The organism is Ligilactobacillus salitolerans (assembly GCF_003864415.1).
Classification (GTDB): Bacteria; Bacillota; Bacilli; order Lactobacillales; family Lactobacillaceae; genus Ligilactobacillus; species Ligilactobacillus salitolerans.
Genome location: NZ_BFFP01000018.1, coordinates 1 through 45,218, shown reverse-complemented (window position 1 = coordinate 45,218; position 45,218 = coordinate 1). Strand labels below are relative to the sequence as shown.

The window sequence follows — 45,218 nt, the reverse complement described above, 5'->3', positions numbered from 1 at the left end:
TCATTTAGAGAAAAGTTTCCTGAGAGATAAGCTTCAACAGCTTTCTGTTTAGTTTCAATTGTGTATTTTTTCTGGCGTCTTGATTCTTCTAGTCCTTGAGGACCACCAGCCGCTTGATAAGCTCGCACCCAACCTTGCACACTGTTTTTTGAGATTCCCAATTTTTTACTAATTCGGTAAGGACTTTCATGATTCTTAATGACTGCTTCTGCCGCTCTAATTCTTACTTCAATTGGAATGTCTACCCGATAGTTTCGCATTGCTAACACCTTCCTAACGTTAAGATGTTTTCGTTTATTTTAACTGGAAATCCATGTTGGTAGCATACCAAAAGCAGCTCTTGGACCTAAGTATTAGAAAGTAAAGTCCAAGAAAGCAGCTTTTGGACCTAAGTTTTAGAAAGTAAAGTCCAAGAAAGCTTCCTGCCTAACTGGCTAATGCTTGAGTCATTTTTAAGGGTTAAAATCCAAAAATTTGAAAATAAGGGGCTCGATGGTTTAGTGTAGGCATAGTCAAAAGTTTACGAAAATGAGGAGGAGATCATGGATGAGTATTAAGAATAAAGTTGTTGTCATCACAGGTGCTTCAAGCGGGATCGGTAAAGCGACCGCCGAGGTTTTGGCCAAAGCAGGTGCTAAAGTCGTGATCGGTGCCAGACGAGCGGACCGGCTCAAAGAGATTGCGGCTGAATTTGAAAAAGGACAAGTTCTCTATCAGACAACTGATGTGACCGATCGCCAAAGTGTCAAAAACTTAGTTGATCTGGCTCAACAGCATTTTGGCCGCGTGGATGTTTTGTACAACAACGCCGGGCTGATGCCGATTTCTGAGCTGGCTGAGCTGAAAGTCGACGAGTGGGAGAAAATGATCGATGTCAATATCAAAGGCGTGCTCTACGGTATCGCGGCAGTCTTACCGCTGATGATTGCACAGCAAGGCGGGCAGATCATTACCACCGATTCAGTGGCCGGACATGTCGTTCATCCGGGGACAGCGGTTTATGCCGGGACGAAATACGCGATCCAGGCTATTATGGATGGTTTGCGGCAAGAACAAGTTGACAATCACGTCAAAACGACCATGATCTCGCCAGGTGTGGTCAATACTGAGCTTTACAGCACGATCAGCAATGAGAAAACGCGTGCTCAAATTGAGAAGAGTGAAAAAGAAGAGGGCATTTCGCCGGTCGATGTCGCTAATGCCGTGGCTTACGCGATCGACCAGCCGGACAATGTCGCAATCAACGAAGTCTTATTGCGGCCAAGCACGCAAAGAGTCTGAGAAGCAGCGGGCGGTTTCCTTGCGCCCCAGCCGCTAGTAGCTTATGATAAAAGCAAAATAAAAGTGGGGTGGGCATTGTGAAACGTAGTGTACAGAATCATTTAAATCAGGCGGCTTTTGTTGCTGGGGCGGCAGCTTCGGGCTTTGTAGCTTCAGGTCTCAGAGCGGCTGTTAAAACAAGAGAACGTGTTCTGGAACGTCCAGATAAGAAAAAAACTGTCGTGCTTGGTGAAACAAAGTATCGCCCGGCGGTGACGGATCCGACTGAGCTGTTGACGGGGATCAGATCTGACCTGGATGAGATCAAGGACGCGCTCGTTGATATTGCCAAGCAAAAGTAGGTATTTGTGAGAAAAAGGGGATTCGTTGAAAGATTTAGCAGGGCTATGCTAAAATAACAGCGACTAACAAATCATTGTTTGATGGGCAGGGCGGGTGACCGTCCTGCCTTTTTGTCAGCACGCAAAAAACACCATGCCGCCGTAAAGGAAGGCATGGTGTTTTCTAATAGTAAAAATTAGTCGATCTTCTTGAAGAGTGGTTGTGCTGATTTAGCATCCAACGGTAAGAAAGCATTGCCGATGACTCCTTCATCAAGCGTCAATTCGAAGTCTTCCTTCAAATCAGGAACAAGTGGAGAAAGATTATTCAACTGTTCTGATTCGAAGCGGTTGAAAGAAAAGTTACGGACATTCTTCATGTTATTTTCTAGATCCAGGGAAAAGATCACGCGCAAGAAGTGACCTGAATCGTTGGAAATAGTCCATTCTTTACTTTTTTGTTTCCGTGCTTCGGTTTTTTCTACAACAGTATTATTCATATTTAATTCCTCCAATGCAATTTCCTATCTCGTTTATGCTATATACCATAACCCAGTTTTGGATTAAAAGCAAGTTTTTTATTTCTTGAAATAGTTAAATAATCATTAATCCTTAAAATCGAACGTTGATTTCATGGGGATAGATTTGATTTAAGTATATTTCAGTGAATCAAAGTAAATAAAATGATTATTAATAAGAAACTATACCAATTTTTGACAATAAAATAAAACAATTTAGATTGATGTAACCGCTTTAAATCATGTCGGAATTGCGTTAAAATGAAGATGGTTTAGAGAAGATCATGAGACAGAAAGAAGAGGAAGTCTAATGGACATATTTCGCAGTGTTGTAGAAAATTACGAAGGACATGTTGTGACAAAAATCAATCTGGTCAATGATAATGGGGCGGAGATTTCCTGTTTGACGATGGGTGCTACTTGGAATGAGTTTTTGGTGCCAGGTGAAGACGGCAAGAAACATAATGTTTTGCTGAATTTTGATCAGCCGAGTGAATACTATGCAAATTCACTGTGCTGTTGTCAATCGATCGGTCGTGTTGCCGGCCGGATCAAAAACGGGCAGTTTACCTTGAACGGCAAGCAATACCAGCTGCCAACCAACGAAAACGGTAATACATTGCATGGCGGAGACGGCGGCTTCCGTTTCCTAAACTGGGGCTATACGACTTCGCGCACGGAAAACAGCGTCAGCGTGATCTTCCAGAAACATATTAAAGAGGAACGTGATGGTTTCCCAGGCAACTTTTTAGCCACGGTCATCTATACGCTCGACAATAAGAATCGGGTTACGATCTCTTACAGTGCTTTGAACGGAGAAGAAGAAACGCTCTTCAATCCAACCTGCCATGCTTACTTTAACTTGAGTGATCGCCACGATTTGACGACCCACTCGCTGCAGATCAACAGTCATGAGTATCTGCAGTTAGATGATGAATTGATCCCGACTGGCCGCGTGCTGCAAGTCGATGATACTCCGTATGATTTTCGCAAATTTAAGTCTTTACAGCAAGCAATCGATGAAAATCAAGGCTTTGATGATGCCTTTGTAGTCAACGGCCCTGGCATGGCGACCGAACCGATCGTCGTCTTGCGTGACAATGAAAGTGGACGGCAGATCACGATCAAGAGCGAAGGAACAGGTTTAGTAATGTATACAATGCCCGAGGTCGCTGATGGAGTTAAGTTCAGCCGTGATCACGGTGAAGACGCGATCCCTTGTGAAGGCGTCGCCTTGGAAGCACAACAGTTACCGGATGCCATCAATAATGAAAACTTCGGTGATATTGTGTTGAAGAAAAATGAGAAAAAGACTTACCACATTACCTATGAATTTACGCAAAAATAAAATATGTCCCCACAGCATCGCGTTTGGTTTCAAGCGCGGTGCTTTTTGCTGCAGCAACAAAAAATTCAAACCTTTTATAGTAGCTTTGATCTCATTAAAAATGAGCTAGGATGACCTTTAACGCGCGTCCCAGATTGTTTCTAAATGGCTCAAACTTTGATGGACATTAATCCAAACAGAGAGAGTCTGGATCAATGTCAGCCCGACTTTGAACCAAACAGAGAGAGTCTGGATCAATGTCAGCCCGACTTTGAACCAGACAGAGATAGTCTGGATTAATGTCAACCCGATTTTGAGCCAAACAGAGATAGTTTGGATCAATGCCATCCCGCTTTTAACCAGACTGCAGCAAACTGGCTCAATGTCTGCTTGACTTTGAGCCAGCTCTTCCAGCAACTAGATCATATTTTTCGTTTTGTCCAAGTCTTTGTTTTAGTTAGTCCAGTCAAAACGACAGCTCGTTTTAGGCAGGAAACAGCTGACGAGCAGGCAGGAGATTTTTTAAAAAGACTGCAAGCCAGAATTGATTTCAAATAAGCAAGGAATTCAGCAAGTAAAATGTTAGAATTGAATTATCTAAAATGAATGAAGGATGGAAATAACAATGGAAACTTTCTTGTTTGACTTTGATAATACTCTGGCTGATTCGGGCGAAACCTCGATCATGGCCGTGCAAAAAGTTTTTGCCGACGCGCATAAACCTGTTCCCAGCCGCGAGATGATCTTCTCTGATATGGGCTTGCCGATCGAGACTTCGTTTCCGGTCTGGGCCGGCCTTGATAGTCAGGATATTTTTCTGCAGCAGATGTACGCGGAGTTTCGCGCCTATTATTCAGAGATCGAAGGAGCCAATACCCGGCTGTTTCCAGGGATCCAGGCGGCTTTGGAGGGCTTGAAAAATAACGGGCACAAGCTCTATGTTGTTTCCAGCAAATCTTCCGGACCTTTGGCGCGCAACCTGGACAATCTGGGGATCGGCCAATATTTTACCGACCTGGTCGGCTCGGATCTGGTCGAGAACTTTAAACCGGCGCCCGATGGGATCTTACAGTTGGTTGAAAAATACCGGCTGAATAAGGAACAAGCAGTCATGGTCGGCGACGCGATTTTTGACTTGCAAATGGGGCACGCGGCCGGAGTCAAGACAGCCGGCGCGGGTTGGGGTGCTTTTGATTTGGAGGCCTTGAAAGCTCAAAAGCCGACCTATCTTTTGGATGAACCAGCCCAGCTGCTGGAGATCAAATAAAAACCTGCTGTTGTCATCATTCTGTACAGCAGACTAAGAATTAAGGTAAAATAACCAGTGTTTGAAGCACCACTGAGAGGAGAACATTGATGACACTTTGGGACAAATTTATAAATAACGTCCGTTTACGACGTTTTGTGGTTTTGGCAATTATAATTGGGGTTTTATTTGCCTTTCGCGGCTTAATGAACACGATCCTGCTGACCTTTATTTTTACTTTTATGGTCATGCGCCTGATCAATTTTATTCAGGATAAAATTAAGGTCCCCAGCAAACTGATCGTAATCGTAGTTTACGTCGTGATCTTGTTTTTGATCTATTTTGCCGTGACAAGTTACGCGCCCCGGATCTTTGCCCAGTTTGAAGAACTGGTCAAGTCGGTCGTTGCTTTTTACCAGCATCCCCCTAAAGGCACCAATGAGGTCGTTGAATATCTCAGCGGATTTTTCAGCAAATACGATATTACCCGCCAGATCAAGAGCGGGGCGACCCTGATCTTGCAGTCGCTGACGACGTTAGGTTCATTTGGAATCTCGTTTCTGATGGCCTTGCTGCTGAGCTTCTTTTTCTCCATTGAAAAGGACCGGATGCTCTCTTTTTCCAAAAATTTCCTCACCGGACCCTATGCGTGGTTCTTTCAAGACATCCGTTATTTTGCTAAAATTTTCGTGAATACATTTGGTGTAGTTTTGGAAGCGCAGTTTTTGATCGCGATCGTCAATACAGTCTTAACTTCGATCGGCTTGATGTTGATGAAACTGCCGCAGATCGACAGTCTGGTGGTCATGATCTTTATCTTAAGCATGATCCCCGTTGCCGGCGTGATCATTTCCGCGGTCCCGATGTCCTTGATCGCTTATACAGACGGGGGTTTAAAGGATGTGGCTTACATCCTGCTGATGCTGCTTTTGATCCACGCGCTTGAATCTTATGTTTTGAATCCCAAGTTCATGTCCAATAAGACGAATCTGCCGATTTTCTACACCTTTGTGGTCTTGTTTATGTCGGAGCATATCTTTGGAACTTGGGGCTTGATCGTTGGGATCCCGATCTTTATCTTTATGCTCGAAGTTTTAGGGGTCACATCTGTCTCAGAAAAGAAAACTAACAAAATTACCAAGAAAAAGGAGCGGCAAGCTAGTGAATAAAGATGAGTTTTTGGCAAAATACGCAGTTGATCGTAAGAATACTAATTCTGTTAAGTGGGATGGCATGGCTGGCGAATTTGGCAGCGCGGAACTCTTCCCGCTCTGGGTCGCCGACACGGAATTTAAATTACCTGAAGCGGCAATAGCTGCATTACAAAAGCGGATCGCCCACGGAGCTTTCGGCTATTCCCTGACACCCACGGCTTATTATGACGCATATTTTGCCTGGCAAAAGGAGCGTTACGGCATCGAGTTGCACCGTGAGTGGCTCCGGTTCGGGACCGGCGTCGTGCAGTCGCTGAGCACATTGCTGCAGTTTTTGACTCAGCCAGGCGACTCGGTCATGATCATGGAACCGGTCTATCACCCATTTCGACATGTGATCGAAAATAATGGGCGCCAGGTAGTCGTCAGTGAACTGGTCGAAGCAGACAATGGATACCAGATGGATCTGACCGACATTGCTGAAAAATTCAGTAATAAGGAAGTCAAAGTCTTGATGTTGTGCAACCCGCACAATCCGGTCGGCCGTGTCTGGTCCGAGCAGGAATTGACTGACTTACTGGAGCTTTGCCGGCAAGAACAGGTCATCGTGATCAGTGATGAGATCCACCATGACCTGCTGTTAGAGGGAGCGCACTTTACTTCAGCGTTATCGCTCAAAGACGGCTTGTACCGCGACAACATGGTCATGGTCGATTCGCCTTCCAAAACTTTCAATATGGCAGGCTTGCTGTTAAGCCATGTCGTGATCCCGAACCCGCAATTACGCGATCGCTATGACCAGCAGCAGGAAAAGTTAAGCGCGCCGGCTGGCAATATCCTAGGTTTCGTGGCGGGAGAAGCAGCTTATCGAACTGGTGCAGAGTGGCTGTCTGGGTTGTTAGCAGTGGTGGCGGATAACTACAAATATTTGCAAGAGCACTTGCAGGCAGCTTTTCCAGCAATTAAAGTCACGGAGCTGCAGGGAACGTACCTTGCTTGGGTTGATTTGTCAGCAGTCGTGCAAGAAAAAGATCTGAAACATCTCGTCCAAGACGAAGCTAAATTGGCGGTCGATTTCGGGTCAATGTTTGGCAAAAGCGGTGCTGGGCACCTCAGAGTCAACTTGGCCACGACACCTGAAAACCTGCAGGCGGCAGTTTCATCCTTAGTGAAAACACTCCAGGAAAATCAAGCTTAAGGTTTCACAAAACACTGTTATTTTTGCAGAATTCAGTGTAAAATGGAACTGTAAGATAAAAAAATAAAGAAAGAGGTCTGTACTAAATATGCCTAAATTAGTATTTATCCGTCACGGACAAAGTGAATGGAACTTAAAGAACCTTTTTACAGGTTGGGTTGACGTTAACCTGAGTGAACAAGGGGTAAAAGAAGCTACAGAAGCCGGTCGCAAGCTGAAAGAAGCTGGGATCGAATTCGACCAAGCTTATACTTCTGTTTTAACTCGTGCAATCAAGACCTTGCACATTGCCTTGGAAGAAAGCGGCCAATTATGGATCCCTGAAACCAAGACATGGCGTTTGAACGAACGTCATTACGGTGCATTGCAAGGCCAAAACAAACAAGAAGCTGCCGATAAGTTCGGTGCAGATCAAGTGCATACATGGCGTCGTTCATATGACGTATTGCCACCATTGTTGAAAGCCGACGACGAAGGTTCAGCTGCTAAAGAACGTCGTTACGCTAACTTGGATCCACACGTTGTTCCAGGCGGCGAAAACTTGAAAGTTACTTTGGAACGTGTAATGCCATTCTGGGAAGACCATATTGCTCCAGATCTGTTGGCAGGCAAGAACGTTATCATCGCAGCTCATGGTAACTCATTGCGCGCATTGACCAAGTACCTTGAAGGCATTTCTGACGAAGATATCGTTGGTTTGGAAATGGCTACAGGCCAACCAGTTGTTTACGACTTGGATGACAAGTTGAACGTGGTTAAGAAAGAAAAACTCTAAAAGTTTTATCCGGCACTCAGAAGACGAGTGCCAATATAGAAAGACCCGTGATGTGCTTATGCATCGCGGGTCTTTTTTTGATAGGGGTTGCTTTGCTTTGTGTTCGAGATGTGGATACAAGTCAGGCAGAGTAGTATCCAGGAAAGGAGGTCGTGGATACAAGTCAGGCAAAGTAGTATCCAGGAGAGGAAGTCGTGGATACAAGTTGGTCAAAGTAGTATCCAGGAAAGGAAGCCGTGGATACAAGTTAGGCGAAGTAGTATCCAGGAAAGGAAGTCGTGGATACAAGTCAGACGAAGTAGTATCCAGGAGAGGAAGTCGTGGATACAAGTCGGGCAAAGTAGTATCCAGGAAAGGAAGCCGTGGATACTAGTCGGACAGAGTGGTATCCAGAAGATGAACCGGATGTGGAGATACATCGGCAGAAGTAACCTCCAGATGAACTGGACATAGAAATAAATCAATCAAAGAAGTTTCCCAGCTAATTTTGGAATGAACTTTAAGAAAGCAGTTTAGAACTTGATCTCTGAAACATACTCCAGCTGGCGATGGTAGTCTAATTCAATAAAATCTGTCGGCTGAACCATGCCGGGCTGTTTTTCAAAATAGTTGGCCCCGGCAATCTGCAGCATCGAGTACACAAATTGCGAGCAAAACATAATGTTGCGCCGCAATGAATGCTTGGTCAGCAAGCCTAAAATATTATAGGCACTGCCGGTTTCATTGATCTCCCGGATCGTAGTGAGCATCTTTTCCTTTTGTTTTCTGGTTACAGCTAGCCGATAGATCAGCACAGAGGCATCAGCCTTTTTGTGAAAAGCCTCCAGCATTTCCTGGTTCAATCCCGGTGGATAAACGCGCTCGCCCCCGTTATAACTGACGATCGTTTTCAAATCCTGGTCAAAACTTAAAGAAGCGTGATTGAACTGTTTTTGGGTAAAGAGACTGATCAGTTCGCTGGCGGCACTGCCAGTATTTGAAATAATAATATAGATGTAAGGGTCGTCCAGCGATTCAGCCGCCGTGTGGAAATAGTCTTCTGCTAAACTGCCATCATTAATGTAGCGAAAGGAACTGTGCCGATTCAAGTCGCCAAAAATTTCCTGCATATTATTGGGTGAAAAGACGGTGCGGATCCGACTGAAGCTAGCCATGGAATGGCGTAGTCGCTCTTGGTTTTTCTGCAGCTCGGCAAATGTGAAGGTCGTGATGTCCTCCACTGAGGGCAGGTAGAATGAAGAGTTTTTGTTCTGGACTACGATTTGTTCCAGCAAAAAAGGCAAGGGCAAGAAAAGTGCCGCGATGATCCGCAAATACAGGTGGTCGGTGCCGTTGGCCGGGAAAACCGCCGTGGCGTAAAAGACGATCTGCACGATCATCGCGAATATGTATGCAACCACAAGTACTACTTTGAGACGTAAGTTATATTGGACCAAAACTGAAACCTTGACACTCAAAAACAGGGCAATAAAGACTGCCGTTAAAATGAACAATGGTAAGGTCCCGAAAAGGACAATAGCAATTAAGATCCCGCAGAGCACGATGTTGAGCAAATGCTGATAGTTCAGAATATTATTCATTGAAGTTAATTCACTCTTTCTTAAACTGTAAAAGTAATCGCTTTTTATCATAGCGTACTTTACCGCAAAAGAGTAGGGTAGGCTGGGCATTTCCAGTAAGATGTCTTTTACTTCTATTATATATTTAATCATATAAATATTAGCTCCGAATGTTTTTTTTGCACGCTTCGTCGGTAATTTTTTAGAGCTCCTTTCACGAATCTTCTGGAACTATAAAAAAAACTAACAGTTAAGTATAAGCACAAATCATCGGTAGAGATAAACAAACATAGTATTACGGGCTTTTGCAAAAATTTGATACTTTTTAGAAATATTTAAAATTTGTCGGCCAAATCAATTGATTTTGAAAAAAAACTAGCGGTAACCTATTTATATGAGTTTTAGATTTATATTTTAAATAACTAATTAATGGACGTACTTATATTAGGAGGAGAAGAAATATGGCAGGAGTAATTTCAGTTACACCAGAACAGCTCAAATCACAGGCTCAAGTTTACCAACAAGCAGCAGAACAGATCGAAGATGCGATCCGCAAGGTGAACTCGATGAACTCAGAAATTTCCACAGAATGGAAAGGTCAAGCTTTCAACGCTTACCTCGAACAGTACCAGCAATTATCTGGCAATGTTAAGCAAATGGAACAATTGCTGCAAAGTATTCACTCTCAGTTGAATAAGTACGCTGATACAGTTGCCCAAAGAGATCAGCAAGATGCCGGCTCTTTTGGCTTGAATTAATAATAGATATCATAATCGTCGGTGGAGTTAAACACACTGGCGATTTTTGTTTAATAGGCTTTTCAAATATCGGGCCTATTAAATTTACATAAATAATAAAGCTAATTAAATTGATGCTAATTTTCAATGTTTAATTTACGGCTGACTTTGCAACAGGCAAGACTTCATGGGGGAGGTGAGTGCAAATGATGACCGTACTTTCCATTTGGACCTTCTCTGTGAAAATCAGGGATGGTACTTAAGCTCATTTCGATGCTTCAAGTTTTAACTGGTGAACATAGGTAGAAGTGACAAGGGATGGGGAAATTGAAAAAATTAACAGGTAAACTACCGCTGATCTTGGCGGTTGCAGGAAGTATTGTTTTGGTCGCCTTTTTGGCTTTTTTTAGGTTTTAAAGATAACAATGTTGTACATACAACGAACACAGCTAAATCTCACAGCGACTATGTTTTAGTTAACGAAGACAACGGTGACGAATTTAATGGTAAGCGCTATCAGCTTGGCAATGACTTCGTGACCTTGATCAATCAGGATTCGAAAAATAACTGGGAAACGGCTTCGCGCAACGTCGCGAATGCCGGTGTTAAAAGTGGACAATATGACGCTGAGATCATTATCCCCCAGGATTTTTCCCAGCGTTTATTAGCCTTACAGAGTACAGCGCCTAAAAAGGCACTGGTTTCCTACCACGTGCGGGACAGCCAGAACGCGATCTCTAATGAGCAGGTCGAAAACAAGGTCAATGGGATCTTGAACGACTTCAACCACCGGATCGTGCAAATGTATTTTTCTAATATTGTCGGTAATTTGGCGGAAGCACAGCACAACGTCAACAACATGGTCGGGGCTGAAGAAACCCGCCAGACCAGCTTGACCAGTGCTTACACTCCTGCCAAAGAATTGACCGCTGATTTAAGCGGAGTGATGGAAGTTTCCAGTATCTTGGCTGAAAATAACCAGGACTTCAGCGCGGGCCAGAATGCTTTCGTTGATGAAATCAGCAGTATCTTAAAGAGCAGCCAGGAAGGCTTGAGCGATGGCGGAAAGTCTGCCGGGGATGCCCAGCAGCAAGTCAGCGACAATAACCAAGAAAATGACGCCAAGATCGACAAAGCCTTGGCTTTATTTGGCAAGCAATATGACAAACAAAAAGAGCAGCTCTTAGAACAAGCTGAAACTGATAACAGAGGCTACAAAGGACAATATGGCGACTTCTATAATGTTTCTCGCGTCCAGCTGTTCAAATTTTCCGACCCTAATAATGAAAATAGTGTGCTCGCTAATTACCTAGCCAGTTCAGCTCAGTTCCAGGAGACACAGAAGAAACGCACGGAACAAATTCAAGTAGAAATTAATCAATTGAGCGCGCAAAAAGATTCGATGCGGCAGTTAAGAAGTGAACTTTCGCGGCGCTTCTTCCCTGAAAACAATGAAGCTGGCAATTTTGATCCTGCCACAGCTAATGACGATCAAGTGCGGGAAGCTATTTATAATCAGCTGGTCGCTGATAATGGCGACAACCGTGTGAACAACCACTTGGACCAAGGCTATTTAAATTCGATCGCAAGCATCGGCTACCTCAACCAGGATGATTTTAATTCTCTGCTCGAGAAGCTGGAGGATAAAAAGCAGCTCAGCACCGATGAAGCTAACGATCTGCAGAATGCGTATACGGTCGTAGCCAAGGCCAACCCAGCCGGGGCCGGTAAGAATCACCTGAATTTAATTGATGATGTCAAGAAACTGGACAAAAAACCAACCAGTGTTCCAGTGACGATCCCATTGGACGTTGACAAATTGCTGGGCGCTGGTCAGACTTTGACCTTCCACGGCGACACGATCAATGTGGACCTGACTGGAGCTGCATCTGCGATCGAGGCTAAGTTAAATCGCAAATTAAACCAGTATAACGCCACAGCTAAAGCTTCGGTTTCTGGTAATGAGATCCAGATCAAAGTCGACCAGGCACCAGCAGAAGAGACTGACAAAAAAGAGAGTAGTACCGAAGCGAACAAGGATGCAGATAAGGATGCAGACAAAGAAGCCAAAGACAGCCAGCAAGATGAGGCTGCAGCTGAAAACAAGCTCCCGAGCGGACTTGAACTTAACGCCCAGGTCAATGTTTTGCTCACACTCAAAGACCCAGAAGCGGATAACAACTTGGAGACACAAGACTATTCGTGGACCATGGACGGCAGTGAGATCAACAAGGGCGGCTTGACGACTTATATTATCGATCAGGATGCACCTAATCAGAACTTACAGCAGCTCTTCCCAGAATTCGCTAACCTAAAGGCTAACGCGCAACAGGTCGTTGCCCTTTATGCAGATCCAAAAGACCAGAACTTGGCAGACTTTGCTGCCAAGATCAAGGATAATTCTGACCAAGACCTGACTGCACTGGCAAGCCAGGATTCCGTTTACTGGATGTACGGCAATACTAAACCAGCAGATGTTAAGGCAGATATCCCGCAAAAAGCACTCGATAATTATCGCAACAGTGCATCCAAGCTGTACCATGATGCCGATCGTCAGGCCAGTCGCTTAGAAACAACGATCGGGAACCCATCAGATCAGCCTTTAGGAACGGAAAACGGCCAGCAGCTGACACTTTATGGGACCATGAACCTGTTTACACTGCCTGAACAATATCAGGACCAATTCGAGCAACTCGCAGCCTGGTACAACGATGCCAACGATGCGATCTACAAGGCGGGCCACAAGTGGAAGCAAGTCGCTCAAGTTGCACCAGAAAGCATCTTAGAACAAGGGGAAGAATTTCCAGAGAAAACTGATCATAATGCGACTGCTGACCAAGTCGGCGACCTGGCACAGACAATGCAGGAATTGGCTGCTTCGACCCGGGAATCCGCTGATGCCACGGTCAAAGGCGCAGCTCAGGTCAAAGACGACCAGCCGCAGATCAAGGAATTGACCGCTGCGACTAATAAGGTGCAAAAGAAGGTCACGACTGTTACGACCACAATGGGCGACACGGTCGCTAAGTCGCAGAAGAATACGGCTGCCAACTCCGCTTACGCTAAGCGCTTCGGGCAAGTGATGGCTAATGCCAAAAACGGCGGGGCCGATAACCCAGTCGTCTTTGACTTCTTGGCTAATCCGATCAGTGCTAAAGGACAGTTAGGTGCCGTCAAGGCGATCTCCCTGGTTCCATATTACGCAACGCTGATCGCAGCTTTGCTGATCTTAGTCTTTGCCCTGTCAGTCCGCGAATTCATGCGCAAACGGCAGTTGACTGCTGAAGATAACTTGGTTGAACCGCACAGATGGTGGAGCAACGTGCCCAACGTGATCATGATCACGCTCTCGGCCGCCGTGGTTTCGCTGATCTTCGCTGGGGTCATCACGCATTTTGCTGCCGGGAACAAGGCCATGCTCTTTATCTATTCATTGCTGGTTGCCTTAGGCGGGACCTTGCTTATGACCGGCGTGATCCGCCAGTTCAAGAAGACGGCGCTGATCGTGTATGGCTCGATCTTGGGACTCTTCTTTATCCTGACCCCTCTACTGGGTGTCGTGACTAAACCAGGCAGCTTGGCTAATCTCTTGTACCGGTTCTCACCGTTCCAGAACATTCAAAACGGCTATACCGCTTTGATCGGCAACGGGACGCTCGGAGCGATCACCATGGCGATGCTGATCTTAGTTGTTGTCTTGGGAGTTGCTTTGAATTTCTTCGTCAAACCGGGCAAGGATGAGACACCGGTCACTGAAGACGATCCTTCCAAAGAATAGAGTGAGTTTATGCAAAAAAGGAAACTTTTTGGTCTTGTAGTGGGCTTAGCCGCCATGCTGGCAGCTGCTCCAGCGGTTTTTGCCGATAAAGGCGACCTTGAGATCAATGATGAAGTGATCTACCAGCAACGCGGTCAAGATCAGCATGGATCCCAGAGTTCTTTTGACATTGATGATTTGTTTTTACAGCCAAAGAACCAGCAGGAAAAAACCGCACAGAAAAAACAGGGCAGGCAAGTTAAAAAAGCCCAACATGATGTTTTTCTCAACCGTAAGAGCGGGCAAAAAGTTGAGGAAAAAGCAGCTGTCACCAAGCAGCTTTTTACCAGCAAGCGGCCTTTGCTGACTGACACTCAGACCAGCACCGTCGCCAGCAATGATTCCAGCAGGCAAGTAGTTTTCTGGAGCGGACTGGTGGTTGGGGCAGGTCTCTTGCTGGCAGCTGGGATCGTCTTAGGCCGGAAGTTTTCGACCTGGCGGAACCGGACCGAAAAACAGTCCCGCTGAGTTTGCCGCCATTTTAAAATGAGAGGAAGGCACATTTCATGGAACAAGAAACAGCGATCACAGTCGGACTCCATTTGGACGACCAGGTGCTCGACTTAAAATTGCCGACTAAAGTCAGCATTGCACGCCTTAAAGTTCTGTTGGCTGAATCTTTAGCGGTCATGCACCTCAGCTTGCCGGCAGAGTTTGAGCTGCAGGTGCTCAATAAGCCGCTTCGGCTCGTCGAGCATAAAAGGCTGGCGGATTACCCGCTAGCCGATGGCGACCAGCTGGCAGTGACGAGCACGCAAGAGATGAAGGAGCAGCAGATATGACGCAAGTGAAAGATATTTCTGAAAATTATGAGTTTGAAACCACCACTGAGGCTGTCACGGTCACGTTAAAGCCCAGTCAGTATGACTCGGCACGCACCGAGCAGTTTGACCTGTATCTGACTAAACGCCAGCACTTTTTGCCCGGCAAACTGCAGGAAGCTTCCGACCGGCAGCTGGTGGTTAGCTACAGTAAGGATGCTTTAACGACCAGTCTTGCCGACAATTCCTTCAAGAAGTTGGGGATCTACGAGCGGCTGGTCTTAGCGCAAAAAGCGGTCTTCTTGGAAGATTATCTCGGCAGTCCAGTGGCACCGCTGATCGCACCGGCCAATTTGTTCATCCAAGGCGACCAGCTATTGGCAGCCCACCGCGGTTTCATGGACGCGGTCTCGCCTTATTTAATGGATGAGGACCAATATTTCAAAGAATACCGCGGCTTGATCTTGTACATGATCAACCCGGATCTGCCTTATGAGCAACTGATCGAAGGGGCAGGGACATTAAAGACCCAGCTGTCCAAAAAAATTCAGGCGGCTGCTAGTTTTACTGAACTGGATAATATTTTGCATGAAGAAGTTGCGCGGCAGGAAAAACGGCGCCAAGAAAATAACCGCCTTGTCAGCAAGAAAAAGTATCTCTCCTTCAAATGGGGGACGATCGTACTCGCGCTGGTCACTTTGATCTTGGCAGTGACCGCCGGCTACTTAGGCTTCAATAAGGTCCCGGCCAACCAGCGGGTCATCACTGCTCAGACGCAGTATAACGCGAAAGATTACGATGGCGTGTTGGATACTTTGGACAAAGACAAGCCGGAAAACTTGCCCAAAGGAGCCCAGTATATCGCGGCTGCCAGCTCGATCCAGTTAGACTCCTTGTCGCACAAGCAGCAGCGGACTTTGATGAACAACGTTTCCCAGAAATCCAGCGAAAATACGCTGCTTTACTGGATCTACCTGGGGCGTGGCGATTTCAAGAAGAGCTTGAATATCGCGCAAAATATTGGGGATAACCAGTACATCTTACATGCTTACACGAAACTGTATGATTCAACCAAAAACGATAACCAGATGAACGGTGCTAAGAAGCAAAAACTCCTGCGCCAGTATAATAAAGCGATCAACAAATACCTCAAAACGTTAGGGGGCAAGAAAGATGGAACTCGTAAAGACAGCTAAGCCGCAAAATCAAGCGGGAAATAACAGTGCTGATCAGACACTCTACGATGTCTTTTATTCCGGCACGGCCTTTCTTGCCGAACAACTGAGTGCTGCCCAGGACAAATTGACCTTGGCTGGTCAGGAACTGGCGTACAGCGAGGATGGCATCACGCGCGATGGGGCACTCTATCACAATGAGGACCCTATGCTGCAGGTGACCAAACACGCGGACTTAAAGCGGGTCATGACCGGCAAGCCGCGCAAACCTTTTGAAATTTCCGCGGCTTCCGCTAGCGCGCTGCAGCTTGACACGAAGGCTTTTGTCACCGCCAGCCAGAGTTTAGACCGCAACGGCTACCAGCTGCAGATCTTCGCTAACGGCGCGCCGGTGTATTTCAACGGACAGCAGCTTGACCAGGCCAAAGTCGAGCTCAAAGTCGGCGATACTTTGGTGGTCGATGGAGTCATGCTGGAATTAAGGGCCAAACAACTGGCCATTACCAGCATCTACCGCGACTTTACCTTGGATCCCTGGCAGTTAGTGGCCGAAAAGGCGCAGGCCGAGTATCCCTTCGATTTTCCGAAGTTTCGGCGCAGCCCGCGGATCCGGCTCAAGCAGCCCAAAGATAAGGTCGAGATCAAGTCGCCCAAAGCCAAAGCAGCTTCGAGGCGCAATGACGTTTTGGCAATGATCGTTCCGCCGCTTGGGATGGTGATACTAAGCGTGCTAGCCAGCTTTATGAGCTCGGCCAACCCGGCTTGGATGCTGGCGATGGGCGGGGCGTCCGTCTTAACTGCCGGCTTTTCAGTCTCGAGTTATTTTGCCGACAAAAAAGAGATCAAGGCTAAAAACAAGCACCGCCAAGAATCCTACCGCAAATACTTAGTTAAAGAAAAAGCAAAATTAGCAAAACTCCAAGAACAGCAGCGCCGCGTGCTGGAATACATGGCACCGTCAGCCAAGGCGTTGACTAAACTCGTTGCCGGTTATGATTCGCGGATCTATGAGCGGATGATGCAAAACGAGGACTTTCTCCAGATCCGGCTGGGGCGCGGCGACATTGACACCAGTTTCGAAGTCCAGTACCGTCCGACCGATGAAGAAGATGAATTAAGCCGGCAAGCAAAGGAAACTCTGGTCAGGCCCTACCGCAAGTTAAAGGACGCGCCGATCGTTGTCTCCTTGACCGGGCAGACACTGGGACTAGCCGGCAGCTATGATGTTTTGCGCCAGGCGGTCCAATCGCTGCTCTGGCAGATCGCAGTTCTGCATTCCTACCGAGACGTCGAATTTATCACGCTGATCCCGGAAACGGACTACGAAAAGCACTGGCAGGACTGGCGCTGGCTGCCGCACATGAAGATCGAAAGCCTGAACCTGCGCGGCATGGTTCATAACGCGCAGACTAGGGACATGGTTTTAAATTCGTTTTACCAGATCCTCACGCAGCGCCGCCAAGAACAACGCGAGGCGGGCAATGAACAAGTGATTTTTGCCCCGCAGTATGTCTTCACTATTTTGGATGAGACCTGGCTGTCCGGTCACCAGCTAAACGAATTTTTAGCCGATGATTTAAGCGACCTCGGTGTGACTGTTATCTGGGGCAAGGATGCCTTAAACATGCTGCCGGAAACCGCCACGACGACCGTGGAATATTCCAGCTTGGAAAGCGGACGGCTCTTGAACCGCAACAACGTTTACGAAGACCAGCTCTTTTCACCCGATCATTTGCCAGACGAACCTCAGCTGGCTGCGGCGATTGAACAGCTGGATAACTTGGAGCACGTGGAGACAGAGAAGAACACGATCCCAGATTCGATCGACTTCTTGTCGATGTATGGGGTCAAGAAGACGAATGATTTAAATATTGGTGAGCGGTGGGCTAAGGCCGACACTTCCAAATCGTTGTCAGTGCCCCTCGGGGTGCGCGGCAAGAACGATTTGGTTTATCTGAACCTGCATGAACGCGCGCACGGTCCCCACGGTCTGATCGCCGGGACGACCGGTTCCGGGAAATCGGAAGTCATTCAAAGTTATATTTTGTCACTGGCAGTCAACTTTGCCCCCGAAGACGTCGGCTTTTTGCCGATCGACTTTAAGGGCGGCGGGATGGCGAATCTCTTTAAGGACTTGCCGCACATGTTAGGGTCGATCACGAACTTGGATGGCGCCGGTTCAGCCCGGGCGCTGGCCAGCATTCGCGCCGAACTCCAGAAACGGCAAAAACTGTTTCGACAATATGGTGTCAACCATATCAACGGCTACACCAAGCTCTATAAGCAGGGCAAGACGATCACGGATCCAAAAGAAAAGCAGCAGTACCCGGATAAGCCGCTGCCGCACCTTTTCTTGATCTCCGATGAATTTGCTGAATTAAAGGCCAACGAACCGGATTTCATGACTGAGCTGGTCTCGACTGCTCGGATCGGTCGTTCGCTTGGCGTCCACTTGATCTTGGCAACACAGAAACCAAGCGGGGTCGTGGATGACCAGATCTGGTCCAACTCCCACTTCAAGTTAGCCTTGAAGGTTTCAGATCCCAGCGACTCCAACGAGATCATTAAGACTCCGGATGCCGCCACGATCACCCAACCTGGCCGGGCCTACTTGCAGGTCGGCAATAACGAGATCTACGAGCTTTTCCAGAGTGCATGGAGCGGCGCGGATTACGTGCCCAACCGGACAAATGAAAACAAAATCGATGAGCGGATCTGGCTGATCAACGACTACGGCCAGGCAGAATTGCTGACGCCGGACCTGTCTTCAGCCGAGGACTACCAAGTCAAAGAAGAAACGACTGAAACACTGACACAATTGGAAGCAATCGTGGGACAAATTGCGCAGCACGCCAAAGACGTTCACGCTGCCTTGCCGGATAAGCCGTGGCTGCCGCCGTTAGCGAGTGAAATTACTTCTCCATTAACGGAAAAGCACTGGGGACAACACAGGCAGTTGGCTGTTCCATTTGGGTATATGGATCTGCCGTCTGAACAGAGCACAGAGAATTATAACTTCGATATTTCAGAAATGAAGCATACTGCGATTTATGGTTCGGCTGGTTTTGGTAAATCTACCGCCGTTCAGACTCTAGTTATGAACTTGGCACGGCAAAATACTCCAGACCAGGTTGAATTTAATCTCTTTGATTTTGGAACCAATGGTTTGTTGACTTTGAAAGATTTGCCGCATGTGGCTGATTTGGTTCGGATCGACCAAGAAGAAAAGCTGACTAAGTTCATGAAGCGGATCAAGAATGAAATTATGACGAGAAAAGATCTCTTCACTGATCTTGGCGTAGCTACTTTGGAACAATATGAAGAAAAGACTGGGAAACAGTTGCCAGTCAGCATTTCAGTGATTGACGGCTACGATACGATCAAAGATAATCCGCTGGAGGAACAGATCGTCGGGATGATCGATCAAATCTTGCGTGAAGGTGCTAGCATCGGCTTGTATGTCGTTATCACAGCTTTGCGGACTTCCAGCTTTAGGATGAGCATGGCTGCGAATATTCCTTCACATATTGGATTATACTTAGTGGAAGATGGTGCCATTCGTGAGATCATGGGGCATGACTCTTTGATCCAGCAAGAAATCGTGGGCCGAGCACAGATCAAGTACAAGGATAAGCCGCGGGAGCTGCAAATCTATTTGCCAACTAAAGGTGATAGCGATATTGAACGCCTAAATGCCTTGGACCGGGAAATCAAAGCCTTGGATCAGCAGTGGCAAGGCAAGCGTCCAGCACCGATCCCGATGTTGCCGCGAACGATCACGATGGACAGCTTCTATGCTGATCCTAAGGTTAGTCGAATGCTGGATAAGCTGCAGCTGCCGCTGGCTTTGGATAAGGAAACAACTAATGCGGTTGGTTTCAAACCGGAAGAAGACGGCTACTATTTGATCGCTAACGATACACCGCAACAGTCTGACAGCACGGAAAAAATCTTGCTAGAGGATTTGAAACACTTTGAAGGTCAAGCTAAACGAGTTGTCTTTAATGCCAGTGAACGTTTTGGCGGTAATAAGGATAGCTTTGATCTGGTAGTTGCAGCACAGCAATACAGTACCGCAGTCAATGATATCGCCAGTGAAATTGCCGTGAGGGCAACTCAAGCAGCCCCTCAGCCAATGTTCGTTTATATTCCAGAAGCTCATAATTTTGGTGGACAGTCTTTGATCAGTCCGGAAACACTGGATGTCTTCATACGCAAAGCTGCTAAAGTTAAAGTTTATTTCATCTTTTCAGGTAATCAAAAACAGATTGAAAATAATTTCGATGACTTTGACAAACGTCTGCGTGCCAATGTGCCTGCCGGAATGATCGGCAGTCGCATGGCAGACCAAGGTTTCGTCAACGTCAAGACTTCCTTTAAGGAGCCAATCGTTGAATTAGATGAAATGCATTTCTTCGCAAACAGAACTTATGGCCGCAGTAGGTTAGTCACCGAATAAGGAGGATGATTTAATAATGTCAATTAAATTATTACGCAAAACAGGAATGGCTGGGGCAGCAATTAAAAGACAGGCATTGAAAATGACAATAGTGGACCGGAAAAACGAAGAGAAGCTGGTGTGATAAGAAAATGAGCGATAAAGACAAGGCATTCAAAGCTGCCCAGCGGCGCAGGCTGCATACGAAAATTTCGGGTGAGAGAAAACAACTTTCCAGCAAGAGGAACGAATTAAGATCGGTGAATGAAAAACTTGAGCGGTTGCGAGACGCCAAAAGAGATTTGAATTCTTCCCTAGATGATTTAACAAGACTGCAATCGAAAACTAACACGGTCTTGACCAGTGATTTATCGAAATTTGTCGGAACTCGCCAAGGAAAATATGATCGCAAGGTAAAAGATGTTACCAGCGAACTTTCGAAAATAAATGGAGCTCACAGAGCCAATAAAGAACTGATCAATGAAAAAATCAAAGAATTGGAGCAGAAAAAGTCTAATTTGCAAGGCTCCATTTCAGACCTGAATGATGCGATCAGCATTTCAATGTCTGAATTGGGGAGTCTGTGAGGCAGCAAAGAGATGTGAGGAAAGAGGGGCTGATTTATGGCAAAAAACGGAGTAGACCTTTTAGGCTGGGAAATGGTTGTTAATCGGGCAACGAATGCTTCTGCAGATATTAAGCATTATCAGGCTTTAGTCTTTTCGAAGACGAACCTAACTCCGTTTACAGATTTCGATAGTTTGATCACTGACTACAATAGTGCGCTCGATAAATTACAGGGCTTCATGAAATCTGATGGCAAGAAAATGATTCAAGCCGGAAAGAATAAAGAAGCTGATGATGCGGCTGGACAAAATAATTTCAAAGGGAAGTGACAATGTTTGGATGAGTTGACTGAGATGTGGCAGGAAGCCTTAACTTCTGAATTTTTGGGTGAACCTCAAGTAAAAATCGACCAATTTTTACTGACCTTTGGTTTGGCGTTAGGAAACCAAAGTGAGGTTTTTAAACAGGCTTATGTTGCATACTTAAAACATGAAAATTCTCATAGCTATGAACCGATGATTGGAGCTCCGTTAGTGTTTAACTTCGATCTTGAACGAGAAAAAGTAACCTTGCAGAGATTTGAAGACCAAGCAGAATTGTCGTTTCCGCAGTTCCAACGATATATGGGGTTAATTGATTTAATTTTTAGTGAAATTTATCCTGTTGGTTCAGTGGTTGAATTAGATTCCAACAAGCTATCGGCCGAAGTCAAGGCTTATTTTAAGAGAAGTGAGTCGGGACCGTTGGTTACGATCCACGCGCGACGAGTTCCTTCTGATGACCGACAAAATTATATTGATTACATCGGCACGGTTTGGCCGTTTGGCATGTTGCCAGACGTTGAACCGATCCTGTTGAATAATCTGTTGATCAAGCGAGTAGTGTCGGCGGGGCTAACAAACGATGAAGAAAAGAAATATGTCCTGCAAGTGTTAAAAAAAGAGATTTTACTCGATGGATGCTTGTCAACTATGTATGCTGAAAGAAAGCGTGGTGAAGTTAATGAAAGTTGATATGACTGAAGTCAACAACAAGTTAAAAAAATTAGAGTCTGAGCGCAAAAAAGCCGATGAAGGTATTGACAATATCAAGCACTTTTTGGATATGCTGGTTGATTCTGACAAGCTTTCTGGTCAAGTGAAGACGGCAATTGATAACAAAATTAACAACCATCAACTTGAACTGCTGACACTTTACAAGGACACTACGATGTATCTCAGTAAGGAATATCAAGATACCATCCAAAAATTCCAAGCAACAGTGCATGAAAATAACCACACCGCCATCATTGATACAGATTATCTGACGCAGTTGGAAGGCAAGTTTTCTGGGATCTTAACCAGTTATGCTGAAATCGATTCTGCCACGCAAAAAGCCTATTCTTCGATCAATGACTTAGTTGCGGTTAAAAAAGTCGATAGCTCCGGCTTTGAAGAGCAGATGGATAAGACTAAAAAGGTTTTGACCAATACCAAGAACTGGATGGATACTTTCAATTCCGCCTCGCAAAAGAATTCGGCAGTCACTGATAACCTAACTAAAATCAAGGCAGAGTTGACCAGTCTCGAAGGAGTTGGCAGTTTATCTTATACAGCCGCAGATGCCAGCAGTCTCTACGCGATGAAAGATTTTAAAAAGCAGGTCAAGGCAGAACATGAGCAAGCAAGTGCAGCCTTAAAAGAGTTTGAGAATGAGTATGATCCGGCAAACTATACGTGGGATCATTGGTCCAACTCAACCGTTGGCAAGGAAGTCAGCAAGTTCATTAATGCTAAAAATGACGGATTCACGGTCTTTTTAGCCAAGTATCACTTGGATGGTGTCGCGCTTCGGGGCAAAAACGCTAAGAACCTGCTGAAAGACTTGCGGGAATTTTATGATAATGCCGGCGGTAAAGTTGGTAAAAAAGGTAAGTACGGCAAAGCTGGCTATCGTGCTGGTGTTTACATGAGTAAAAACTTTGCGGATCTATTAAAGCGGGATGATAAACTGGGCGCATTGGCTCGGGAAAGCCAGCAGATCGGCAAAGGAGCTATCCGCAGCTGGCAGGTTGGCAAATATAAAACTAGCAGCAGAGTGTTCGGTTACATTGGCAAGCACGAGAAACTTGCAAAAACGATCCAGTGGTCCAAGAAAGTCGCGGCCAAGATCAAGTTTTTGGATCATCCGATCAAAGGCACAGAAAAACTGTTGCTTGGCGATGCTAAAAACAGTTCAAAATTGGCTAAGATTGCCAAGTCGGCCAAATTTGCTAAATTTGGCAATGTTGCAACTAAAGCAGGTTGGGCCGGGATGGCAGTTGACATGGGCTTTTCAGCTAGAGATGCATACAAGGATAGAGATGGTCTAGCTTATAAGAGTAAGGGTAAATCCGTGATTCATGCTGGAGTGGATCAAGCCAAACAAATAGGACCACTTCAAGGTGCTATGATTGGGGCTAAACTTGGGCCAGTCGGAGCGGCAGCTGGTTTTACGTGGGGTGTAGCTAATTCTGCTGTAGGAATATTTGCGCCTAAGTTTAAAGATAAAATTTATACAAGTGCAGAAAAAGGTCTGGATAAAGGCTACGACAATGTGGTCAAGAAAGTAAAAAGTGCTGGAAAATCAATTGCAAAAGGGTTTGGCGGTTTCAAAAAACAGCTTAGTTTTGGTGGGTGAAAAAATGGAAAAAATAACTTATGAACGTGCAAAAAACGGCATAGATAAAACTTTGATAACTAAATATAGAAAATTGATCACAACTCCCTCTTCTTTAAAATTTAAAGACAGATTAATTGCTAGCCTATTAATGTCAATCTTTTTTCTGCCAATTATATACGCAGTCGGAGTAGGCTTTGCTAAGATTGGGGAAGACGATCCTAGTGATATTCATGTTATTTCTTTGGGAACAGCTCAAGCTATGAGTGCAGTTGCAGGCAGATATATAGTGCCTTTGGTTTATATTGCAATGATCGTGCTGGTACTGTTGTCAATTTTTAATCTTTTTTCCAAGAAAAATTTGGCTCATCAAATGCTTTTTGGATCAATTTATATGATGTGGTTTATGGTATGTTTGTTTGTGGACACATTCTCAATGCTTTTTGGCTTAACATTAGGTGCCTTTGGAACTGTTGGGTTGATCTTACAGTCTTTGCTGGTAGTCTATTTGTTATTTGTGAGTTTAAAAAAACAATTTAGCGAGTTGAAAGCACCTTTGTTTAAAACAAAACCTTTTCAAGGTTGGAGTTTTACAACAGAAGTTCTGCTGGCAACTGTAATTATTGTCACTTTGCTGAATCATTTTACATTTAAGATTGGGTATTCTGGATTTGATCCGAACCTGATTGAATTATTGACAGGCTGGGGAGCAATAGGATGGGCCGGCTTAGTAATAATCTTTACGAGGATGTTGTTAAAACAGACTATCCTAACATATTACTTTGCCAAATACGATGATCAATTCTATCGAGATTTGGACTTTACTGACGAAGAATGGTATGGCAAGCGCAAAGCTAAAAGAATTCAAAAGAAGCGAGAAAAGAAAGGTGAGGTCAAATGAGTAAAAAATTATTGCCTTTAGGCAGCATTGTCTATCTTGAAGAGGGTACCGCAAAGTTGATGGTCGTTGGCCGAGGAACAGTGTTTGAGGATGACAATGGCCATGATGTTTATACGGATTATGTTGGTGTCGGCTATCCGGAAGGGATCGACCCAGAAAACGCGATCTACTTCAATGATGAAAACATTGACCGCGTTGTTTTCCGTGGTTATGAAGATGATGAAGAGGATCGCTACATTGAAGTCTATGAAAAGTGGGAAGCAGACTTGGAGATTCCTAAGTACAAGGCATAAGGAAACATTGTTATTCACGAGATATTTAGTTAGTACCCTGTCCGGTTCAAATCAGATGACTAGGAAACTATGAATTGTTTAGCAGAAAAAAGGAGACTGGCCAAATAAGGTAGAGAAATAGATCTTTTGGGTTTCGGGAGAATTTCACACGGTACTCTCGAAGCTTCTTCATACATAGGAATAAGGGGAGTAAAAAGATGATCGATAATATACTGGATGCAGTTAATATGAAAATCAAAAAATGGCAAAGTTTTGTGATCAATGTGTTGGCTTTGCTGAGTGCCATTTTGTTCTATTTCGTCGCAATCACGTTCACCGGTATTCGCCCATTGGCTAAGTGGGGCTGTGCCGCATGTTTCCTAGTAGTTGATGTTGGGAGCAGAGAAGTTCTGCTGTCGTATCGGAAACGACATGATTTGCCAATCGAATATGATGAGGAAGAGAATCAAGAAGACAAGTAGTTCACAATTGTTCAGAAAATGACACAATTAAATACACAAGAGCTACATAGAGTGGACAAACAAAAAGATGAGCTACAAGCACAAATTAAGGATGCAAAAACAAATTTGAAGTCCGTTGCCAGCAGCGATGCCTTAGCTGGCAAAGTCAAAGATACGATCTTAGCCGGCATCAGTTACCCTTGCTGCAAAATTATTATGATGTACTATTCCGTCTCTATGATTCCTATGATAAGGAATTGGAGAAGTTTAAAGCCACGGTCCATGAAAATGATGAGACAGCTTTGATCGACACAGACTCATTTGGACCGGTTAAAAATAAATTTTCGACAGCCGAAACGGACTTCGCGGACTTGGAAAGGCAGTTTAAGCAAGCCTATGCCAACATTGAAGACATCGTAAGTGTGAAAAATCCCAGCAGCAGCCGCTATATCCAAGAGCTGCACAATACCAAGAAGGTGCTGACGAACACGGAAAAATGGCTGGGCGAGATCAACGGCGACAAGCTGGGAACAGGAGCTTTGGACTTGTTGGCAGATCAAAAGAAAGAGCTGCAGCAATTATCCCAGACCAAAGGTCAGAGTTTCACGGCTGCTGGAGCTAAAGCAATTTATATCGATCCGGACTTTAAGATGCAAGTTAAAGATAGCCATGCTGTCACAACTAAACTGGAGAAACAAGCAGCGGATACTCATAAAGCTCAAGTCGAAAAAGAAGGCTTTATGACAGCATTGATCAACGGAGACTTGTCGGCCAAAGACATCGACGAGATTTGTACAAACGTTAATGGCAGATACGACTATGTGCGAGGGATTGTCAGCACCTTCGGTTCACCGGTCACACTAAAATCATTCCAGAAGTATGGCAAATCAGGCAGAAAAGCGGACGATCTGTTAATGAAAGACTTTCGGGACCTCAAGCAGGTCTTGCGTAAACATCCAGACAACAAGTACGCGCAGGCGGCTTTGAAAAAGATGGGCAAAGGCAGCTTTAATCAGTTCCTGAAAGGAAAGCCAAGCAAAATGAAAGACTTTGTGAAATCCTGGCAGAAATACGAAAAGGTCGAAGGCTGGGTCAAGAACAGAACAGGGAAAGTCAGCGAGATGGCTGGCAAGTACTTGCCGAAGGTCAAAGGGTTCGGAAAGCTGGCTAAAGTCGGCGGTTGGACCACGATGGGTGTCAGTGCTGGCATTGACACGGGTACCAGCTTTGTGGACAAGAATAGTAAGGGTTACCATAGTGTTGGAAAATCTGTGATCCATGCAGGAATCAATTCTGTTAAAAATATTGGTCCTGTTACTGGCGCAATTGCTGGTGCAAAGATAGGTGCTTACTTCCCAGGCGGTGCAGCAATTGGAGCTGGAGCTGGTTTGGTAATTGGAGAAGGATTGAAAATTTGGGGTGCAGTAAGTCCAAAAACCAAGAAAAAGGTATTTGATTTTGTCGAGAAGGGCAGCGATAAAATTTATGATAAAACGATTGGAAAAGCAGTCAAAAAAATAAGCTTACCAGGTTTTAGAAGAGGTGTGAGATTTGCGTAAAAGTATATTTAAAGCTAGTTATCAAGAATCAACAGGGCTTGTCACAAACAAGCAGCTCAAGTTAACTCCTGAAGGTTTTCAATACATGAAGTTTAGGAAAAGAATTCCAATGCCCTTACTTGTTATTCTTTTGATGGCACCAGCTACTTATATGGTTGGTGTAGTAATGCCTGTTGCAATAAGCGATGGTGAAAATAATTTTTCTCATGTGATGGCCAGGTACGGGACGGTTTTTAGTAATCCAATCAAGATCATAATAATTATTTGGATTATTTTGTCGCTTTTATTTTTAATTCAACGTAAAAACTATGGTGTTTATGTCATAGATGCGTTCGTCACTTTTTTACCATTTGTTCTTTCAGTTGCATTAGCAATTTTTGACCTTCTTTTTGGGGTCTCTGTTGCGGGTGTAGGCTTAGTAGGTAGTACAGTGCTGGTCATTGCTGGAGTGATATATATTTTCTCTGCTATTTTTAACATGAATCAAGGCATTAAAGCTTCAATGTACGGGACAAAGAAAAAAGTTATCCCGTTTAAATGGTATATATTCACTACAGTTGTTGCACTTGTTTTGACAGTTGCCAGCTCTTTGATTTTTAGCCCAAAAGAATTTAACTTGTTGTTGTATGTCATTTCATTTGGTTTATTGATTGTTTGTGCTCTCATCGCTTTTCTAAGTGAATATATGATTCGGATGTTCGTTGCATTTTATTACTTCGCAAAATATGGAGAGCAGTACAAGCAAAAATTCAAGATTACTGATGAACAATGGTATGGCCCAAGCAAAGCTAAAAGACTGGCAAAGAAGAAAGGAAAAAGATAATGACAGAAAATAAAGAGAAACTTTTACCGCTAGGCAGTATTGTGTACTTGGAAGAAGGCACGGTTAAGTTAATGATCGTTGGTCGTGGCGCGGTTTTTGATGATGAAGGAACCCAAAAATATTCGGACTATGTGGCTGTGGAATACCCTGCCGGCATTGACCCCGAGAGCGCTTTGTTTTTCAAAAACGAAGATATTGATAAAGTAGTCTTTCGCGGTTATGAGGACAATGAAGAAGAACGATACCTAGAAGTTTACCGTGATTGGGAAAAAGGGCTGGATATCCCTAAGAAATAAGAGATAGAAAAACATAAGTGAACTTTGATGGGACTGGGGCAAGGCAAAAAATCTAGACTTAGAAATAAAAATTGCGGCAGAAAATTAGGCAGGAAATTCTATTTTGTCGTAATTTTTTTATTGTCTGCAATTTAATTGCTTAAGGATGATTTTGTTCCAGTTCTTTACATAATAATTTAAGCCAGCATTCGCGCCGAACTCCAGAAACGGCAAAAGTTGTTTCGCCAATATGGGGTCAACCATATCAACGGTTACACCAAGCTCTATAAGCAGGGCAAGACGATCACGGATCCAAAAGAAAAGCAGCAGTACCCGGATAAGCCGCTGCCGCACCTTTTCTTGATCTCCGATGAATTTGCCGAATTGAAGGCCAACGAACCGGATTTCATGACTGAACTGGTCTCGACTGCCCGGATCGGCCGTTCGCTAGGTGTTCACTTGATCTTGGCAACGCAGAAACCAAGCGGGGTCGTGGATGACCAGATCTGGTCCAACTCGCACTTCAAGTTAGCCTTGAAGGTTTCGGATCCCAGTGACTCCAACGAGATTATCAAGACTCCGGATGCCGCCACGATCACCCAACCTGGCCGGGCCTACTTGCAGGTCGGCAATAACGAGATCTACGAGCTTTTCCAGAGTGCATGGAGCGGCGCGGATTACGTGCCCAACCGGACGAAAACAAGATCGATGAGCGGATCTGGCTGATCAACGACTACGGCCAGGCAGAATTGCTGACGCCGGATCTGTCTTCAGCCGAGGACTACCAGGTCAAAGGAGCAACGGCTGAGACACTGACACAATTGGAAGCAATCGTGGGACAGATCGCGCAGCACGCCAAAGACGTTCACGCCGCCTTGCCGGATAAACCGTGGCTGCCGCCGCTAGATAAGCAGATCCCGACACCAGTCATTGATCCGCCTAGATTATGATTGGAGCAATCGCCACAATATGGCAACATCGCTTCTTCTAAGAAGTGATGAATTGTTTTGCGGAAATGTAAAATTATAATGAGAACTAACAGATTTCAGCAATAATTTAGGAGAAAAATAGGGCAATTGAACAATTTTTATAGAACAAGCGTTTCCTAAAATGAAAGCGTATGCTAAAATTATTCTAGGCGTTGCAAGAGGGTTTGATCACCCGACTGTTGTGTTTAGTAATTGTAGCGTGACTGTACACCCCTCAACTATTCTAGATTATGGAGGTGGGAGTTATGCTGATTAGAGAAAGACTGGGGGAGCAGGCACGCTTGACGTAGCCTTTGTGATTATCGCGCTGGGTAAGTTTTTCATAGATCTTGCCCAAGCATATGCGATAATAAAAAAAGCTAATCATAAAGATTAGCTTAACCCTAGTCACTCTAGATTACGATTGGAGTTATCGGACACGACCCGGTAGCTCCTCTTCTTTTATAATAATAACTATTTTTGTTTTAAAAAGCAAACCAGTTGGTTTGGATAGACCAATTTTTGTGAAAAGCTGACTGAATCAGGAATAATAAGAGAAATGCTGCTGAACCAATGTGTGAGGCAGCATTTTTGGTGTCCTCGTTATTTAAAAATTGGCTTTCAATCAGATATTTTTTTCAATAAATTTTCCAAATAGGATTGTGCATTAAAAATATATGAGTAAAATGAGAGTTAACTAAAATTAAATCCTTCACAATAATGTGGTGCACAACGTAAATTTGCGAACAGTTTTGATATGGAAACAATAACGAGGAGCTGACCAATCATGAGAAAAACTAAGAATTTGTTATACGATCCACGTTATGAACACGATGCTTGCGGCATGGGATTTATTGCACATATTGACGGCAGGCAGGACCATGAGCTGATCGAACAGGCTTTGACGATGTTGGAACGGATGAATCATCGTGGCGGGACAGGTTCTGAGCCTGACAGCGGGGACGGTGCTGGTGTTTTGCTGCAGCTGCCGGATACATTTTTCCGCCAAGAAGCTGACCGCTTGGGCTTTCATTTGCCGCAAGCTGGTGATTACGCTGTTGCTCAGTTATTTTTGCCCCAAGAAAATAGCAATAAAGAAACCATGCTTGCTTCAGTGCGCCATGAGATCACCGGCTTTGGCTTGAAGGTCCTCGGTCAACGGGACGTGCCCTTCGTCTATGATGCCTGCGGACCGACAGCCCGCGCCAGCATGCCGGGTTTTGCGCAAGTCTTTATTGAGCGGCCGGTAGAATCTGCGGCGGGACGTGAATTTGAAAACTTGCTATACCGCTTGCGTCGTCATTTGGAAGGTACATATCAAAGCGATAACTTCTCGATCTCTAGTTTATCTGCGCAAACGATCGTTTATAAGGGCATGCTGCATGCCTATCAGGTCGCGCTTTTTTACCCTGACTTAAGTGACCCGGCAGTCAAAAGCGCGATCGCCCTGGTGCATTCACGTTTTTCAACCAATACATTTCCGAGCTGGAAACGGGCGCAGCCTTATCGTTTCTTGGCCCATAATGGCGAGATCAATACTTTGAAAGGCAACGAAAATTGGATGAAGTCGCACGGCATCGAACTCTACGATCCAGAGGACTCCGATTCGGCCAAATTAGAAAACTGCATGGAATTTTTGTATCGCAAAGGACGCGACATTCCTGAAGACTTGTTGATGCTTATCCAAGAAACCCAGACCAACCACCATCTGTCTGCAAAAAGACTGGCTTTCGATGAATATCATGCTAGCTTCGTCACCCCGTGGGATGGACCGGCCGCGCTCTGCTTTACTGACGGGATCCAGGTCGGAGCCTTCTTAGATCGGAACGGTTTACGGCCATCCCATTACACCGTGGATGACCAGCAGACGATCGTGGCTGCTTCCGAATCAGGGGTGGTCGATATCGCTCCGGAAAGTGTCCGCTTAAAAGGAGTCTTGGGGCCCAACGACATGCTTTTGGTCGACACCGCGCTTGGCAAACTAATGTTGACTGACGAGATCAAGGAAAAATATGCCCAAGCTCATCCTTACCAGGAGTGGCTGGAGGAAGAACAGCTGACTTTGGAAGAGCTGCCGCAACCCGATGTCCATGAGGATCTGTCTCAAGCAGCCTTGGAAACGCTGTGGCGGCGTCATGGTTACACTGATGACATCATTCGCGAGGCGATCTTGCCGATGGCGCAAAAAGGTGAAGATCCGATCATTTCGATGGGCTTTGATTCCCCTTTGGCCGTTTTAAGTGAAAAGTCCCAGTCTTTATTTACTTATTTCAAAGAAGAATTCGCCCAGGTCACTAATCCGCCAATCGACGCGATCCGTGAAGAACACGTCATCAATACGCAAGTATATTTGGGCAAGGACGCAGATGTCAGTCAGGCAGTTCCAGAAAACGCCCGCAAGGTCAAGCTTGACTCGCCGTTTTTGACAACGCCAGAATTTGCCAAGCTCAAACACTTGAACTTGCCAGGCTTTAAAACAGCGACTCTTTCGTTAGCTTATGACAAAGACACGCTGGCTAACGGGAGGCTGGAAAAGGCTCTGGCCCGAATGTTTAAACAAGCCGAAGAAGCGATCGACGACGGGGCTTCGCTCTTGATTTTGACCGACCGGGACGTGACCGCTAATTCGCTGTTGATCCCAGTTTTGCTGGCAGTGGGCGGCTTAAATAACTATTTGATCAATAAGAACATTCGCAGCCAAGCGACCCTGATCGTGGATACGGGCGAAGCGTGTGAGATCCATCATTACGCTGCCTTATTAGGTTATGGCGCGTCGGCAATTCATCCCTACGGCGCTTATGCCACCATCGTGTCATTTGGCATGGAAGAACAGCTGCCGACTTATCTGCATGCTTGTGTTAAGGGCATCGTCAAAGTCATGAGCCGGATGGGGATCTCAACCATCAACGGTTATCAAAGCGCGCAGCTTTTTGAGGCGGTGGGACTTGACCAAGCCTTATGCGACCAGTATTTCACCGGCACACCAAGCCGGATCGGCGGGATCGGCCTGAACGAGATCGAAGCAGAATACCTAGAGCGTTATCAAAGCGCCTATGGCCCGAGTGCCAAAGACGCCTTGCCCTCCGGAGGAAGTTTCAAATTCCGCGCGGATGGTGAAAAGCACATCTTCGAGCCACTGACGATCTTCAAATTTCAACAAGCCGTTAGGACCGGTGACTATCAACTATTCCAAGAATATGTGCAGGAAGTCAATGACCAAGAAGAAAAACACCCCAAGAACCTGCGGGCCATGTGGGACCTTAAGGGGCACCACGAAGCGCTGCCGTTATCTGAAGTTGAGCCGGCAGAGGCGATCATTCAGCGTTTTAAGGCCGGCGCGATGAGTTTCGGCGCGCTTTCGCAAGAAGCCCATGAAACGATCGCCCAGGCGATGAATGAACTTGGCGCCAAAAGCAACAGCGGTGAGGGCGGCGAAGCGGCTGAGCGTTATTCTCGTCCGACAAACAGCGCGATCAAGCAGGTTGCTTCCGGGCGCTTTGGTGTCAATGCCGAGTACTTGATGAGTGCCAGCGAGATCCAGATCAAGATGGCGCAGGGGGCCAAGCCGGGTGAAGGCGGGCAGCTGGCAGCCAACAAGAATTATCCGTGGATCGCCGAATGCCGCGGCGCGACTCCCGGCGTGCGGCTGATCTCACCGCCGCCGCACCATGATATTTACTCGATCGAAGACTTAAAACAGCTGATCTATGATCTGCATGCCGTTAATCCAGCGGCTAAGATCACCGTCAAATTGGTGGCTTCCAGTGGGGTCGGGACGATTGCTGCCGGCGTGGTCAAGGCCGGCGCAGACAAGGTCGCGATCTGCGGCTACGATGGCGGGACCGGGGCGGCGCCTAGAACTTCAGTCCGCGATGCCGGTTTGCCGTGGGAGATCGGTTTGGCAGATGCCCATCAGACGCTTTCGCTGAATCACTTACGCCAGCGCACGACCTTGGAGACTGACGGCAAATTAATGACTGGACGCGACATCGCGGTGGCTGCCCTGTTGGGGGCCGAAGAATTTAGCTTTGGTTCTCTGACACTCTGTGCGGTGGGCTGCATCATGATGCGTGTCTGTTCGTTAAACACGTGTCCGGTCGGGATCTGCACCCAAGATCCGCGCTTACGGCGCCATTTCGCCGGCAAACCGGAGCACGTCAAGAACATGATGAAATTCTTAGCCGAAGACCTGCGTTCTGTGATGGCAGAATTGGGCTATCATTCCCTCGATCAGATGGTCGGGCATACAGAAGACTTAAAGCCGCGCTTTGTCGCTAAGGGGAAGGCACGCTCGCTGAACTACGATCAGATCTTAAACAGCCAGTTTACGATCGAGCGCAAGTATCACGGACGCAAGCAGGATAACGTTGCTGCTAATGAATTGGATGCATTTGCCCAAAGTGCCCTGGAGGCAGGACAGCCGGTCAAAGTTGACCTGCCGATCGACAACACCCAACGCGCAGTCGGGAGCCGGATCGGCGGCTGGATCGCCCAGCGCTTCGGCGACCATGGTTTGGCAGCGGGCAAGATCAGTTTTAATTACCAGGGAGTGGCCGGTCAAAGTTTCGGCGCCTTTATTCCGCAAGGACTGGCTTTAAAGCTGCAAGGCGAAGCCAATGATTATGTTGGCAAAGGATTGTGCGGCGGACGGCTCGTGATCGCTTCTCCGGATAATGCCCGCGAAATGTACAGTCAAGCTACGATCGTCGGCAACGTTGCCTGCTTTGGCGCTACTTCCGGTGAAGCCTACTTTAACGGGCGCGCTGGCGAGCGTTTCTGTGTCCGCAATTCAGGCGCGGATGTCGTCGTGGAAGGCATTGGCGACCACGGCTGTGAATATATGACAGACGGACACGTGGTTGTCTTGGGTCAGACTGGACGCAATTTTGGCGCCGGCATGTCCGGCGGACTAGCCTATGTTTATGATCCAGAGCACATATTTGAAAGCAGAGTCAACGAAGAAATGGTCAGCTTGTATACTTTGAAGGAGCAAAAGGATCTGGAGATCGTTGTGGACCTGCTGCAAAAGCACGTTGAGTTTACCGGTTCGCTCAAGGCCAGCCAGATTTTGGCCAACTGGAAGCAAGCCAGCCGGGATTTCGTGAAGGTCTACCCGAATGATTACCATAAGATCAACTCAACAGTCAAAGAACTGCGGGCTCAGGGTGTCAAGCAAGACCAGCTGTTGGAAGAAGCGTTTGAACAAGTTGTCGCAAACGACAAGTAAAGGTGGTGGCGCGAATGTCAGATCCAAGAGGATTTATGAAGTATGAGAGAAAAGATAACCCGTTCCGTCCGATTGGCGAGCGGATCAAAGACTTTAATGAATTAGAGGACGAACTGGACGAAAAAGAACGCCGCAAACAAGCGGCACGCTGCATGAATTGCGGTGTGGCTCACTGCCACCATGGGATCTTCTTTGACGGGCGGCTGGTCGGCGGCTGTCCCAATGATAACCTGATCCCGGAATGGAACGATTTGGTTTCGCTTGAGCAAGATCGGATGGCATTTGATCGTCTGACTAAAACCAACCCGTTGGCTGAATTTACGGGGCTGGTCTGTCCAGCGCCCTGTGAGTTGAGCTGTAACGAGGCACTGAACGGGCAGGGGATCACGATCCGCAACAACGAGCACTTTATTATCGAAAAAGGATTTGCCAACGGCTGGGTCAAAGACCAAGGCAAACCAGTCCAAAAAAATGGCTTGAAAGTCGCAGTCATTGGTTCGGGGCCAGCCGGTTTAGCGGCGGCCTGGCGCCTGACTCAGCTGGGTTATAGCGTTTCGGTCTATGAAAAAGCGGACCGTCCCGGCGGCTTATTGATGTATGGCATTCCGAACATGAAGCTGCCTAAAGAAATGGTGGCACGGCGGGTCAAGATCATGGAGGAACTAGGTGTTTTGTTCCACCTGCAGACCGAAGTCGGCGTGGATGTGACACTAGAAGAACTAAAAAGCGAGTATCTGCGTGTTCTGGTCTGCATTGGCGCTGAAAAGCCGCGTGATTTGCCGGTCAACGGGCGCAACTTAGGCGGGATCGAGTTTGCTGTCGACTTTTTAGCGCAAGTGACGCGCGACCTTTTGGCAGGCAAGCAGAACTTGCAGCAGACTTTGAAGGGCAAAAACGTCTTGGTCGTGGGCGGCGGCGATACCGGCAACGACTGTATCGGAACGGCGGTCCGTTTGGGCGCGGCCTCGATCTATCAAGTTGACAACCACCCGGAACCGTTGCTGAAACGCAAGCCGGACAACCCATGGCCGGAATATCCGCGGGTCAAAAAAGTCGGCTATGGGCAAGCGGAAGCCCAAGAGGTTTTCAACCAACGGATCACCGAATACGAGCGGACCGTGATCGGCTTTACCGGCAGCAACGGTCAAGTCAAGCACGCACAGCTGGCAGTAGTCAAGAACCATGAGCCGGAGCAAAGGGTCAAAAAGACGCTGCCTGTCGATTTGGTCTTGCTGGCGATGGGATTTGCCGGACCACGTGATGATATGCTGGATAATTTCGAGATCCAAGCGACTGATCCGCACAGCCGGCATGACTATTCGACCAATGACGAGCAGGTTTTCATTGCTGGTGATGCACGGCGCGGCAGCAGTCTGGTGATCTGGGCGTTTAACGAAGGAAAATTAGCCGCCCAGGCTTTGGCAGAGTCGTTGAAAACAGGAACTGCGGTTCTCTAAAATTTGAAAAATACGAGAAGCAGGAGATCAGAAGTGGTCTGCTGTTTTTTTAATTAAATGCGAATTGCAGGGGAGATAATTGGCTTTTCAAATGAAAGAGGAGCAATTGGTTGGTTATTAAGTCAAAGACCAACCGAAAGAGGAGCAATTGGTTGGTTATTAAGCTAAAGACCAACCGAAAGAGGAGCAATTGGTTGGTTATTAAGCTAAAGACCAACCAAAAGAGAAGCAATCGGTTGGTTATTAAGTAAAGACCAGCCGAAAGAGCAGTAATTGGTTGGTTATTAAGCCAAAGACCAACCGAAAGAGGAGTAATTGGTTGGTTATTAAGCTAAAGACCAACCAAAAGAGGAGCAATTGGTTGGTTATTAAGCTAAAGACCAACCGAAAGAGCAGTAATTGGTTGGTCTTTTCAAAATTTCGTCAAGACAAACTGCCTCTTCTTGGCTTTGAAAGAGCTAAGTATCTCAAGGCAAATAAAAAGCCGGCGGCCACCGGCTTTTTCAATAAAGCTATTTGTCTCTTAATTTTTCATTTGGATAAATAATGACCTTCAACGAATCGCTTTTGCCAGTCTTGGTTCGTTCAAAAGCAGCCTGTGTTTCATCCAGACTGTAAAAGTCTGTCAGCAGCTGCTCGGCTTCTTGCATGTGCTCGTGTAAGATCTTGATTGCCAACGGGTAGGTGTTGGCGTAGCGGAAGATCCCGAAAATCTGCGGCTCGTAAGTCGTCATGAACATAATGTCGAGCGGTGCAGTATCGTGGGTCGGCATGCCGACATAGGCGATCTTGCCAGCACGTTTCAAGGTCAGCAAGGCGTCGCTTTCGGCGTGGTTATTACCGGATGCTTCGATGACGTAGTCGGCACCGTCACCAGCGGTTAGTGCTTTGACCGCCTCTTTGACGTCTTGTTTGGTAACATCGATCGTATCGGTGGCTCCCATCTTCAGAGCCATTTCTAAACGGCTGGGTTCAGCATCACTGGCAATGATCTTGCTTGCGCCAAAAGTGCGGGCAGCCAGGATGCTCAATAATCCGACCGGACCGGAACCGGAAATGAAGACGGTACTGCCGGGCTGGATATCCATTAGCTGCGCGGCGTGGATCGAAACAGAGAAGGGTTCGCTTAATGAGCCGATCTCATAGGACATATCAGCTGGCAAATGATACACGAATTCTGCCGGCCAGGTGATGTATTGGGTCAAATCACCGTTGACTGGCGGCGTTGCCATAAACTGCACGTCAGGGCACAGATTATATTTTCCGGTCCGACAGTACTCGCATTTGCCGCACGGGACACCAGGTTCTAGGGCAACTCGGTCACCGACTTGAAAATCAGTGACCTCGCTGCCGACCCCAATGATCTGGCCCGCGCTTTCATGACCTAAGATCAGTGGTTCTTTGACCACGAAATCTCCTAAGCGCCCGGTATCATAGGAATGGACATCCGACCCGCAGATCCCGACCGCCATGACCTTGACCAAGACATCTGTTGGACCGACCGGCTTAATAGGTGTTTCTTTGAGCTGAACGTCATTGACTTTTTCCAAAACAGCACTTCTGGAGCTTGTAGGTAAATCTGACATTAAACTACTTCCTTTCGTGAATTCACAGCATATCAATCGTTTTCATTTTAACAAAAAAATCGCCTCTATTTCTAATGAAATGGTCAATTAAAATGTTTCAAAATTTTAGCTAAGTGTTTTACAATGCAAGTGAAGAGGAAGGAGTGTTGAACTATGCTGCATTGCGGCAGTGCTTGGACTTTCATGGGACAGATGGGCTTAGGTTGGTTTTTCTGGGGGTTTGTCATCTTATTGCTTGTCGGCGTGATTTTCTATTGGCGGCACCAACATTCGCAAGCTGAGCAGATCCTGGATGAAAGGTACGCTCGCGGCGAGCTGAATGAAGATGAGTATTTGCACCGCAAGAAGACTTTGAACAAACACTAGATTGTTGGATCAAAGCGACTTTTGGCTGCTGCATTGTTTCAAGAAAATCAGAATAAAGCACGAAAAGCAGCCTGGCGCGGGCTGTTTTTCTTTTGCCGTTCAGATATAATAACAATAAGTATGTAAAGTTGGAGGTTCAGTTTTTTGGGGAAGAATTCTTTGTTTACGCTGCGAGTAGGCGGGTATAAAAAGTCCGAGTTAATAGAGCTGCTCAAGCAAAATGACATTCGGCTCAACCAGCACGGGCGAGATCTATTGGCTGACAGCTGCTTTGGTTTATCTAAAAAGCAGCACAAAGTCAAGGTGCTTGTTGTTCCCGTGGCGTCCTTGGGCTTGCCGCTTGGCGGGACGCTGGCTGAGATCTATGCCGCGGCTGACAAACTGAGTTTAGGGCGTTGTTCTTTGGAAACAGCGGTCTATTTTCGACTCCAGTGGCAGAGTCAGCCTAACAGCCAGAACAGTGTGATGCATGCTCACAAAGCTCCAGAAGGGGCAGTGACGGTCGCTGCGAAAATCAACGGCGCCAGAGCAGTACAGGGCTTTTACCTCAGGAAAGTTGCTGGTGAACTCTGGCTGCGCGGTTATAGTTGTGACAATTCTTTTGTGTTTGAACCGGAAGACCAGTTTGCTTTTCAAGTCAGCTAGAACGATTTTGAAAGAAGAAAGGTGAGAAAATAATGCAGATCACAGTTTTTGGAGCGAGCGGAAAAACAGGGTTACAGGTAGTTAAACAGGCTTTAGAGCGCGGCTATCAGGTCGTGGCATACGTTAGAAATCCGATGAAACTGAAGTTGATTGACCCTAAATTGCGCGTGGTTCAGGGACAATTAGAGGATCAAGCTGCTGTTCAAGCGGCAATTTCAGGCAGTGATGCTGTGATCAGCGCGCTTGGTCCTGCTGGCAAGCCCGCCAGTGATGCACAGCTTAGTTTAGGGATCGCTAACATTTTGACGGCGTTAAAAGAACTGGGAGTGAAGCGTTTTGTAGCCTTGTCCACTACCAGCGCCCAGGACCAGCAGGATATCGATGGCCCGCGCTTCAAGTTTAGACGAAAAATGATCCAAAAGGGCAGCCCGAGTTCTTACGAGCAGATCGTGAAGTATACAGAGTTGGTGCGTCGCTCCGATTGTGATTGGACTTTGTTGCGGATTGCCTCGCTTTTGACCGATAAGCCTCTGACCAAAAGCGTGCACGTGGGGTATTTGGGCAAGGATCAGCTGCAGGCAAAACTGTCTCGGGCTAACTTAGCCTGGTTCATGTTAGAGCAGCTCGATCAGACAGATTTGATTCGGCAGGCCCCGGCGATCAGCGATTAAAAAAAGATTAAAAATAGCTGTTGACATTTTAATTCGATGCGACTAAACTAAGTTTCAATAATTCAAACAGACAAAGACAGTGCGTAGAAGAGTAGTTAGCGTCAACAACTCGAAGAGAGCTTCAGGCTGGTGGGATGAAGCAGTTGTAACGCTGATGAAAGTAATCTATAAGTCGCAGCTATGATGTTAAGGGTAGTAGCTGATGGGAATGCGCCCATTATCGCAATGGAGTATCGCGGAAGCCAGCTTGTGCTGGGAGAGCGCCGTACTTTTTAAGGCAGCTATTGCGAAGTAGTTGTGAACATAGGTGGTAACACGTGAAAACGTCCTTGATCAGTCAAATGATCAAGGACGTTTTTTTTGGCTGAAATTGCGCTAGTTTGAAAAATGAGGAGGAAATGATGATGCAGGAAAATAGTAAATTATCGCACAAGCAGTACATTATTTTAGCTTCACTTTTATTCGGATTATTCTTTGGGGCGGGGAATTTGATTTTTCCGATCCATCTGGGTCAGATGGCTGGATCTAATTGGCTGGCGGCGACCAGTGGTTTTTTGATCTCGGCAATTTTGTTACCGCTGTGCTCGATTTTGGCGATCAGCAACACAAAAAGCAATAGCATGTACGACTTGGCTTTGCCGGCAGGAAAGAACTTTGCCTTGCTTTTTCTGATCTTGACCCATGCATCCCTGGGGTTGCTGGTGGCGTCACCGCGGACCGCCACGGTGACGTTTTCGATGGGGGTGCAGCCCTTTATTCCCCGATCCTGGCTTCACGCTAGTTTACTGGTCTTCTCATTCTTATTTTTCGCGGCGGTTTTCCTGTTAGCCTACGATCAAAACAGCATTACCCGCAATGTCGGCAAAATTTTGAATCCGTTGCTGATCTTGCTGTTAGCTGGACTGTTCTTTGTTGCCTTTGTGCTCAAGGGCAAAGATATTGCTGCATTGCCGTTTCTGTCTGCTGGAGCCAAAAGTACCGGCAACTTCATCACCGGTTTTTTGGAAGGCTATAACACGATGGATGCCTTGGCGGGGCTGGGGTTTGGCGTGACGATCGTGGCGGCGCTGCGGAACTTTGGCCAAAGCGATTCAAGACTGCGCTCACGTTCAGTTGGTAAAATAGGAGCTTTGACGATGGGCTTTGAAGCTTTGATCTACCTGGCGCTGATCGTCTTGGGAGCTGCCAGTCTCGGTTACATGAAAATGACTGCGGAAGGCGGCAGTGCCTTTACCGTGATCATGCGCCACTATACCGGCATGATCGGCGCGGCGTTACTAGCTGCTTTAACTTTGCTGGCCTGCTTGACGACAGCCATTGGCTTGATCACGTCTTTGGCACAGGACTTAAGCCGCCGTTTTCCTCAGGTCGGTTACCATCGTTGCTTGTTCGGTGCCGCAGCGATCTCATTTCTGATTGCAAACTTCGGCTTGGAGCAGATCATCGCTTATTCCTCTCCGTTACTGAGTTTTTTGTACCCGTTAGCGATTGCGCTAATCCTGCTGGGTTTAATGGCACCGCTGATTGGCCAGAACAAGATCATTTACAAAACGACGATCACGTTGACGATGATCCCGGCAATTTTGGATCTGATCCATACTTTGCCGCCGGTATTTGCCCAGACCACTCTGATCTCCAGTTTCGATAGTTGGGCTGGGAAGACGATCCTGTTGTATAATGTCGGGTTGGATTTCTTGCCGTTTATGTTGGCTGGCCTCTTGTTAGGCTGGCTGCTGTCCAAATTTAAGCAAGATAAAACAGTGGCTGAAACTAGTGAGATTTAATTGAATACAAAAGAGAGCCTAGGACTCAAGGGGACTTGAGATGCTAGGCTCTTAGTTTTGAGATTTATAAATTCCAATTTTAAGGGTTGAAGCTTGGACCTTAAATCGATGAAGTTTGGTCCAAGAATGCAACTCTTGGACCTAGAAACAGCAAAGTAATGTCCGAGCTCCTAAGGTCGGCCACAAGTTTAGCAAAGTAACGTCCGAGCTTCCGAGGTCGGCCATAAGTCTGGCAAAGTAACGTCCGAGCTGCTGAGGTCGGCTATAAGTTTGGCAAAGAAACGTCCGAGCTGCTGAGGTCGGACATAAGTTTGGCAAAGAAGCGTCCGAGCTCCTAAGGTCGGCCATAAGTTTGGCAAAGAAACGTCCGAGCTCGAGACACTCGGCAGTTTGAATTCGGTTCACCCTCACAAATAGGCAGGTTATTCTTCCGGAGCGATGGCAATTTCCTGCTCAGTTGCATAAGCGGCCGCCTGCTGGTCAAAATGATCCAGCAACTCGCGGGCTTCAGCTGTACTGTTGCTTTCCATCAGCGCGATCCGCAGATCCGAAGCATAGTTGAAATGGCGCACATAAATTTTAAAGAAGCGGCGCAGCTTGCGGAAGTTCAGCGGACCGTAAGCTGCGTTGAATTGATCGTACAGATCCAGCTGCATCCGCAGGAGACTCAAGGTCTCTTCCAATGTGTGCTCGCGGGGGACGTCTTCGAAGGCAAAGGGGTTTTCGAAGATCCCGCGCCCGATCATGATCCCGTCGACGCCAGGGTGCTGGCGCACCAGTTCCAAACCAGCGGCCCGATCCTTGATGTCGCCGTTGATCTGCAGCAGAGTGTTGGGCGCGATTTGATCGCGGAGTTCGACTAAACGATCAATGTATTCATAGTGCGCCGGAACTTTGGACATTTCTTTGCGGGAACGAACGTGCACCGTTAACAGCGGGATATCTTGTTCTAGCAAAAATGGGATCCAAGTTTCAAAAGTCTCCAGCTGGTTGAACCCGAGCCGTGTTTTGACCGAAACGGGCAGCCCAGCAGTTTTGGCGCCGGCAATCACTGCCGCGGCGTCATCGAAGTGGCGAATCATGTCCGAGCCGCCGCCGTTTTTAATGATCGTGCCGGACGGGCAGCCCATGTTGATATCCAAGGCTTGATAACCGTGTTCTTTTAAGTCTTGGCTGGCAGTTTCAAAATCGATCTTGCGGTTTCCCCAGATCTGGGCGATCGGCATCTTTTCGTTTTCCGCAACATGTAAGCGGACCTGCGCCGAAAACTTGGCTTTCGGGTGGGTGATGCTGCGGGCATTGGTGAATTCCGTGAAATAGACATCTGGCCCGCCGGCATGGGCGACGACACGCCGGAAGACAGAATCCGTCACAGCTTCCATCGGAGCCATCGAGAAGAATGGGATCTTCTCTAAGCCCGGAACTGCCGGATGTTTTTGTGCTTCTTCAATGACATTTTGCCAGTAGGCAGATTTTACATGAACCATGGTTAATTTCCTCTTTCAATCAAACTTGAGTTAGTTGTCCAAAATCTTTTAATTCTAACTTTACCATATTAGCCGTATTTGACTTTTTTTTCAAGAAACTTACATTTATATAGTCGGTTAATTGGCGTTTGAGTTTGTAAACCGTTTTCAATTTTTGCCCAAATTTGATATCCTAATGGTGAAAGGAAAGGGGGAGTTTCATTTGAAGAAGCAAGTTGCAGGCACCCTGGTACTCTTGGCCGCATTGCTGGCCGGCTGCGGCAAATCTGCTGATCAGACAGACGAAACCGCCAGTTCCAAACAGCCTAAGACCGAAGTCAAGGATAAGCAGAGTTCAAAAAGTTCCGCTCAGGCTGAATCCAGTTCGAGCGCGGCTAGTTCTAGTTCTGCGAAAGAAAGTTCGTCGGCAAGTCAAACGCAGGCCATGTGGAATCCAAGCAAAGCCCAACAGCTCAAGCAGTTCATGGGCCGCTTTAGTCAAAAAATGAACCAGCAGTATCAAGCTTATCAGCCTGGAAATAATGTCAATTTTTACGGATTGCAGATCCCAGATGATGTCTTAAATCATAAAAATGGGTCCCAAGCTTCGATCGGTGAGCGGCCGATCAACGTCAAATGGTCGACTAATGGTCAAGCAGGTGATGGTGTCTATAGTCTGGTGGCGGTTTATTCGGATGCCAAAGACCAGTCTTATGGCAACCAGCACGTTTATTTCTTCACCATTGTCGATGGCGAGCCTCAAGTGCTGATCACCATGCAAAATCAAGGCATGCCGCATAATTACCTGCATTTTAGTGAGACCAAAAATCAAGAGCTGCGGCAAGAATTTGCCCAACTCGTCAGTGAAAAAGATATGTAATGTCAACCAAATAAGGACCGGAGCAGGTCAAAGTACCTGCTCTTTTTAATTTAAAATGTTATCTTATTATCAAATAGTTTAAATTTAGAGGAGGATGAGCATGGAAAATTGGCAGCAGCTGCCGGTCAAGATCAAACAGGTCTGGCGACTTGAGGTGGGGATCTCTTTAGTGGTCGGGTTAATTTTAGCCGCCGGCATGTTTTTTGCCGTGTATTTTTGGCACTGGGCGCAGTGGCTGAATTACATCATTGTTCCATTGACACTGCTGGATTGCGGGATCGAGTCGGCCTTGATCCCCTATCGCTATCGTTTCTGGCGTTACCAGATCACAGCCAGCGACGTGGAGATCGAAGCGGGCTTTTTTTGGCACAAACAAGTCGCCATCCCGATCTCGCGGATCCAAAATGTGACCCTGGAAGCTGGGCCGTTGCTGCAATTGTTTGGCTTGCAAAAGGTCAAGGTCGAAACGGCAGCGGCAGCGCACGAAATTTCAGGGGTACTGCCAAAACAAGCAGAACTTCTGAAAAAGCAGATCATGGAACTGGCACAAGAGGGGGAGGATAATGACAGCTAAGCGACTTCATCCAGCGGCATTGCTGTATTTTTGTTATCAAACGACCAAAAACGCCTTGGGCTGGCTGCTGATCATGCTGGTCTTCAACCTTGACATGCTCAAGTCGCCCTGGTTTTGGTGGATAGCTCTTGGACTTTTGCTTTTGGTCATTACGGCTTCCGCAATCAAATACTGGCGGTTTACATATGAAATGAATGATTTGGAACTCTCGATCAACTCAGGCTTATTGTTTCAAAAGCACCTCCACATTGCTTACAGCAAGATCCAGACAATGCAGACTCAGCAGTGGTTTTACCTGCGGCCGTTTGGGCTGGTCAGCCTGCAGATCGAGACTTCGGGTCATTCCGAGGACAAGGCTGAGGCTGTCTTACCGGTGATTTCTCGGGCTATCGTTGAGCAGATCCAGGAGCTGCGTTTTCCTAAGCAACAGTCAATTCCTAATGAGACAGCCAACCCACGCGTAGAAAGCCAGCCAGATGATTCGGCCAGCCTCAGCAGCGAAACTCAACCAGATGAGACAAAAAGCCCCAGCACAGTCAGCCGACCGGTTAAAATTGGTGCGCATTATCGGATCAAATGGGATGATTTAAATCTTTATGCCTTGACCTCGCTGGCTTTTTTGCCGCTGCTTTTGGGCTTGGTCACAATTTATAACCGGGTTTCTGATACCGTTCCGCAGAAATATTTGGATTCGGCTCTGACCTTTGTGGCACATGAAAGCCTGCTAGTCTTGAGCAGTTTGCTGTTTATCACGCTTTTGTTAAGCCTCTTGTTTTCATATCTGCTGGTCATCAACCGCTATTTTCACTTTGAGCTGGTCCAAGAAGGAAAAAGGCTCAAGACCAGTCGCGGGCTGATGCAGACTAAGGAAGTTGCGACACCGGTCAAAAAAGTTCAAGCGGTCATCAGTTCGCAGACGCTCTTGCGTCAGTGGCTGAAGTTAGCGACAGTTGAAGCAGTCCTAGCATCACAGGCGGGTTCGGATGAAAAAGATGAGGCAGGCTTGGTCTTGCTGCCCGTGCTCAAACGCTCGCAAGTCCTCGTGCAAACGAGCCGCTTTGTCTCCTGGCTGCCGGCTAAAGAACCGCATGTCTTTATGACAGCAGAAGGCGGACGGTGGCGGATCATCCGCAACGCGGTCTGGTTTCCAGCCGTGGTGACTTTAGCTAGTGCCATCTTATTTTGGCCCTACGGCTTGTTAGGTTTGCTGGTAGTTTTGTATGCCTGCTTGTGCGGCGTATATTCCGCGCGAAATAACGGACTCAGTCAGGGACAAGGCAACTTACTGGTTGCCAAAACCGCGCGCTTTTTGTCCCGCAAAACTTTTTTCTTACCGCGCGAGAAGATCCAAGCAGTGACGCTCAAGCAGACGGTCTGGATGAAAAAAGCCGGCTTGACCACGGTTGAATTGACCTTGCGGGCCGGCAACAGTGCACGGTACGTGGAGGTCAGGTATTTGAGTACGCAAGTCGCCCAAGCAGTGTATCGCTGGTACCGGCAGGGCGGTTAATAATAAAAAAGTGTCCGCGGCTCTTTTTATAGCCGGGGGCACTCTTACTTTCTGGGCTAGTTTTAGGGGAATCGACTCCAGGCAGTATTGCTCTTAGTCTGTGGTGAACTTAACTGCCCAGTCCTTATCGTCTTGTTCAATATGTTCGGCGGCTTGTTTTAGTCCCTTGATCAAATTATCGATCCGTTCCAGATTCTGATCGACTAATTGATTGGAAGCTTCGATCTTGTCCAAATCAACATGATACTTGGGCTCCAAATGATGTCGTTCCACGACCTCCGCC

39 protein-coding genes, 1 pseudogene and 1 other annotated feature are annotated in these 45,218 nt (G+C 46.7%); of the genes and pseudogenes, 33 read left to right on the top strand and 7 right to left on the bottom strand.

All coding sequences use genetic code 11. The annotated features are described in order from the left end of the window. Positions 1-260 (bottom strand): helix-turn-helix domain-containing protein (locus LFYK43_RS06355; RefSeq protein WP_148095607.1); only part of this gene is annotated, 260 nt, incomplete at its 3' end. Positions 261-546: 286 nt separating this feature from the next. Between LFYK43_RS06355 and LFYK43_RS06350 the strand changes: the two genes are divergently transcribed. Continuing rightward, entirely contained in the window at positions 547-1,281 is a 735-nt protein-coding gene (locus LFYK43_RS06350) for an SDR family oxidoreductase (RefSeq protein ID WP_124976558.1), read from the top strand. Positions 1,282-1,358: 77 nt separating this feature from the next. Beyond that, entirely contained in the window at positions 1,359-1,622 is a 264-nt protein-coding gene (locus LFYK43_RS06345; protein ID WP_124976556.1) for a hypothetical protein, read from the top strand. A gap of 176 nt (positions 1,623-1,798) precedes the next feature. Here LFYK43_RS06345 and LFYK43_RS06340 read toward each other — a convergent pair whose 3' ends face one another. Next, the gene (locus tag LFYK43_RS06340; RefSeq protein WP_124976554.1) at positions 1,799-2,101 is read right to left on the bottom strand and encodes a hypothetical protein; all 303 of its coding nucleotides are present in this window, start codon (positions 2,099-2,101) and stop codon (positions 1,799-1,801) included. A 328-nt stretch (positions 2,102-2,429) separates the two neighbouring features. On the opposite strand from LFYK43_RS06340, the gene LFYK43_RS06335 reads away from it, so the two are divergent. Further along, entirely contained in the window at positions 2,430-3,467 is a 1,038-nt protein-coding gene (locus tag LFYK43_RS06335; RefSeq protein WP_124976552.1) for an aldose epimerase family protein, read from the top strand. Positions 3,468-3,584: 117 nt separating this feature from the next. On the opposite strand, the gene LFYK43_RS06330 is transcribed toward LFYK43_RS06335, so the two are convergent. After that, positions 3,585-3,863 carry a hypothetical protein gene (locus LFYK43_RS06330; RefSeq protein WP_124976550.1) on the bottom strand — a complete coding sequence of 93 codons (279 nt, stop codon included), beginning with the start codon at positions 3,861-3,863 and terminating at the stop codon, positions 3,585-3,587. A 196-nt stretch (positions 3,864-4,059) separates the two neighbouring features. Between LFYK43_RS06330 and LFYK43_RS06325 the strand changes: the two genes are divergently transcribed. From LFYK43_RS06325 to LFYK43_RS06310, 4 genes are all read left to right on the top strand, one after another. Continuing rightward, positions 4,060-4,713 carry an HAD family hydrolase gene (locus LFYK43_RS06325; protein WP_229717983.1) on the top strand — a complete coding sequence of 218 codons (654 nt, stop codon included), beginning with the start codon at positions 4,060-4,062 and terminating at the stop codon, positions 4,711-4,713. A gap of 89 nt (positions 4,714-4,802) precedes the next feature. Then, positions 4,803-5,861, top strand: a complete 1,059-nt coding sequence (locus tag LFYK43_RS06320) for an AI-2E family transporter (RefSeq protein WP_124976546.1) — start codon at positions 4,803-4,805, stop codon at positions 5,859-5,861. Continuing rightward, positions 5,854-7,044 carry a MalY/PatB family protein gene (locus LFYK43_RS06315; RefSeq protein ID WP_124976544.1) on the top strand — a complete coding sequence of 397 codons (1,191 nt, stop codon included), beginning with the start codon at positions 5,854-5,856 and terminating at the stop codon, positions 7,042-7,044. The genes LFYK43_RS06320 and LFYK43_RS06315 overlap by 8 nt, the downstream gene beginning before the upstream one ends. A gap of 88 nt (positions 7,045-7,132) precedes the next feature. Then, complete coding sequence (locus tag LFYK43_RS06310) at positions 7,133-7,819, top strand: 2,3-diphosphoglycerate-dependent phosphoglycerate mutase (RefSeq protein ID WP_124976542.1); 687 nt, start codon at positions 7,133-7,135, stop codon at positions 7,817-7,819. 512 nt (positions 7,820-8,331) lie between these two features. Here LFYK43_RS06310 and LFYK43_RS06305 read toward each other — a convergent pair. After that, positions 8,332-9,399 carry a hypothetical protein gene (locus LFYK43_RS06305; protein WP_124976540.1) on the bottom strand — a complete coding sequence of 356 codons (1,068 nt, stop codon included), beginning with the start codon at positions 9,397-9,399 and terminating at the stop codon, positions 8,332-8,334. A 440-nt stretch (positions 9,400-9,839) separates the two neighbouring features. Here LFYK43_RS06305 and LFYK43_RS06300 point away from each other — a divergent pair, with 440 nt between their 5' ends. The 19 genes and pseudogenes from LFYK43_RS06300 (at position 9,840) to LFYK43_RS06210 (ending at position 35,453) form a co-directional block, all read left to right on the top strand. Further along, entirely contained in the window at positions 9,840-10,136 is a 297-nt protein-coding gene (locus LFYK43_RS06300) for a WXG100 family type VII secretion target (protein WP_124976538.1), read from the top strand. Between the two features lie 346 nt (positions 10,137-10,482). Further along, on the top strand, positions 10,483-13,893 hold the full coding sequence (gene esaA / locus LFYK43_RS06295; RefSeq protein ID WP_124976536.1) for a type VII secretion protein EsaA: 3,411 nt from the start codon (positions 10,483-10,485) through the stop codon (positions 13,891-13,893). Between the two features lie 9 nt (positions 13,894-13,902). Then, positions 13,903-14,400 carry a hypothetical protein gene (locus tag LFYK43_RS06290; RefSeq protein ID WP_124976534.1) on the top strand — a complete coding sequence of 166 codons (498 nt, stop codon included), beginning with the start codon at positions 13,903-13,905 and terminating at the stop codon, positions 14,398-14,400. Between the two features lie 38 nt (positions 14,401-14,438). Beyond that, entirely contained in the window at positions 14,439-14,714 is a 276-nt protein-coding gene (locus tag LFYK43_RS06285; protein WP_124976532.1) for an EsaB/YukD family protein, read from the top strand. Continuing rightward, a complete protein-coding gene (gene essB / locus LFYK43_RS06280) occupies positions 14,711-15,889 on the top strand; it encodes a type VII secretion protein EssB (RefSeq protein WP_124976530.1) in 1,179 nt (392 codons plus the stop codon). The genes LFYK43_RS06285 and essB overlap by 4 nt, the downstream gene beginning before the upstream one ends. Continuing rightward, complete coding sequence (essC, locus tag LFYK43_RS06275; protein ID WP_124976528.1) at positions 15,867-20,327, top strand: type VII secretion protein EssC; 4,461 nt, start codon at positions 15,867-15,869, stop codon at positions 20,325-20,327. The genes essB and essC overlap by 23 nt, the downstream gene beginning before the upstream one ends. A gap of 131 nt (positions 20,328-20,458) precedes the next feature. Then, positions 20,459-20,893, top strand: a complete 435-nt coding sequence (locus tag LFYK43_RS06270; protein ID WP_124976526.1) for a YwqH-like family protein — start codon at positions 20,459-20,461, stop codon at positions 20,891-20,893. Between the two features lie 36 nt (positions 20,894-20,929). Beyond that, the gene (locus LFYK43_RS06265; protein WP_124976524.1) at positions 20,930-21,202 is read left to right on the top strand and encodes a hypothetical protein; all 273 of its coding nucleotides are present in this window, start codon (positions 20,930-20,932) and stop codon (positions 21,200-21,202) included. Positions 21,203-21,208: 6 nt separating this feature from the next. Further along, entirely contained in the window at positions 21,209-21,886 is a 678-nt protein-coding gene (locus tag LFYK43_RS06260; RefSeq protein ID WP_124976522.1) for a DUF4176 domain-containing protein, read from the top strand. Further along, entirely contained in the window at positions 21,849-23,531 is a 1,683-nt protein-coding gene (locus LFYK43_RS06255; protein ID WP_229717982.1) for a T7SS effector LXG polymorphic toxin, read from the top strand. Before LFYK43_RS06260 ends, LFYK43_RS06255 begins: the two co-directional genes overlap by 38 nt. Continuing rightward, positions 23,467-24,411, top strand: a complete 945-nt coding sequence (locus LFYK43_RS06250) for a hypothetical protein (RefSeq protein ID WP_124976518.1) — start codon at positions 23,467-23,469, stop codon at positions 24,409-24,411. The genes LFYK43_RS06255 and LFYK43_RS06250 overlap by 65 nt, the downstream gene beginning before the upstream one ends. Then, on the top strand, positions 24,408-24,704 hold the full coding sequence (locus tag LFYK43_RS06245; RefSeq protein ID WP_124976516.1) for a DUF4176 domain-containing protein: 297 nt from the start codon (positions 24,408-24,410) through the stop codon (positions 24,702-24,704). Before LFYK43_RS06250 ends, LFYK43_RS06245 begins: the two co-directional genes overlap by 4 nt. A gap of 197 nt (positions 24,705-24,901) precedes the next feature. Continuing rightward, a complete protein-coding gene (locus LFYK43_RS06240) occupies positions 24,902-25,165 on the top strand; it encodes a hypothetical protein (RefSeq protein ID WP_124976514.1) in 264 nt (87 codons plus the stop codon). Positions 25,166-25,344: 179 nt separating this feature from the next. Then, on the top strand, positions 25,345-26,703 hold the full coding sequence (locus tag LFYK43_RS06235) for a T7SS effector LXG polymorphic toxin (RefSeq protein ID WP_124976512.1): 1,359 nt from the start codon (positions 25,345-25,347) through the stop codon (positions 26,701-26,703). Further along, positions 26,696-27,526: a hypothetical protein gene (locus LFYK43_RS06230; protein WP_124976510.1), complete on the top strand. Its 831-nt coding sequence runs from the start codon at positions 26,696-26,698 to the stop codon at positions 27,524-27,526. The genes LFYK43_RS06235 and LFYK43_RS06230 overlap by 8 nt, the downstream gene beginning before the upstream one ends. Then, entirely contained in the window at positions 27,526-27,822 is a 297-nt protein-coding gene (locus LFYK43_RS06225) for a DUF4176 domain-containing protein (RefSeq protein ID WP_124976508.1), read from the top strand. Before LFYK43_RS06230 ends, LFYK43_RS06225 begins: the two co-directional genes overlap by 1 nt. Positions 27,823-28,005: 183 nt before the next feature. Next, positions 28,006-28,730, top strand: a pseudogene (locus LFYK43_RS06220) (FtsK/SpoIIIE domain-containing protein); the annotation flags it as partial. Positions 28,731-29,556: 826 nt separating this feature from the next. Beyond that, the gene (gene gltB, locus LFYK43_RS06215) at positions 29,557-33,996 is read left to right on the top strand and encodes a glutamate synthase large subunit (protein WP_124976506.1); all 4,440 of its coding nucleotides are present in this window, start codon (positions 29,557-29,559) and stop codon (positions 33,994-33,996) included. A gap of 14 nt (positions 33,997-34,010) precedes the next feature. Continuing rightward, positions 34,011-35,453 (top strand): glutamate synthase subunit beta, encoded by a 1,443-nt coding sequence (locus LFYK43_RS06210; RefSeq protein WP_124976504.1) that lies wholly within the window; start codon positions 34,011-34,013, stop codon positions 35,451-35,453. 512 nt (positions 35,454-35,965) lie between these two features. On the opposite strand, the gene LFYK43_RS06205 is transcribed toward LFYK43_RS06210, so the two are convergent. Then, the gene (locus LFYK43_RS06205; RefSeq protein WP_124976502.1) at positions 35,966-37,039 is read right to left on the bottom strand and encodes an NAD(P)-dependent alcohol dehydrogenase; all 1,074 of its coding nucleotides are present in this window, start codon (positions 37,037-37,039) and stop codon (positions 35,966-35,968) included. Between the two features lie 153 nt (positions 37,040-37,192). Between LFYK43_RS06205 and LFYK43_RS06200 the strand changes: the two genes are divergently transcribed. The 4 genes from LFYK43_RS06200 (at position 37,193) to brnQ (ending at position 40,505) form a co-directional block, all read left to right on the top strand. Further along, the gene (locus tag LFYK43_RS06200; protein WP_124976501.1) at positions 37,193-37,405 is read left to right on the top strand and encodes an SHOCT domain-containing protein; all 213 of its coding nucleotides are present in this window, start codon (positions 37,193-37,195) and stop codon (positions 37,403-37,405) included. Positions 37,406-37,549: 144 nt separating this feature from the next. Continuing rightward, positions 37,550-38,050 (top strand): hypothetical protein, encoded by a 501-nt coding sequence (locus LFYK43_RS06195; RefSeq protein ID WP_124976499.1) that lies wholly within the window; start codon positions 37,550-37,552, stop codon positions 38,048-38,050. Between the two features lie 32 nt (positions 38,051-38,082). Next, the gene (locus LFYK43_RS06190; protein ID WP_124976497.1) at positions 38,083-38,721 is read left to right on the top strand and encodes an NAD(P)-dependent oxidoreductase; all 639 of its coding nucleotides are present in this window, start codon (positions 38,083-38,085) and stop codon (positions 38,719-38,721) included. 70 nt (positions 38,722-38,791) lie between these two features. Further along, positions 38,792-39,055, top strand: a binding site (T-box leader). Between the two features lie 70 nt (positions 39,056-39,125). Next, a complete protein-coding gene (gene brnQ, locus LFYK43_RS06185; protein WP_124976495.1) occupies positions 39,126-40,505 on the top strand; it encodes a branched-chain amino acid transport system II carrier protein in 1,380 nt (459 codons plus the stop codon). 422 nt (positions 40,506-40,927) lie between these two features. Here the strand turns inward: brnQ and LFYK43_RS06180 are convergent, their stop codons facing one another. Continuing rightward, a complete protein-coding gene (locus tag LFYK43_RS06180; RefSeq protein WP_124976493.1) occupies positions 40,928-41,992 on the bottom strand; it encodes a tRNA dihydrouridine synthase in 1,065 nt (354 codons plus the stop codon). Positions 41,993-42,194: 202 nt separating this feature from the next. Here LFYK43_RS06180 and LFYK43_RS06175 point away from each other — a divergent pair, with 202 nt between their 5' ends. The 3 genes from LFYK43_RS06175 (at position 42,195) to LFYK43_RS06165 (ending at position 44,935) form a co-directional block, all read left to right on the top strand. After that, a complete protein-coding gene (locus tag LFYK43_RS06175; protein ID WP_158609200.1) occupies positions 42,195-42,851 on the top strand; it encodes a DUF4767 domain-containing protein in 657 nt (218 codons plus the stop codon). Between the two features lie 100 nt (positions 42,852-42,951). After that, positions 42,952-43,425: a PH domain-containing protein gene (locus LFYK43_RS06170; RefSeq protein WP_124976489.1), complete on the top strand. Its 474-nt coding sequence runs from the start codon at positions 42,952-42,954 to the stop codon at positions 43,423-43,425. Beyond that, positions 43,415-44,935, top strand: coding sequence for a PH domain-containing protein (locus tag LFYK43_RS06165; RefSeq protein ID WP_124976487.1), 1,521 nt, complete (start codon positions 43,415-43,417; stop codon positions 44,933-44,935). The genes LFYK43_RS06170 and LFYK43_RS06165 overlap by 11 nt, the downstream gene beginning before the upstream one ends. Positions 44,936-45,028: 93 nt before the next feature. Here the strand turns inward: LFYK43_RS06165 and LFYK43_RS12550 are convergent. Beyond that, positions 45,029-45,218 (bottom strand): hypothetical protein (locus LFYK43_RS12550; protein ID WP_158609199.1); only part of this gene is annotated, 190 nt, incomplete at its 5' end.

What these genes read in the sequence shown, in the direction of transcription:
- LFYK43_RS06350 (WP_124976558.1), top strand. Translation starts at nt 547, where the DNA reads ATGAGTATTAAGAATAAAGTTGTTGTCATCACAGGTGCTTCAAGCGGG.
- LFYK43_RS06340 (WP_124976554.1), bottom strand. Translation starts at nt 2,101, where the DNA reads ATGAATAATACTGTTGTAGAAAAAACCGAAGCACGGAAACAAAAAAGT.
- LFYK43_RS06335 (WP_124976552.1), top strand. Translation starts at nt 2,430, where the DNA reads ATGGACATATTTCGCAGTGTTGTAGAAAATTACGAAGGACATGTTGTG.
- LFYK43_RS06325 (WP_229717983.1), top strand. Translation starts at nt 4,060, where the DNA reads ATGGAAATAACAATGGAAACTTTCTTGTTTGACTTTGATAATACTCTG.
- LFYK43_RS06320 (WP_124976546.1), top strand. Translation starts at nt 4,803, where the DNA reads ATGACACTTTGGGACAAATTTATAAATAACGTCCGTTTACGACGTTTT.
- LFYK43_RS06310 (WP_124976542.1), top strand. Translation starts at nt 7,133, where the DNA reads ATGCCTAAATTAGTATTTATCCGTCACGGACAAAGTGAATGGAACTTA.
- LFYK43_RS06305 (WP_124976540.1), bottom strand. Translation starts at nt 9,399, where the DNA reads ATGAATAATATTCTGAACTATCAGCATTTGCTCAACATCGTGCTCTGC.
- LFYK43_RS06300 (WP_124976538.1), top strand. Translation starts at nt 9,840, where the DNA reads ATGGCAGGAGTAATTTCAGTTACACCAGAACAGCTCAAATCACAGGCT.
- LFYK43_RS06290 (WP_124976534.1), top strand. Translation starts at nt 13,903, where the DNA reads ATGCAAAAAAGGAAACTTTTTGGTCTTGTAGTGGGCTTAGCCGCCATG.
- LFYK43_RS06285 (WP_124976532.1), top strand. Translation starts at nt 14,439, where the DNA reads ATGGAACAAGAAACAGCGATCACAGTCGGACTCCATTTGGACGACCAG.
- essB (WP_124976530.1), top strand. Translation starts at nt 14,711, where the DNA reads ATGACGCAAGTGAAAGATATTTCTGAAAATTATGAGTTTGAAACCACC.
- essC (WP_124976528.1), top strand. Translation starts at nt 15,867, where the DNA reads ATGGAACTCGTAAAGACAGCTAAGCCGCAAAATCAAGCGGGAAATAAC.
- LFYK43_RS06270 (WP_124976526.1), top strand. Translation starts at nt 20,459, where the DNA reads ATGAGCGATAAAGACAAGGCATTCAAAGCTGCCCAGCGGCGCAGGCTG.
- LFYK43_RS06265 (WP_124976524.1), top strand. Translation starts at nt 20,930, where the DNA reads ATGGCAAAAAACGGAGTAGACCTTTTAGGCTGGGAAATGGTTGTTAAT.
- LFYK43_RS06255 (WP_229717982.1), top strand. Translation starts at nt 21,849, where the DNA reads ATGCTGAAAGAAAGCGTGGTGAAGTTAATGAAAGTTGATATGACTGAA.
- LFYK43_RS06245 (WP_124976516.1), top strand. Translation starts at nt 24,408, where the DNA reads ATGAGTAAAAAATTATTGCCTTTAGGCAGCATTGTCTATCTTGAAGAG.
- LFYK43_RS06240 (WP_124976514.1), top strand. Translation starts at nt 24,902, where the DNA reads ATGATCGATAATATACTGGATGCAGTTAATATGAAAATCAAAAAATGG.
- LFYK43_RS06225 (WP_124976508.1), top strand. Translation starts at nt 27,526, where the DNA reads ATGACAGAAAATAAAGAGAAACTTTTACCGCTAGGCAGTATTGTGTAC.
- gltB (WP_124976506.1), top strand. Translation starts at nt 29,557, where the DNA reads ATGAGAAAAACTAAGAATTTGTTATACGATCCACGTTATGAACACGAT.
- LFYK43_RS06210 (WP_124976504.1), top strand. Translation starts at nt 34,011, where the DNA reads ATGTCAGATCCAAGAGGATTTATGAAGTATGAGAGAAAAGATAACCCG.
- LFYK43_RS06205 (WP_124976502.1), bottom strand. Translation starts at nt 37,039, where the DNA reads ATGTCAGATTTACCTACAAGCTCCAGAAGTGCTGTTTTGGAAAAAGTC.
- LFYK43_RS06200 (WP_124976501.1), top strand. Translation starts at nt 37,193, where the DNA reads ATGCTGCATTGCGGCAGTGCTTGGACTTTCATGGGACAGATGGGCTTA.
- LFYK43_RS06190 (WP_124976497.1), top strand. Translation starts at nt 38,083, where the DNA reads ATGCAGATCACAGTTTTTGGAGCGAGCGGAAAAACAGGGTTACAGGTA.
- brnQ (WP_124976495.1), top strand. Translation starts at nt 39,126, where the DNA reads ATGCAGGAAAATAGTAAATTATCGCACAAGCAGTACATTATTTTAGCT.
- LFYK43_RS06180 (WP_124976493.1), bottom strand. Translation starts at nt 41,992, where the DNA reads ATGGTTCATGTAAAATCTGCCTACTGGCAAAATGTCATTGAAGAAGCA.
- LFYK43_RS06170 (WP_124976489.1), top strand. Translation starts at nt 42,952, where the DNA reads ATGGAAAATTGGCAGCAGCTGCCGGTCAAGATCAAACAGGTCTGGCGA.
- LFYK43_RS06165 (WP_124976487.1), top strand. Translation starts at nt 43,415, where the DNA reads ATGACAGCTAAGCGACTTCATCCAGCGGCATTGCTGTATTTTTGTTAT.